General features: G+C 68.4%; 44 protein-coding genes and 1 pseudogene (1 of these 45 only partly in view). 22 read left to right on the top strand and 23 right to left on the bottom strand.

The window, feature by feature from the left end:
- Together ABS78_RS07180 and ABS78_RS07175 are read left to right on the top strand one after the other, a co-directional pair.
- Positions 1-745: the 3' portion of an alpha/beta hydrolase gene (locus tag ABS78_RS07180; RefSeq protein WP_293376504.1), read on the top strand. 173 nt of this gene lie to the left of the window's left edge; 745 of the gene's 918 nt are visible here — the last part of the coding sequence; its start codon lies off the left edge, out of view; the stop codon is at positions 743-745.
- 398 nt (positions 746-1,143) lie between these two features.
- On the top strand, positions 1,144-3,375 hold the full coding sequence (locus tag ABS78_RS07175; RefSeq protein WP_293376502.1) for a TonB-dependent receptor: 2,232 nt from the start codon (positions 1,144-1,146) through the stop codon (positions 3,373-3,375).
- Between the two features lie 252 nt (positions 3,376-3,627).
- Here the strand turns inward: ABS78_RS07175 and ABS78_RS07170 are convergent, their stop codons facing one another.
- Positions 3,628-4,605 carry an asparaginase gene (locus ABS78_RS07170; RefSeq protein WP_293376500.1) on the bottom strand — a complete coding sequence of 326 codons (978 nt, stop codon included), beginning with the start codon at positions 4,603-4,605 and terminating at the stop codon, positions 3,628-3,630.
- Between the two features lie 32 nt (positions 4,606-4,637).
- The gene (locus ABS78_RS07165) at positions 4,638-5,951 is read right to left on the bottom strand and encodes an aspartate aminotransferase family protein (protein WP_293376498.1); all 1,314 of its coding nucleotides are present in this window, start codon (positions 5,949-5,951) and stop codon (positions 4,638-4,640) included.
- Positions 5,952-6,097: 146 nt separating this feature from the next.
- On the opposite strand from ABS78_RS07165, the gene ABS78_RS07160 reads away from it, so the two are divergent.
- From ABS78_RS07160 to ABS78_RS07150, 3 genes are read left to right on the top strand one after another with little or no spacing between them, the layout of a single operon-like run.
- Positions 6,098-7,279 carry a pyridoxal phosphate-dependent aminotransferase gene (locus tag ABS78_RS07160; protein WP_293376496.1) on the top strand — a complete coding sequence of 394 codons (1,182 nt, stop codon included), beginning with the start codon at positions 6,098-6,100 and terminating at the stop codon, positions 7,277-7,279.
- An 18-nt stretch (positions 7,280-7,297) separates the two neighbouring features.
- Positions 7,298-7,588, top strand: a complete 291-nt coding sequence (locus ABS78_RS07155) for a DUF1330 domain-containing protein (RefSeq protein WP_293376494.1) — start codon at positions 7,298-7,300, stop codon at positions 7,586-7,588.
- A gap of 40 nt (positions 7,589-7,628) precedes the next feature.
- Complete coding sequence (locus tag ABS78_RS07150; protein WP_293376492.1) at positions 7,629-9,029, top strand: serine hydrolase domain-containing protein; 1,401 nt, start codon at positions 7,629-7,631, stop codon at positions 9,027-9,029.
- A 36-nt stretch (positions 9,030-9,065) separates the two neighbouring features.
- Here the strand turns inward: ABS78_RS07150 and ABS78_RS07145 are convergent, their stop codons facing one another.
- The 4 genes from ABS78_RS07145 to ABS78_RS07130 all read right to left on the bottom strand — a co-directional run bounded on the left by ABS78_RS07145 (position 9,066) and on the right by ABS78_RS07130 (position 13,801).
- Entirely contained in the window at positions 9,066-10,196 is a 1,131-nt protein-coding gene (locus tag ABS78_RS07145) for a P1 family peptidase (RefSeq protein ID WP_293376490.1), read from the bottom strand.
- Entirely contained in the window at positions 10,193-11,527 is a 1,335-nt protein-coding gene (locus ABS78_RS07140) for an aspartate aminotransferase family protein (RefSeq protein WP_293376488.1), read from the bottom strand. The genes ABS78_RS07145 and ABS78_RS07140 overlap by 4 nt, the downstream gene beginning before the upstream one ends.
- Before the next feature lie 142 nt (positions 11,528-11,669).
- On the bottom strand, positions 11,670-12,245 hold the full coding sequence (locus ABS78_RS07135; RefSeq protein ID WP_293376486.1) for a TetR/AcrR family transcriptional regulator: 576 nt from the start codon (positions 12,243-12,245) through the stop codon (positions 11,670-11,672).
- Between the two features lie 155 nt (positions 12,246-12,400).
- On the bottom strand, positions 12,401-13,801 hold the full coding sequence (locus tag ABS78_RS07130; RefSeq protein ID WP_293376484.1) for an amidase family protein: 1,401 nt from the start codon (positions 13,799-13,801) through the stop codon (positions 12,401-12,403).
- 125 nt (positions 13,802-13,926) lie between these two features.
- On the opposite strand from ABS78_RS07130, the gene ABS78_RS07125 reads away from it, so the two are divergent.
- The 3 genes from ABS78_RS07125 (at position 13,927) to pepN (ending at position 19,041) form a co-directional block, all read left to right on the top strand.
- A complete protein-coding gene (locus ABS78_RS07125; protein ID WP_363082822.1) occupies positions 13,927-15,360 on the top strand; it encodes an MFS transporter in 1,434 nt (477 codons plus the stop codon).
- Positions 15,361-15,469: 109 nt separating this feature from the next.
- The gene (locus ABS78_RS07120) at positions 15,470-16,465 is read left to right on the top strand and encodes a dipeptide epimerase (RefSeq protein ID WP_293376480.1); all 996 of its coding nucleotides are present in this window, start codon (positions 15,470-15,472) and stop codon (positions 16,463-16,465) included.
- Positions 16,462-19,041, top strand: coding sequence for an aminopeptidase N (gene pepN / locus ABS78_RS07115; RefSeq protein WP_293376478.1), 2,580 nt, complete (start codon positions 16,462-16,464; stop codon positions 19,039-19,041). Before ABS78_RS07120 ends, pepN begins: the two co-directional genes overlap by 4 nt.
- A gap of 26 nt (positions 19,042-19,067) precedes the next feature.
- On the opposite strand, the gene ABS78_RS07110 is transcribed toward pepN, so the two are convergent.
- Together ABS78_RS07110 and ABS78_RS07105 are read right to left on the bottom strand one after the other, a co-directional pair.
- Positions 19,068-19,775, bottom strand: coding sequence for a glutamine amidotransferase (locus ABS78_RS07110; RefSeq protein ID WP_293376476.1), 708 nt, complete (start codon positions 19,773-19,775; stop codon positions 19,068-19,070).
- Positions 19,772-20,206 (bottom strand): VOC family protein, encoded by a 435-nt coding sequence (locus ABS78_RS07105; protein WP_293376474.1) that lies wholly within the window; start codon positions 20,204-20,206, stop codon positions 19,772-19,774. Before ABS78_RS07105 ends, ABS78_RS07110 begins: the two co-directional genes overlap by 4 nt.
- A 186-nt stretch (positions 20,207-20,392) precedes the next feature.
- Here ABS78_RS07105 and ABS78_RS23900 point away from each other — a divergent pair, with 186 nt between their 5' ends.
- The 3 genes from ABS78_RS23900 to ABS78_RS07090 are packed head-to-tail and all read left to right on the top strand — an operon-like array spanning position 20,393 to position 22,136.
- Positions 20,393-20,812, top strand: coding sequence for a flavin reductase family protein (locus tag ABS78_RS23900; RefSeq protein ID WP_363082818.1), 420 nt, complete (start codon positions 20,393-20,395; stop codon positions 20,810-20,812).
- Positions 20,809-22,011 carry a CoA transferase gene (locus ABS78_RS07095; RefSeq protein ID WP_293376470.1) on the top strand — a complete coding sequence of 401 codons (1,203 nt, stop codon included), beginning with the start codon at positions 20,809-20,811 and terminating at the stop codon, positions 22,009-22,011. The genes ABS78_RS23900 and ABS78_RS07095 overlap by 4 nt, the downstream gene beginning before the upstream one ends.
- Positions 22,008-22,136, top strand: a complete 129-nt coding sequence (locus ABS78_RS07090) for a hypothetical protein (RefSeq protein WP_293376468.1) — start codon at positions 22,008-22,010, stop codon at positions 22,134-22,136. The genes ABS78_RS07095 and ABS78_RS07090 overlap by 4 nt, the downstream gene beginning before the upstream one ends.
- A 79-nt stretch (positions 22,137-22,215) precedes the next feature.
- Here the strand turns inward: ABS78_RS07090 and ABS78_RS07085 are convergent, their stop codons facing one another.
- Both ABS78_RS07085 and ABS78_RS07080 read right to left on the bottom strand, forming a co-directional pair.
- Positions 22,216-23,073, bottom strand: a complete 858-nt coding sequence (locus ABS78_RS07085; protein WP_293376466.1) for an alpha/beta fold hydrolase — start codon at positions 23,071-23,073, stop codon at positions 22,216-22,218.
- A 73-nt stretch (positions 23,074-23,146) separates the two neighbouring features.
- A complete protein-coding gene (locus ABS78_RS07080; RefSeq protein ID WP_293376464.1) occupies positions 23,147-23,839 on the bottom strand; it encodes a hypothetical protein in 693 nt (230 codons plus the stop codon).
- A gap of 102 nt (positions 23,840-23,941) precedes the next feature.
- Between ABS78_RS07080 and ABS78_RS07075 the strand changes: the two genes are divergently transcribed.
- Genes ABS78_RS07075 through ABS78_RS07060 form a run of 4 tightly spaced genes read left to right on the top strand, consistent with a single transcriptional unit; the run spans position 23,942 to position 30,210 of the window.
- A complete protein-coding gene (locus ABS78_RS07075) occupies positions 23,942-25,486 on the top strand; it encodes an FAD-binding protein (protein WP_293376462.1) in 1,545 nt (514 codons plus the stop codon).
- A 45-nt stretch (positions 25,487-25,531) separates the two neighbouring features.
- Positions 25,532-27,004 carry an MFS transporter gene (locus tag ABS78_RS07070; protein ID WP_293376460.1) on the top strand — a complete coding sequence of 491 codons (1,473 nt, stop codon included), beginning with the start codon at positions 25,532-25,534 and terminating at the stop codon, positions 27,002-27,004.
- Entirely contained in the window at positions 27,001-28,728 is a 1,728-nt protein-coding gene (locus tag ABS78_RS07065; protein WP_293376458.1) for a thiamine pyrophosphate-binding protein, read from the top strand. Before ABS78_RS07070 ends, ABS78_RS07065 begins: the two co-directional genes overlap by 4 nt.
- A 12-nt stretch (positions 28,729-28,740) precedes the next feature.
- Entirely contained in the window at positions 28,741-30,210 is a 1,470-nt protein-coding gene (locus tag ABS78_RS07060; protein ID WP_293376456.1) for an aldehyde dehydrogenase, read from the top strand.
- Positions 30,211-30,231: 21 nt separating this feature from the next.
- On the opposite strand, the gene ABS78_RS07055 is transcribed toward ABS78_RS07060, so the two are convergent.
- From ABS78_RS07055 to ABS78_RS07030, 6 genes are read right to left on the bottom strand one after another with little or no spacing between them, the layout of a single operon-like run.
- Positions 30,232-30,687, bottom strand: coding sequence for a (2Fe-2S)-binding protein (locus tag ABS78_RS07055; RefSeq protein ID WP_293376454.1), 456 nt, complete (start codon positions 30,685-30,687; stop codon positions 30,232-30,234).
- 11 nt (positions 30,688-30,698) lie between these two features.
- A complete protein-coding gene (locus ABS78_RS07050; RefSeq protein WP_293376452.1) occupies positions 30,699-32,876 on the bottom strand; it encodes a molybdopterin cofactor-binding domain-containing protein in 2,178 nt (725 codons plus the stop codon).
- On the bottom strand, positions 32,873-33,265 hold the full coding sequence (locus ABS78_RS07045; RefSeq protein WP_293376450.1) for a hypothetical protein: 393 nt from the start codon (positions 33,263-33,265) through the stop codon (positions 32,873-32,875). Before ABS78_RS07045 ends, ABS78_RS07050 begins: the two co-directional genes overlap by 4 nt.
- 17 nt (positions 33,266-33,282) lie before the next feature.
- On the bottom strand, positions 33,283-34,674 hold the full coding sequence (locus tag ABS78_RS07040; protein ID WP_293376448.1) for an NAD(P)/FAD-dependent oxidoreductase: 1,392 nt from the start codon (positions 34,672-34,674) through the stop codon (positions 33,283-33,285).
- Positions 34,674-35,582, bottom strand: a complete 909-nt coding sequence (locus ABS78_RS07035; protein WP_293376446.1) for a formylglycine-generating enzyme family protein — start codon at positions 35,580-35,582, stop codon at positions 34,674-34,676. The genes ABS78_RS07040 and ABS78_RS07035 overlap by 1 nt, the downstream gene beginning before the upstream one ends.
- Positions 35,583-35,584: 2 nt before the next feature.
- Positions 35,585-37,735 carry a TonB-dependent receptor gene (locus tag ABS78_RS07030; RefSeq protein WP_293376444.1) on the bottom strand — a complete coding sequence of 717 codons (2,151 nt, stop codon included), beginning with the start codon at positions 37,733-37,735 and terminating at the stop codon, positions 35,585-35,587.
- Between the two features lie 524 nt (positions 37,736-38,259).
- Here ABS78_RS07030 and ABS78_RS07025 point away from each other — a divergent pair.
- The 4 genes from ABS78_RS07025 (at position 38,260) to ABS78_RS07010 (ending at position 43,016) form a co-directional block, all read left to right on the top strand.
- Positions 38,260-39,474 (top strand): NAD(P)/FAD-dependent oxidoreductase, encoded by a 1,215-nt coding sequence (locus ABS78_RS07025; RefSeq protein WP_293376442.1) that lies wholly within the window; start codon positions 38,260-38,262, stop codon positions 39,472-39,474.
- A 132-nt stretch (positions 39,475-39,606) separates the two neighbouring features.
- Entirely contained in the window at positions 39,607-40,545 is a 939-nt protein-coding gene (locus tag ABS78_RS07020) for a hypothetical protein (protein ID WP_293376440.1), read from the top strand.
- Positions 40,546-40,983: 438 nt separating this feature from the next.
- The gene (locus ABS78_RS07015; protein WP_293376438.1) at positions 40,984-42,126 is read left to right on the top strand and encodes an FAD-binding oxidoreductase; all 1,143 of its coding nucleotides are present in this window, start codon (positions 40,984-40,986) and stop codon (positions 42,124-42,126) included.
- Positions 42,127-42,293: 167 nt separating this feature from the next.
- Positions 42,294-43,016, top strand: a complete 723-nt coding sequence (locus tag ABS78_RS07010) for a GntR family transcriptional regulator (RefSeq protein ID WP_293376436.1) — start codon at positions 42,294-42,296, stop codon at positions 43,014-43,016.
- On the opposite strand, the gene ABS78_RS07005 is transcribed toward ABS78_RS07010, so the two are convergent.
- From ABS78_RS07005 to ABS78_RS06995, 3 genes are read right to left on the bottom strand one after another with little or no spacing between them, the layout of a single operon-like run.
- The gene (locus ABS78_RS07005; protein WP_293376434.1) at positions 43,006-43,821 is read right to left on the bottom strand and encodes a hypothetical protein; all 816 of its coding nucleotides are present in this window, start codon (positions 43,819-43,821) and stop codon (positions 43,006-43,008) included. The genes ABS78_RS07010 and ABS78_RS07005 overlap by 11 nt on opposite strands.
- Positions 43,822-43,823: 2 nt before the next feature.
- Positions 43,824-45,824, bottom strand: coding sequence for a PQQ-binding-like beta-propeller repeat protein (locus tag ABS78_RS07000; protein WP_293376432.1), 2,001 nt, complete (start codon positions 45,822-45,824; stop codon positions 43,824-43,826).
- Positions 45,825-45,865: 41 nt separating this feature from the next.
- Complete coding sequence (locus tag ABS78_RS06995; RefSeq protein ID WP_293376430.1) at positions 45,866-48,067, bottom strand: TonB-dependent receptor; 2,202 nt, start codon at positions 48,065-48,067, stop codon at positions 45,866-45,868.
- Between the two features lie 337 nt (positions 48,068-48,404).
- Here ABS78_RS06995 and ABS78_RS06990 point away from each other — a divergent pair, with 337 nt between their 5' ends.
- Positions 48,405-49,865, top strand: a complete 1,461-nt coding sequence (locus tag ABS78_RS06990) for a M10 family metallopeptidase C-terminal domain-containing protein (RefSeq protein WP_293376428.1) — start codon at positions 48,405-48,407, stop codon at positions 49,863-49,865.
- A gap of 180 nt (positions 49,866-50,045) precedes the next feature.
- Here the strand turns inward: ABS78_RS06990 and ABS78_RS06985 are convergent, their stop codons facing one another.
- From ABS78_RS06985 to ABS78_RS06970, 4 genes and pseudogenes are all read right to left on the bottom strand, one after another.
- Positions 50,046-51,566, bottom strand: coding sequence for an AcvB/VirJ family lysyl-phosphatidylglycerol hydrolase (locus ABS78_RS06985; protein ID WP_293376426.1), 1,521 nt, complete (start codon positions 51,564-51,566; stop codon positions 50,046-50,048).
- Between the two features lie 106 nt (positions 51,567-51,672).
- Positions 51,673-53,037: a HAMP domain-containing sensor histidine kinase gene (locus ABS78_RS06980; protein ID WP_293376424.1), complete on the bottom strand. Its 1,365-nt coding sequence runs from the start codon at positions 53,035-53,037 to the stop codon at positions 51,673-51,675.
- Positions 53,034-53,716 (bottom strand): annotated as a pseudogene (locus ABS78_RS06975) (response regulator transcription factor). The gene ABS78_RS06980 and the pseudogene ABS78_RS06975 overlap by 4 nt, the downstream one beginning before the upstream one ends.
- 96 nt (positions 53,717-53,812) lie before the next feature.
- Positions 53,813-54,034 carry a hypothetical protein gene (locus tag ABS78_RS06970; protein WP_293376422.1) on the bottom strand — a complete coding sequence of 74 codons (222 nt, stop codon included), beginning with the start codon at positions 54,032-54,034 and terminating at the stop codon, positions 53,813-53,815.
- A 243-nt stretch (positions 54,035-54,277) separates the two neighbouring features.
- Between ABS78_RS06970 and ABS78_RS06965 the strand changes: the two genes are divergently transcribed.
- Positions 54,278-54,673 (top strand): DUF6491 family protein, encoded by a 396-nt coding sequence (locus ABS78_RS06965; RefSeq protein WP_293376420.1) that lies wholly within the window; start codon positions 54,278-54,280, stop codon positions 54,671-54,673.
- A 159-nt stretch (positions 54,674-54,832) separates the two neighbouring features.
- Complete coding sequence (mprF, locus tag ABS78_RS06960; protein ID WP_293376418.1) at positions 54,833-57,349, top strand: bifunctional lysylphosphatidylglycerol flippase/synthetase MprF; 2,517 nt, start codon at positions 54,833-54,835, stop codon at positions 57,347-57,349.
- Positions 57,350-57,671: the final 322 nt, after the last annotated feature.

Here is a 57,671-nt window from a genome sequence, read left to right as displayed (position 1 = left end):
CCCTGTTCTCTGTCTGCATGCCGCGGGTCATGGTGCGCGCGACTTCGAGCCACTCGCCGAACGCGTCGGCGACGCGTGCGAGATCATCGCCATCGACTTCCCGGGCCACGGACGCTCGCCGGCGGATGGCAAGCCGGTGCGTGTCGGGGGCTACGCGCAGGTCGTGACGGATGTGATAGACGCCCTGAAGCTCGACCGCCCGGTACTACTCGGAAACTCGCTGGGCGGGGGCGCCGCGATCGCGGTCGCCGCCCAGGCGCCGGAAAAGACTTCGGGGCTGGTGTTGTGCGACCCATCCGGGCTGATCCCTCCGACGCCAGCTACAGAGGCGGCGGTCAAGCCGATGATCGGCATGTTCAACCTCGGCGTGGCGGGCTCGCCCGAATTCGAGCCCGCGTTCGCCAATTACTATCGCAACGTCGTGCTGCCAGCCCCCGCCGCCGCGCCCCAGCGCGAACGTATCATCGCATCCGGCCGCGGCATCGCTCCGTTGCTCGCCGACGCCTGGACGGGCTTCCTGGAGCCGGCGTCCTATCTGGGCGAACTCGTCCCGAGCGTCACGACGCCGACCTGGCTGGCCTGGGCGCGCAACGACCGGCTCGTGGCCTGGGACTACTGCAAGGCGCAGGCGACGCGGCTTCCCAAGCACACGCTCGACTTCTTCGAAGGCGGCCACTCGCCCTTCCTCGAAGATCCGGACAACTTCACCGCAGGCCTGAAGAAATTCCTGGCCGATCTGGATTGAGCGAAGCGCGGCGCAGCCAGGGGCTGCGCCGCGCCCTGNAGCCAGGGGCTGCGCCGCGCCCTGCCGAACGACCAGTCTGCGCCCGGAGTTGCTCGAAATTGTCGCTCGGCGCCCCGAAGGCGATTGCATCCCACCAGTTGAGACAGTGGATGCGCGCGAACGAGCGCGAACGCTCGGATCAACGGCCTTGATATAATCATTGATGACATACTGAGCAGGTTCCGCCCAAAGCGCGGGCCTTCCACGCACAACTCCATGTCCGGCGCCTTTCCGATATATGCACCGTTGACATGACACGGTTCCCGGAGGAGCCTCCCAAAATAAGCGGCGATAATATTACACCGTCGTGTTGTGCTGACCTGCACGGGAGAAGTGAGATGATGTGTCGGGGGTTGAGGATGGCGCTCCTGCAAGGCGGCGCTTTGCTGGGCCTGACTGCGGGGATCGGCGCGGCCGGTCCGGTGTGGGCGGAAACGGCTGCGGCCGATGCGGTCGCGAGTTCGACAGGCTTGGAACTTGAAGGCCTTGTGGTGACCGCGCGTCGCCGGGAAGAGGCGCTGCTCGATACGCCGGTCACCGTCACGGCGGTGCAAGGGGAGCGTCTGCAGAATGCGGGGATCACGGAACTGCGCGACATCGTCGCGCTGATCCCCAACGCCGTGATCCAGGACAGCCCGGAAAGCTTCAACACATTCGTCAACATCCGCGGCATGCAGGTCGTGGACGTGCAGGCCGAACCCAACGTCGGCCTGTACCGCAACGGACTCTACATCGGTGGTCACCGGGCGAACCTCGGCGCCCAGGTGGACATCGCGCGGGTCGAGGTGCTCCGCGGCCCGCAGGGCGGCTTCTACGGCCGCAGCTCGGTCGGCGGCACGGTGGATATCGTCTACGCGACGCCGGGCCCCCTCTTCGGCGGCTACGCCAAGGCCATGGTCGGCTCCTACGACCACACCCGGATAGAGGGGGCGGTGAACCTGCCGCTCGGCGAGCGCAGCTCGCTCCGCCTGACGGGCTGGGCCTTCAACAAGGACAAGAGCGAACTCTACAACGAGACACTGGACGAGCACGTCGGAGCCTATACGGATCGTGGGGTGCGCATCGGCTATTCGCTGGATGTCACCGACCGCACGAACGTGCTCTGGACGTTCGAGAAACAGCACGGCACAGGGCCGTCGCTGAAGACCTACGCCCCTTTCGGGATCTCGAACTTCGGAGCCATCTCCACACCCGAAACACCGCAGCGGATCCGGCGCGACACGCGATCGGACGCCAACAAGGATCTTCTGTACCTCGCACAGGTGATCAAGCATGACTTCGGCGGCTCGGAGCTGACCCTGAACGCCAGCTATCGCCGCTACAAGTTCCGCGCGATCGCGGACTCGGACCAGACGGCCATCGGGCCCGAGGCGAACCCGGTGGCCCGCCAGACCGGCCTCGTCCGCGTCGAGGGCACCGAGGACTATTTCGTCGAGGGGCTGTGGGGCTCCAAAGGCGACCAGCCGTTCACCTGGCTCGCCGGCGTCTCCTACTTCGAGGAGGAGTTCAACTTCGCCCGCACCATCACCTCGCGACGGGCGACACCGAGTTTCGGGATTCAGACCGGCCTCGTCGGCTTTCCAAAGCTCGGCACCGCGGTGACTACCAAGACGCTCTCCGGCTTCGTCACGCTCGGGTACGACGTTTCCGACGCCCTGTCGCTGGAGGGCAGCCTCCGCTACTCGCGCGACAAGAAGGCGGTGAACTTCGCCCAGGGAGTCCTCCCCTCCGGCACCGGCAACGCGGCGCTCGACGCCTACTTCGGCACGATCCTGGGCGCGCCCTACCCTACCTATCAGTTCAACGCCTCCAGTCGCTTCAACAACTGGTCGCCGAGCTTCACGGCACGGTACAAGTTCAGCCCGGATATGACGGGCTACGTCACCTATTCCACGGGCTTCCGGCCTGGCGCCTTCAATCTGTCGCCGACCACGGTCGACACCATCCCCTATGGCCAGGAGACGGCGAAGAACTACGAGGCCGGCCTGAAGGGTCGGTTCCTCGACGGGCGTCTGCAGGCGAGCGTGGCCGCCTTCTACATGCGCCAGCAGGATCTGCTGCTCGCCCAGACCACGTCCCTGGGCGGCGTCGACCGCACGTATCTTTCCAACATCGGCACCGGAGACACCTACGGCGTCGAACTGGAGGTGGACGCGCGCCCGACCGACTGGCTGCGGATTTCCGCAGGGCTCGGCTGGCTCGACCCGCACTTCGACAACGCCGTGTCGAACCCTGGCCGTCCCACGGAACAGGACCTCAGCGGCAAGCTGATGCCCTATACGCGCCGCTGGACCGGCAACCTGTTCGCCGAGGTCAAGCAGCCGGTTTCCGACCAGATCGACTTCGTCGCGACCGCGTCGCTGCGCTTCGAGAAGGGCGGCGTGCTCGGCGACTACTACGTGCTCGACCCCTATGAGACGATGCACAAGATCGACCTTTCGGCGGGCGTGCTGGTGAACGGTCGGACGCGCGTCACAGCGTTCGTCAACAACCTCGCCGACGAGCACATCTCGCTGTTCTGGTACTACAATCGCGGCACCAACACCTCTGAAGGCCGAACCTACGGCGTAGACATCACCCATCGCTTCTGACGAAGCGCCCACAGCTGAGCGGGTCTTCCTGAGCCCTCCGCGATCTCGCGGAGGGCTTTCCGCGAGCCGCCTCCGCACATGGTCGGCGATCGCATTCGAGCTGCCACGGGAGAAGACGGATGCCGGAGGGTGAAACGGCGATCCGCAATGGGATCCGCCATTGGTCCCCGTCCTAGCCGGCGCTGGCCGAGGCCGCCGGCGCGGACGAGACCACCTTCAAAGTCCCGAACACCTCCTCGTGAGCGCTCCGCCTCACACCGACGCGAACCAGGCGCGGACATCCTCGATCCCGACCTCCCGGGAGAGCAGCAGGGCCAAGGCGATCCTGGCCTTACGCGCGTCGAGCAGGCCGGCGGGGATCAGCCCACGCGCGAGCAGGTCCATTTCCGCACCGGAATAGCCGTACGAGCTCCGGAGCGTCTCGCCGCCCCCCGTGCGCGACGCGAAGACGAGGGGGATCCGGCCGGCGATCTCGCCGAAGACGCCCGCCAGGCGGCCGGGAGCGTGGCCGCCGCCGGAGAGTTCGAGGACGACGCCATCCGCCCCGGCGGCGGCGGCGTAGACCCAGTCCGGCTCGGTGTCGGCGTTCACCGACAGGACATGGGTCCGCGGATCGGCGGGACCGAAGGCCAGGGCCGGCCATTGCAAGGCGGGCCGCATCACGAGCCTCACCCTGTCCTCGACGACCCAGCCTATCGGACCCAGCGGCGCCGACGAAAAGGCCGCCGGCCTGAACGCATGCGTCTTGCGCACGAACGGCGCAGCGTGGATCTCGTCGCCGAAGACGACCAGGGCCCCCAGGCCTCGCGCCTGCGGCTCGAGCGCCACCCGAATGGCCGCGGAGAGGTTCCCCGGACCATCGGCGCCCACCGCGTCCGCCGCCCGCATGGCGCCCGTCAACACCACCGGCGGACCGTCGGCGGCCAACAGATGCAGCGCAAAGGCCGTCTCCTCCAGCGTGTCGGTGCCGTGGGCGATCACCACGGGGTCGCCGTCGGCGGCCGCCTCGCAGACAGCCGCATCGAGTTGGCGGAGGGCGGCGAGACCGATGCCGGAGCTCGGCAGGGCGAACAGGTCGCGCACCTCCACGCGCGCCTCCCCCAAGCCGCCGGAGGGCAGCAGGTCCCGCCCGGCCAGAGCGATCTCCACGCCCCCGCCCCCGCCCCCGCCCCCGCCGGCGCCGGCCATGGCTATGGTGCCACCCGTCGAGAGCAGAACGATGCGAGGCATGCCAGTCCGTTTCCTCTGGGATCGCCGAGAGCTCAGTCCGTGACCTCCAGCGCCGCAGCCAACTGTCCGCACAGTTCGCCGATCTGGTCCTCGGAGATGATGAGCGGCGGCGACAGGGCGACGATGTCGCCCGTGATACGGATCAGGACGCCTGCGTCGAAGGCGCGCCGGAAGACGTCCATGGCGCGGGCTCCCGGGGCGCCGTCCCTCGACGCCAGCTCGATCCCCGCCACCAGGCCGAGGTTGCGGATGTCGATCACGTGGCGGGCGCGCCGCAACCCGTGGACGGCCTCCTCCCAGATCGGCTCAAGGGCCTTGGCGCGGCCAAACAGGTCCTCCCGCGCATAGAGATCGAGGGTGGCGAGGCCAGCGGCGCAGGCCAGAGGATGCGCGCTGTAGGTGTAGCCGTGGAACAGCTCGATGCCAGGCGCGGCGGCCTCCACGATGGTGTCGTGGATGTCGCGGCGCACCGCGACGGCCCCCATGGGCGCAGCCGCATTGGTGAGGCCCTTGGCCATGCAGATCAGGTCTGGCGTCACCCCGAAGCGGGCGGCGGCGGTCGGCGCGCCCAGCCGCCCGAAGGCCGTGATCACCTCGTCGAAGATCAGCAGCACGCCATGCCGCGTGCAGATCTCCCGCAGCCGCTCAAGATAGCCCAGCGGCGGCACGAGGACGCCCGTCGAACCGGCCAACGGTTCGACGATCACCGCCGCGACGGTGTCGGCTCCGTGGAGGGCGATGAGCCGCTCGAGATCCTCGGCGCGATCCTGGCCGAAGCGGGGCTGGCCCCGGACGAACGGATGTTCAGGGTCGTGGGTCGACCGAAGATGGTCGACGCCCGGCAACAGCGGGCCATAGGGGCGGCGGTTTGCGCCGATGCCGCCGACCGAGACGCCGCCGAAGCCGACGCCGTGATAGCCGCGTTCACGGCCGATCAGCCGGGTGCGCCCGCCGTCGCCGCGGGCCCGATGATAGGCCAGCGCGATCTTCAGGGCGGTGTCGACCGATTCCGAGCCCGAGTTGGTGAAGAAGATGCGGTCCAGGGGACGGGGCATGAGCTCGGCCAGACGCTCGGCCAACTCGAAGGCCAGCGGGTGGCCGACTTGGAAGGACGGCAGGAAATCGGCCTCAGCGGCCTGGCGCTGGATCGCATCGACGATCGAAGACCGGCAGTGACCCGCGTTGACGCACCACAATCCGGCGACGCCATCCAGGACGGCCCGCCCCTCCGGCGTGAAGTAGTGCATGTCACGAGCGGCCGACAGCATCCGCGGCTGCGCCCGAAACGCGCGCGTGTTGGTGAACGGCATCCAGAACGCCGCGTTCGCGTCGGGCGTGTTCGACATGGCATCCCTCGAAGATATGATCGTTGATCATATTAGGGACGTCGCGACGCACGTCAATTGACGCTGAATCCATACCGCGAGCCCTCGACAAAGGCCGCCCTTCATGTACACATTGATCATATAATGGATCGCCCTCGAAACACCCGGTGACGCCCCTCCCGACTCCCTGCGCGCGGACCGCCGTGTCCGACCTGCCGGCCTCCCAGGTCCGAGAGCTGGCCAACGCAGGCTTCGGCCGCGGCGACGTCGAACGCTTCTGGTTCGGCGAGGGACATCTGCCGACACCGGCCTTCATTCGCGCTGCGGCGATCGCGGCCCTGGAAGCCGGCGACACGTTCTACGAGCACAACAATGGTCGAGCCGCGCTGCGGCGCGCCATTGCGACCTATCTGCAGGCGCGGCACGTTCGCCACTTCGAACCGGACCGGGTCACGGTTTGCAGCTCGGGCGTATCGGCGCTGGCGCTCGCCATGCAGGCCGTCCTCGATCCCGGCGACCGCGCGGTGGTGGTCACCCCCGTCTGGCCGAACCTGACGGGAATCCCGGCCTTGCTCGGCGCGCAGGTGGTGCGCGCGCCCCTCACGCCGGCCGATGGGCGCTGGCGCCTCGATCTGGACCGACTGCTCGAGACGGCGACTCCCGAGACCCGGCTTCTGGTCATCAACTCGCCCAACAACCCCACCGGATGGATGCTGCCGGAGGAGGACCGCGCGCCGATCCTCGAGCATTGCCGACGCCACGGGATCTGGCTCTTGGTCGACGATGTCTACGAGAGACTTGTGTTCGATCCCGCCCTGGACACAGCCCCCTCGTTCCTCGCGCTCGCGGAGCCGGAGGACCGCCTGCTCGGCGCGAACAGCTTCTCGAAGACCTGGTCCATGACCGGCTGGCGGCTCGGGTGGCTGGTCGCGCCACCGCAGTTGGAGGTGGATCTCGGGAAGCTCGTCGAGCTCAGCACCTCGTGTGCGCCGGGGTTCGTCCAGGCGGCCGGGATCGCCGCGCTCGAACGGGGCGAGCCCGACGTTCAGGAGTTGCGCCACGCGCTCACCGCGCGCCGGAACGAGCTGCTGCCGGAACTGCGTCGCCTGCCCGGCGTCGAGGCGCCGACGCCGCAGGGCGCCATGTACGCCTTCTTCCGCCTGGCCGGGCACCCCGACTCCGTAGAACTCGCGAGGCGGCTCGCGGCGGAGGCGGGGCTGGGGCTCGCGCCCGGCGCCGCCTTCGGTCCGGAAGGCGAGGGTTGGTTGCGATGGTGCCTGGCGGCGGCGCCCGAGCGCCTGAGCAGCGGCCTCGGGCGGCTGGCGCGCTGGCTGGAAACGCACGGCTAGCGCCACGGGAGCAAGCAGATGCCAGAACGCCATATCACCGCGCGCGTGACGGTCACCGATCCGGAGGCCTGCGCCGCCCGTGCCTGGGCGGCGACCGACGCCATCGACGCGGCCGGGGGACGCGTGCTGGCTCGCGGCGAGCGCCCGGCGGAACTCGAAGGTCCGGGGCGACCCCGTAACACCGCGATCGGAGTCTACTCCCTCGATCACACCCTCGTCTGTCGGCGTCCGCACGACCACCCGGCCGCGCGCCGTCTGAGGGACAGCGCCGCCGTCATCGACCTCTACGCCGCCCAGGGCGTCGAATAGCTTTTCCACCAGCGCGGCCCTGCCGCCACACCGAGGCCCCATGGCATCCGAACTCTCCCACGTCGCCGCCAATGTCCTGCCCGTCAATCCCATCGCCGGCCGGGACACCCCACGCCCCATCGAGGAGCGCCTCGCGCGTTACAACTGTCCGGGCGCGGCGATCTGCGTGATCCGTGGCGGCGAGGTGGCCGACGCTGGCGGCTTCGGGGAAGCCGAGGCTGGCCGGCGGATGGAGGCCGACACCGTCTTCGCAGGCGCCTCCATCAGCAAGCCCATAGCGGCGGTGCTGGCGATGCAGCTCGTGGAAGAGGGCCGCGTCGGCCTCGACCAGCCGGTCAACGAAGTGCTGCAGGCATGGCGCGTGCCCGAGAACGCCTACACCGACGCCGTGCCCGTGACCCTGCGCCACCTGCTGTCTCATACGGCGGGGCTGACGGTCCACGGCTTCGGCGATTTCCCCGGCTCCCGCGGGCCGACGCCCCTGGAGACCCTTACGGGGAGGCCGCCAGCTGCGAACCCGCCGGTGGTGGTCGACAAGACGCCCGGCGGCAGCGTCCGATACTCCGGCGGCGGCACGACCGCCGTTGAGCTCATGCTGGAGGAACTGACCGGCGAGCGCTTCGCAGACCTCGCGCGGCGGCGGATCTTCGACCCGCTCGGCATGCGCCGGACAACCTTCGGCCAACCGCTTCCCGAGGCGTTTCACGCCATCACCGCCGTCGGTCACGACGCCCTGGGCCGCCCCCTCCCCCGCCGTTTCACCTATACGCCGCAGTTGGCCGCCGGCGGCGTCTATACGTCGGCCCCAGACTATGCCCGCTTCATGGTCGAATGCCGCCGGGCCTGGCTCGGCGAGGACAACGTCCTGCTCGGACGCGAGGCCACCCGCGCCATGATGACCCGGCAGGGCTCCAGCCAGTTCGGCCTGGGCTGGGAACTGGTGGGCGGCGCGGCGATGCGCTTCGGGCACGGCGGATCGAACGACGGCTACCAGTGCAACGCCACCTGCTTCCTCGAGAGTGGTGATGGAGTCGTCGTGCTCACCAACGCCCTCCTGGGGATCATTCTCCACGCAGAGCTCCTCAACGCGGTGGCCGCCGCCTACGGCTGGCCCGACGTCGCGCCTCCGCGCAGGATCCGCGAGCTGCCTCCCGAGACACAGGCCCTCTACGTCGGCCGCTATCGTGTGGTCTCCGGCGTGTCGGCGCCCCACCTCGACATCTGGACCGAGGAGGGCAAGCTCTACAGCCGGATCGAAGGGCTGATCTTCCCCCCGCGCGAGATGTTCCTCGACCTGGAGAACGGCAGGTTCTTCGGCCAGCAGACGCCAGCGGAAACCGCCATCACGATGGGTCCGGACGGCCGGGCGCGCGACATCGTGGTCCTTGGCGAAGGCGACGTGGAGATCCTGCGCGCCGTCCGCGAGGACGCCGCGACCTGAGACGTCGGCATCGCTCGCGAGCCCGGCCCGTCGGCGTCAGCCGGGCTCCGCGAGACGATTGTAGCGCTGCAGGAGCGCGCGCACCTTGTCGACCGGGATGGCGTGGACAGTGAAGTCGTTGATGCCGGTCATCGTCTCGGCGGCGAACATGCTGTTGAGGATCGCCTCCTCGACGGCCTGGATCGTCGCCTCGTAGAACCGGCTCATGCCCGCCTCGCCCAGGAAGGCTGCGGTGACGAGCCCGTCGTGCTGCGCCATCGCCGCGTCGTTGCCCGTGGAAAAGGCGAGAAAGAGGTCACCGGATTCGTTGGAGGCGATCCCTCCCGTAGCGGAAATCCCGTAGGCGGCGCGACGGGCCATGCGGCGAAGCTGGTGCGGAGCCATCGGCGCGTCGGTGGCCACGATGCCGATGATGGAGCCGAATTCCGGCGGCGAGGTGTCGACGATCGGCAGTTCGAGCCCGACGGGCACGCCCGCGATCCGCAGCAGGTGTCGCTTGCCGAAATTCGACTGCACGAACGCGCCGACCCGGTAGGCGACCCCGTCGTATTCGACGACCCGGGACGCCGTGCCCGAGCCGGCCTTGAATTCGAAGCTGCGCATGCCGGCTCCGCCGCCGACGTTGCCCTCCTCGATCGGCCCGCTGGCGGCGCTCTCGAGCGCGGCGATCACATGCTCGGGGTGGACATGATGTCCGTTGATGTCGTTGAGCGGTCCGTCGTGCGTCTCCGCCGAGACAGGGAGGTAGAACGGTTGGTCCGTCTTCTCCCCCGGGACGTGATTGGCGAAGAGCCATCTGGCGGTGACGTCGCGGGCGAGGCCGCAGGAGTGGGTGTTGGTGATCGTGATCGGGCCGTCGAACCGGCCTCGCTCGTCGACGAACGCCGCGCCGCTCATCTCGCCGTTGCCACTCATACTGAAATAGCCGGCGTAGGCCCCAGCCTCGGGCCGGGCGCGGCCGCGGGGGAAGATGGCCGAGACGCCGGTGCGCACCGGCCCCTGCCCGACCACCAGCGGCCCATGACCGCGGATGAGCGTGCAATAGCCCACCTCGACGCCAGGTACGTCGGTGATGGCGTTCCACGGCCCGGGGGTTCCTACGAAAGGCACGCCGGCGCCCCGCGCGCGCAGCCTTCCGCTCGGCGTTCTGAGATGTTCGGGGGTCATGCGGCTTCTCCACGGATGGCCCGGAACCCGGCAAGGGCCTGGTCGAGCACGAAGTCGATGTCGGCTTCCGTCAACGCCGTCGACAACACGAAGAAGCCCGGCGCCCCCATCAGGACGCCATGGTTCAGCATGTGCCGGAAGAAGAGTTCGACCCGGGGCGCCAGGTTGGCGTTGGCCTGCCGAGCGCGCATGACATCCCGGTAGGTCTGGCCGGTCTCGGCCCCCTGGAACAGCCCGACGATAGACGCCTGCCCCCGCACATAGGCTTCGACGCCTGTGATGCTGACGATCTCGCGCAACCCGGCGCGGAGCCGATCCCCGAGGGCGCTCAGCCTGTCGAAGGCGGCACGGTCGAACAGGCGCATCGCCACGGCCCCCGCCGCCATCGTAAGAGGATTGGCGTTGTAGGTGCCTCCGTGAGCCAGCCGAGCGGGCCCGCCACGGGGATCGAACAGCGTCGTCATGATCTCCGCCGAGCCGCCGAGAGCGCCTACCGGCAGGCCGCCGCCGATGATCTTGCCGAGGGCGGTCAGGTCCGGAACGACCCCCACCGCACCCTGCGCGCCGTTGAAGCCCAGCCGGAGGCTGTAGACCTCGTCGAAGATCAGAAGCGCGCCAGCCGCGCGCGTCTCCTCCCGCAGCATCTCCAGGAATTCCGCCGAGGCCGCCTGGTAGCGGAGATACTTGACGAGCGGGTCGATGATCACCCCGGCCAACCGGCCGGCGTTCGCGCGAAGCCTGCGCCGCCCGCCCTCGACATCGTTCATATGCAGCACCAGGACGTCGGCGGCGGCGCCCGGGCCGATGCCGGACTCGGCGACAGCGCACGGCGCGTCGTCGGGCCCCCAGTCCGGCGCACCGGGGGTCGAGCTGACCGCCGCCGTCTCGCTGCTCCCGTGGTACGACCCCTCGATCTTGGCGATGAGCGGCCGACCCGTGTAGGCGCGGGCGGCGCGGATCGCCATCATCACACCCTCGGTGCCGGAGTTGGCGAACCGGATCTGTTCGACCCCCGGAAGGCGATCGCAGACGATCTCCGCCAGCTCGACCTCAGCCTCCGTCGGCATGGACACCGCGATCAACTGCTCGGCCTGCCGCGAGATCGCGGCGACGATCTCGGGATGGTTGTGCCCGTGGATCAACGACGAATAGTTGTTGATGCAGTCCAGCCGCGAGACCCCGTCCGCATCGATGATCCGCGCCCCTTCGCCGCGCACGGCGTAGAGGGGGTAAGGCTCGACATGAACCGTGTGGCGTGAGTTGCCGCCCGGCAAGGTCCGGAGCGCGCGCTGATGCAACGCCCAGGAGGCGGAACTTTCGTCGGGAAACAAGGCAACCTCCCGCCCAATATAGGCGATGCACATATTTCAATATGATCGGTGTATACATTTTACCCGGACGCCAGGCAAGCGTTCTCGCCCGCGGTGGGGCGGTGCGACGTCGGCCAACGACATTGCGAATTGGAGGCGCAGCCTAAACGCCGCGGATGACGCTCCGCGTCAGATCTTCCACGAAGCGTCGGCGCGCCGCCCGGGTCCCTTCCGGATTGGCGATCACCTCGCGCGTCAGGAGGTAGGCGACGCCGTACATGAAGGCCATGAAGCCGTAGGTGGGCTGGCAACGCCTGTGAGCAAGCTCGAGATCGTCAGGTGTGTAGACGTCTTCCCCCTGGACGATCTGCACCAGGATACGGAACCCCTCGTCCGACGCCCTCACGAAGTTCGGATTGATGCTCGGGTCGCGGATCTGACCGAAGGTGAGCCGGAGGATCTGCGGATGCCGGATGCCGAATTCGACCATGCTCTGCGCAGCCACGATCATGGCCTCCTCGCGCGGCAAGCGTCGCTTCAGCAGGCGTCGGCGCTCGCGGGTACGCCCCTCGAAGTACTTGGCCGCGATCTCCAGCAGCAGATAGTCGAGGCTCGGATAGTGGTTGTAGAAGTTGGCCGACGTGACGCCCACTTCGCGGCAGAGTCGCCGCGCGCTCACATCCTCCACATTCTCGGTTTGCAGGACACGTTCCGCGGCCGCCATCAACAGGGCCGGCACATTGCCCTTGTGATACGGCTTCGCCTCTTGGGCGACCGCGTTTCGGCCATCGGTTTCGGGCGGAGTCGACAAACTGAGAGACGCGGGTCCAGGGATCGGAATGTAAGCATCTATCAGATAATTCGACGCGCCGGACAAGCACCGTGGCGCGTCTTTCAGCCCTTGGGAAACTCGGGGAATGGCCAGGGCGCGGCAAGCTCCGCGATCCGCGCCAGTCGAAGCGCCAGATCGTCACGGTGGCGCCGAGCCACGATCTGCAACCCGACGGGAAGACCATCGGACGTGAAACCGGCCGGAATGGAGATCGACGGATTCCAGCAGGCGTTCGCAAGCATGCCGAACGGTTCCGCGCCGGTCTGCGAGGCGTCCCGCCCCTCGATCTCACGCGGCGGCGCGCCGTCCGCTGCATAGGGGCGGCACGAGGTCGACGGCGAGATCAGAAGGTCGTGCTCGCTGAAGAACGCCGCCACCTGCTGCTCGAGCCGATGCACCTCCTTCCACGACGCGCCGACATCGACGGGTTGGCGCCGCGCGCGGATCCGATCGATCACCCGCCTCACGCAGTCGGAGAGCATGTCGTAGCCGTCCGGCAGAATGCCGTCGCGGGTGAAGTCCTGCTCCAACGTCGCCCCGAAGATCGCCCCCCAGTGCGGGTAGATGTTCACCGGCCGGAAATCGGTGGTGACCTCCACCAGCTCGGCGGCGGCCACAAGTCGCTCGAAGGCCGCGCGGGCGATCGCCTCCACCTCGGCCTCGACCGGCGCATAGCCGTAGTCCGGCGACCACACTGCCTTCAGACCGCGCACATCCAGGGTCTCGATCACGTCCTCATACCTGTAGCCGACGGCCGGCAGCGACTGCCGGTCGCCGTCGTCGGGGCCGCCCGCCACATCCAGGTGACGCGCGGCGTCACGAACCGTCCGCGCGAGCGCGCCGTGCACCGACCAGTTCGAAAAGCCGTTTCCTTTCGGAATGCGGCCGTGGCTGGGCTTGAGACCCACGATGCCGACGAAGGCCGCCGGCTCGCGGATCGAACCGCCGGCATCCGTGCCCGTCGCCAGCGGGGTCAGCCCCGCCGCTACGGCCGCCGAAGAGCCGCCGCTGCTTCCGCCCGGGGTCACCGCCAGGTTCCACGGATTGCGGGTGACGCCCCAGAGACGGGTGTTGGTGGCCGAATCCATCCCGAATTCGGCGGAAGCGGTCATACCGATCATCACGGCGCCGGCCGCTCGAAGACGAGCCACGTGCCGCGAGTCCGCCACCTCCGGCGCAGCATCCCGCAGGAACCAGCTACCCTGCGTGATGGGGAACCCCTTGCACGCTTCCATATCCTTCACGCCCACCGGCACTCCCGCGAGAAGGCCGGGATCCTCGCCGCGCGCCACACGTCGATCGATCATCTCCGCCTCACGCAGAGCGCCCTCGGCATCCACGCGGATGAAGGCGTTCAACGCCGCATTGGATCGGGCGATCGCGTCCAGCGCTTCCTGCACGCGCGCAACGGCGCTGAGGTCTCCCCGACGGACGAGTTCGGCAGTCTCGGCGGCGTCTCGCATACCCGGCTCTCCACACTTGCTCGACGCAAATGTCGCGGCCCAGGCGCCGGAGTCAATAAAGTAATCATCGCTTATATTTTTCTGGCCGCCGCGGCGCGGCCCATCACGGCTCGCTTGCCAAACATATGATCGCCGCTAACATCCGATCGCTCAGGCAGACGGGGGCGGCAATGACGCGTGGCGACAGGCGGGAACCCGGCGCAGGGCTCACCACGACCCAGCTCGTGGCTTTCGGATTCCCCGCGATGACGCACGCGCTGATCGCATCGCCGGTCTACGCCATCCTGCCCACCTACTACGCCGCCAACACCAACGTCACCCTGGCCGAAATCGGCACCATCGCCGCGGCCAGCCGCATCATCGACGCCTTGAACGACCCGCTGATGGGCTATGTGTCCGATCGCTACGGGACACGTTTTGGCCACCGTAAACCCTGGATGATCGGCGCCATCGTCTTCTGCGCCCTCGCCGTGTTCCAACTGTTCTCACCCCCCAGCACGGCCACCTGGGTCTACTTCCTGGTCTGGTCCCAGGTCCTCTACACAGGCTTCACGATGTTCGAGGTTCCGCGGGCCGCGTGGGGCGCGGAGATCAGCCGGGACTACCAGGAGCGCACGAGGATCGGCGTCTACGTCGGCGGCTTCAACATCGCAGGCTCCCTGAGCTTCTATCTGCTGCCCATCGCCATGGGCCTTCTGATCGGGCGGTCTGAAATCGATGGCGGCACGCTCAGCGCGATCGCCTGGATCTACGTGATCGCCATGCCGATCGGCGTGCTGACCTCGATGGCGGTCGTCCCACGCGGCGACAGGGTGGAGCAGAAGCGGACGCGCTTCATCGACGTGCTGCGGACCATAGCGCGCTCGAGGCCAGCGCAGATCTTCTTCGGCATCACCATGCTCTGGGGGCTCGGCCAGGGCGTGGTGCTGAGTTGCTCGTTCATATTCTACACCCAGTACATGGGCCTCGGCTCATTCTATGCGCTGATCATGGGCGCCCTGTTCCTCACGGGGATCATCGCCTTGCCGGTTTGGTCGCGCATCCTTCAGCGCGTGGACCGCCATCGGGCCTGGGCCCTGTGCATCGGCCTGCCCGTCTTGCTCTCCCCGATCGTGCTGCTGCTGCCTCGGGGCGAAGCGGCGCTTATCCCCATCCTCTGCCTGGTCGTCGTGCGCGGCTTCCTGAGCTCGCCGGCCAACTTCCTGCCCGGCGCCGTCCTGAGCGATGTGATCGACTACGACACGCTCAAGAGTGGTGGCAACAAGGCCGGAAACCTGTTCGCGTTCCAGATGCTGCTGATCAAGATCGCAATAGCCACAGGCGGCGCGATCGCCTTCAACCTGCTGGACCTGGCCGACTACAACGTCGGAGGTGAAAACACCCCGGCCGCCACCACCGGCCTGCTCCTCACCTACATGGGCATACCCGCCGTCTTCCATCTGTCGATGGCGGTGTTGGCCTGGCGCTTCCCGATCGACCGTCGGCGGCAGGGCGTCATCCAGCGACGCCTGCAGCAACGCGCGGCCCGCGGCGCGCAGGAAGCGATCGCCCAGGGATGATTCACCCCGCCATCGATACGCAAGCCGCCCTTGCCACTTGACCCGAAAATGTGATCGCTGATTATATTTCGACCGTGCCCACCGAGTTCGGGAAGGACTGAACCGCGCGATGGAACTGATCTACGTCTACCAGGAATGGCCCTATGCGGAGACGTTCCGCATCGCACGCGGGGCAAGTGTCCACTCCCCCCTGTTCGTCGCCATCGTGAAGGACGGCGAGCGCTACGGCCGCGGCGAGTGCGGCGTGCTCGCGCAATACGGTCAGACGGCCGACGACGTTCGCGCCGGCTTCGAAGCGGCGCGCGAGGTGCTGCGCCACTCACCGAGCCGGGCGGACCTGGCGCATCTCGTCCCCGGCACGGCCGTCCGCAACGCCCTGGATTGCGCACTCTGGGACCTGGAATGCCAGGCCTCGGGAAAGGACATCTGGACGCTGACGGGCGTCGCTGCGCCGGCGTCGCTCGAGGTCGACATGACGGTGAGCATCAACGACTTGGACAAGATGTGCGCCGACGCCCGCCGCGCCGTCGCCCACGGATATCGCGTCCTCAAGATCAAGGCCGACCAGGAGGACGTTCTGGCTCGCGTCTCGGCGATCGCCGCCGCCGCGCCGGGCGTGCGGCTGCTGGTGGACGCCAATGAGGCTTGGGACCTGCCGGGGCTCGAACGGCTCGCGCCCGCGCTCGCCGAACTCGGAGTGGCGCTGATAGAACAGCCTCTGCATCACCAGGCCGACGACGCGCTCGCCGGATACCGCTGCTCCATCCCGCTGTGCGCCGACGAGAGCTGCCGCGACCTGACGGATCTGGACCGCCTGGCGGAGCGCTATCAGGCCATCAACATCAAGCTCGACAAGGTGGGAGGCCTGACGCCCGCCCTCGAGCTTGCCCGGGCCGCGAAGGCTCGGGGGCTCTCGCTGATGGTCGGCTGCAGCGGTCCGACGTCGCTCGGCGCCGCGCCCGCCTACGTCGTGGGCGCCCTCGCCGACTACCTGGACCTCGATGGCCCCGCGCTGTTGCTCGACGACCGAGCGGACGCCATGGAGTACCGCGAGGGACGCCTGCACCGGATGAAGGCGCGCCTGTGGGGCGGAGCGAGAGCATGACGGCGATGGTCCGACTCGCCGACTACCGGCCCTATCCCTACGACGTGGAGTCGGTCGATCTCCGGTTCGAACTCGACCCCGACGAAACCCTCGTGACCGCCCGGATCCGCTACCGCCTTCGCGCGGGCGAGCCTCTTCAGGATCTTGTGCTCGACGGTCGCGGCCTGCGCCTGGTGGCCGCCCGCCTAGACGGACAGGCCATCGCACCCGGCGACTTGCAGGCGTCTCCGGAGCGCCTGACCGTCAAGCCCCCCTCCGAGACCTTCGAACTGGAGACGACCGTCGCGCTCCAGCCTTCCGGCAACACCAGCAAACAGGGCCTCTTCTTCCACGAGGGGCTTCTGCTCACCCACTGCGAGCCGGAGGGCTTCCGGCGGATAACCTATTTCCCGGATCGCCCGGACATCCTCGCGCCCTACACGGTGACGCTGTCGGCGGATGCTGCGAGGTTCCCGCTGCTGCTCTCGAACGGCGCCTGCGTGAACGAGGGCTCGGTCGGCGGTCGCCACTGGAGAACCTTCCGCGACCCGATCCCGAAGCCGACCTACATCTTCGCCGCCTTCGCAGGCGACATGGCGGCGCTGGCGGGCCGACACCGCACGGCGTCCGGCCGTTCCGTCGAGCTGACGGTCTACGCGACGGCGCGCGACATCGACCGGTGTGGCTACGCCCTCGAGGCGTTGAAGGCCGCCCTGGCGTGGGACGAAGCCGTGTTCGGACTCGAGTACGACCTCGACAGCTATGGCGTCGTGGCGATCCCGGCCTACGCCGGCGCCCACGAGAACAAGGGCCTCAACTTCCTGGGCGTCGATCTGATCGTCGCCGAACCGAGCGTGGCCACCGACGAGGACTACGAACTCGTCCGCCGCATCGTGGGTCACGAGGCTTTCCACAACTGGACCGGGAATCGTGTGACCTGCCGCGACTGGTTCCAGCTCAGCCTCAAGGAAGGCCTCACGCGGCTGCGCGACCAGCTTTTCATGGAAGATGCGCTCGAATCCGGCGTCTACCGGATCGATCAGGTCAGGGCCCTGAGGCGCAACCAGTTCCCGGAGGACGACGGACCGGCCGCACATCCGATCCAGCCGCCGGCCTTCGTGAAGATCGAGAATTTCTACACCAACACCGTCTACGAGAAGGGCGCCGAGGTCCTGCGCATGCTGCGCACGATCCTGACCCCCGAAGGCTTCGTGGCGGCGATCCGGCTCTATCTCACGCGCCACGACGGGCAGGCGGTCACACTCGAGGCGCTGTTCGCGGCGGCCGAGGACGCATGCGGCGTCGACCTCGGCCAGTTCCGGCGGTGGGCCACCCAGCCCGGCCGGCCGCGTCTGGCGGCGCATGGGTCCTACGACCCGGAGGCGCGCGCCTATCGCTTGACCCTGCGCCAGACACCGGCCTCACCCGCAGCCCAGCCGCTGCATATGCCCGTCTCCGTGGCGCTGGTCTCGCCGGAGGGCGTCCGGCTCGGCGCCGAGACGCTATGCGAGTTGAAGGACTGGGAGCAGACGTTCGAGTTCGCGGACGTACCGGTCGAACCAATTCCGTCGTTGTTGCGCGGCTTCTCGGCCCCCGTGAGCCTCGAATGTGCGCACGACGCCGCCCAACTGGCGTGCCTCGCGGCCTTCGACGACGATCCGTTCGTGGCATGGGACAGCCTTCAGACCCTGCTCATCAACGAGATCCGACGTCTGGCGGCCGCTTGGCGTCAGGGCGTTCCGCTCCAGCTCTCCGACGTCGTCGAATCCGCGTTCGGCCAAGTGCTGCGGGACGAGACGCGAGGCCCGCGCCTGCGTGCGCTGCTCCTGGGCGTCCCGGATGAACCCGTCCTCAGCGAGGGCCTGCCCGAGGTCGATCTCGACGGGCACATGGCGGCCCGGGCCTTCCTGCGCGGCGAAATCTGCCGACGCTTCCGGCCCGCGATTCAGGCCGTCTATCAGGCGCAAGGCCGTTGGGCGCCGTCGGACCTGACCAACGCCGCCGTCGGCGGCCGGATGTTGCGCAACGCCGCCCTGGACCTGCTGGTCGCGGACGGCGACCCCCACGCCGCCCACGCCTGTTTCACCCAGGTGACGGAGGGCCCGTCGATGACCGAGTCCTTCGAGGCGCTCTGCATCCTGTCACATCTCGATACGCCGTTGCGGACGGCCGCCTTCCAGGCGTTCTACGCACGGCGCCGGGACGAGCCGCAGCTCGTGGACAAGTGGTTCAAGGCGATGGCGCTGTCGCGCGCCCCCGGCGCGGTCGACGAGATCGTCGGGCTTGCGGACCATCCCGACCTCGCCCCCGACAACACGTCGCGCAACCTGGCGTTCTTCGGCAGCTTCTTCCGGCAGAACCGGGTCATGTTCCACGATCTGAGCGGAAAGGGCTACGCGTTCCTGGCCGATCGCCTGATCGCCGCCGACCGGCGCGGCTCGGGAAGGCCGGGGTACCTCATGGCTCAGATCGACCAATGGCGGCGCTATTCCGCGCCTCGGCGCGATCTGATGCGCGCCGCACTGCGACGGGTGATCGAAACACCGGACATATCCGCGGGCCTTGAGGAAGTGGTCCGCCGCAGCCTCGGCGACTGATCGGCCGCCGCCGCAGCAAGGCGGGTTCAGGCCCGGAGCCCGTCCAGCCACGCCCCGAACATCTCGCGCGCGGCCGCCGCCATCGCCACAGCGCGGCCCACCGCCGCTGAGCGCAAGCCGACGACGTCTATGCCGCTCGTCGCGAGTTCGACAGCATGGCCCACCAACCACCGCTCAAGGTCGCGCGAGACGTCGACCTCGGCATGGAACTGTAGGCCGAGAATGCGCGGGCCTCTCGCGAAGGCCTGATTGGCGCACCGGGACGTGGCGGCGAGTCGCTGGGCGCCCTGCGGTATCTCGAACATATCGCCATGCCAGTGCAGCACCGAGGTCCCCGCGAGATGGCGAAGCGGCCCCGCCGCGCCGGCGACCGACAGGTCCAGCGGCGCGAAGCCTATCTCCTTGTGTCCCATCGGCGCGACGCGCGCGCCCATCGCCGCCGCCATCTGTTGAGCGCCGAGACAAACACCGAAGGTCGGGCGATCCGCCGCGATGCGCTCCGACAGCAGGGCTTGCTGTTCCACCAGGAAGGGATAGGCGTCCTGATCATAGACACCTACAGGGCCGCCCAGCACCAGCAACAGGTCGGGATCGAGCGCTCGGAACTGCAACGCCCCAGCGGCGGCGACGTCCTGGACGTCCACCTCGTATCCGGCCGCCGCCAGAACCCCGGCGTAGACACCGAGGTCTTGGAAGTGGACATGGCGCAGCGCGATGGCGCGACGCCCCGTCATGTCATGAACAACTGTTCCGGGTTGCGGAAAGCCTTGAATTCCAGTGCGTTGCCCGAAGGATCGAGGAAGAACATCGTCGACTGCTCTCCGACCTGCCCCTCGAACCTGACATAGGGCGCGATCACGAACGCCACATCGGCGGCGGCAAGGCGATCGGCGAACTCGTGGAACGCATTCCATTCGAGGACCACCCCGAAATGCGGCACCGGCACGTCGTGGCCATCGACGGGGTTGTGGTGGTTCCGTTCGGCGCCGCTCCACCCGGGCTTCAGGTGCGCCACGATCTGATGGCCGAACAGATCATAATCGACCCAGGTATCGGAACTGCGCCCTTCCGGCAGCCCGAGCAGCCCGCCGTAGAACTCGCGGGCCGCCGCCAGATCATGCACGGGGAACGCCAGGTGGAAGGGTGCGAGCGAACTTTGGTTCATGAGCAGTTCCCCTTTCACACTGGCGCGAGGATTCCAGGACGCCAGGATCCCGCCGCCGACCCGCCAGTTCCGACGCCGGCGACATATGATCATCGCTTATATTTTCGCAGCCTTGTCGTCAACGGCCGCCGCCACGCCCTCCGGACGGGACGTCAGGGCGGCGCTCCATTCGCCTCGATCGTCGCCGTGCGGAGATCGGCGCCGCATGCAGCCACGCTCGTCGCTGTCCCTAAAGATCGGTCGCCCTGGAGCCCACACGCCTCGGTCTGCATCAACAGGACGGCCTCGATCTCCCCCGCGTTCAGCGCGCGCGCCGACTTCAACATCAATATCCTGGGCCGGGCCCAGAAGCACCTGGCCGACCGCTGCAACGGTCCGGTGAAGGGCGAGGCCCGGTTCGGAGAAGGCGCGTGGATCGACGACGACGTCCCCTGGCTCTCCGACGCCCAGGCGGTGGTCTGCTGTCGCCATGACGGCGAGTTCCACTACGGCACCCACGGCGTCTTCGTCGGTCGGGTGCTGAGCGTGCGGGTGCATGGCGAGGTCGACCCGCTGATCTACGCCGACGGCCTCTATGGCTCGACGATCCTCGGGAGGCCGCAATGACCCACACCCAGACCCGCATGCTGGAAGGCCTGAAGGTCGTCGACCTCACCTCGGTGATCTTCGGTCCCTACTGCACCCTGACCCTCGCCGACCTGGGCGCCCAGGTGACCAAGGTCGAGGTTCCCGCCGGCGACAGCTCGCGCTTCGCCGGCGTGACGGAGCGCAACCCCATGATGGGCCCGGTGTACATGTCGCTGAACCGCGGCAAGCGGTCGGTCGCGCTGGACCTCAAGGCCGAGGCCGACCTCGCGGTCATGCACGCCCTGCTGAAGGACGCCGACGTCTTCATCCACAACGTCCGCGCCTCGGCGATCAGCCGCCTGGGCCTGGACTACGACGCCGTGAAGGCGATCAACCCGCAGATCATCTACCTGCACTGCGTCGGCTTCGGCTCGGACGGTCCCTATGGCGGCCTGCAGGCCTATGACGACGTGATCCAGACCGCCTCGGGCATGACCAGCATGCAGAGCATGGTCGATGGAGACCCACGGCCGCGCTATGTGCCCTCGGCCATCGCCGACAAGGTGGCCGGCCTCCACGCCGCCTACGCCCTGCTGGCCGCCTACATCCACCGGCTCAGGACCGGCGAGGGCCAGTTCGTCGAGGTCGCCATGTTCGAGACCTTCGTGCACTTCCTGCTCCAGGAGCACCTGTTCGGCCTGACCTTCGATCCCCCGACCGGCCCCGTGGGCTACTTCCGGCAGGTGGACCCGGACCGCCAGCCCTTCCCCACCGCCGACGGCCACATCGCCATCGTGCCCTACAACGACGACGCCTGGATCAAGCTGTTCGAGATGACCGGCCGGCCGGACGTGCTCCAGGAGCCGGGGCTCGCGACACCGGAGGACCGGGCCGCCAACCTGGGCGCGCTCTACCAGATCCTCGCGACCCTGACCCCCCAGCGCACCAGCGCCGAGTGGTTCCAGGCGCTCAACGCCGCCTCGATCCCCGCGACCCCGGTCCGCGACCTGGCCGACATCCAGCAGGACCCGCACCTGGTGGCGACCGACTTCTTCCGCCGTCGCGAGCACGAGGCCGTCGGCCCCTATTTCGAGATGCGGCCGCCGGTCCGCTTCAGCCGCCCGGCTCCCGACGACCAGGCCACGCCCCCTGTGCTCGGACAGCACACCGAGGAGGTGCGGCGCGAGCTGGGCCTGGCCGGTCCCGCGGACTCCGCCATTCACGGAGACGCCGCATGAGCGCGGCCCTCGCCGACCCCTCCAAGGATCGCTGCGCCGGCTACGGCATCACCTGTACCTCGAACCCGTCGGGGGACTGGGTCTCGCGCCGCAACATCCCGGCCACGTTGCGACGGCTCGACTGAGCAGCGAGGCCGTCGTCAGTCCCGCGCCGACAGTCCGGCCGCGGGACGATGTCGCCCACGCGCCCCACCACCTCCGCGCTCACCTTGGGTGGGACTGAGTCTCGGGGCGATCCGCGGACGCCAGGAAGCCCGTCACGATCTCGGCCACCTCCGCCGCATGGTGTTCGAACACGCCGTGGCGTGCGCCGGGAAGTTCCATGTACGCCGCCCCGGGGATGAGGGCGGCGTGGGCTGCCGTCACCGCATGGAGGTCGTCCTCCGGGTTGAGGACGAGGGTCGGACGGCCGATCAGCGGAAGCGCGGCGATCAGGTCGTATCCATAGACCGCAGCGTAGCCCCAGGGGCCGCGCCGACCGGGACGCAGGTTTTCGGCGAAGGACGCGTGCAGCCAGTCCGCTCCGAGCGCCGGATGGGTGCGCGCGCGCATGATCGACCACAGACGTCCGAGATGGCCGCCCTCGATCTCCGGAGCCGGCCAGGACGAGAGACCTTCCAGCTTGGCGGCGCGGGTGGGGGCGTCGTAGGCGGGCAACGAGGTCAGGACGAGGCGGCGGACGCGTTCCGGATACAGCCGGGACAGGGCCACCGCCAGGACCGAGCCGGTGTGATACCCCATCACATCGACCGATCCCTCCGGCGCCAACGGCGTCACGGCCTCCATGATCGCGAGGGCGAGATCTTCGATCGAGGCCGGTCGCGCAGGCGGATCGCTCGCCCCATAGCCCGGCGTATCCGGCGCGATGGCGAAGCACCTGTGTCCGAGACGGCCCATGAGGGTCTCGTAGATCCACCCCGACTTCGGCGTCGGGTGCAGCAGCAGCAGTGGCGGGCCAAGTCCCCGAGCCCCCGAGATCCGGACGTGTGTCTGGCCCCAACGGCTGTCGAGATAGGCCCGCCGGACCACGGCCGGGGCGATGTCTCGCGGATTCGCGGTCATCGAAAGCTCCCGACCCGGCGCATGCCGGCGTCAAGCGTCGGTCGCGGCCCGCCGCCCGAAGGTCCTGCGGCCATCATTCCGCGACGAGTTCCTCCTCGACGGCCGCCAGTTGATAGCAGGATCCCGGCCGCTCGCCCGACACCACTTCCATCCGAGCCAGAAGGCGCGCCTCGCCCGTCCGCCAGATGCGCAGTTCCTTTCCGGGCCGTGGCGTCCAGAGGAAGCGCTCGGTGGGGACCACGCCCACCGGCAGCTCGAGATCCTCCCGGCCTTCGTACACCGCGCTGCTGCGCAGCAGATGCCCATGCCCGAGCGTCCCTCCGAACCAGGTGTTGGACACCGTGTAGACGACGACCTCCTGCGGCTCGGCATGGTCGGTGGACATCAGGTTGGTCTTCCAGGCGTCGCCGGTGATTGGGTGGAAGCCCAGGGTCATGTTGGCGGGCGCCTCCAGCACGGCGTGGTCCATGGGCTCGCCCGGTCGCCAGTAGTAGGAATCCAGCCGGCCCGGGAACACGCGCCGCAGCACCGTGCCCGCCAGTTCGCCCTTCAGAAAGAGCCGACCCACGCCCTCGACCGGGCGCCAGTCCCGGTCGACCATCATGTTGACGTCGCGCAGCAGATCGCCGGCGGGCGACCGCGTGACCGTGCGGAGCGTGCGACCGCCGTCGGGGTTCAGCGTGATCACGAACCGCTCATAGGGCCTGGGCGCCTCGCCCGGCTCGACGATGTCGATCCGCCCCGCGACGATCCTTGTTGCCGGCATGTGCAAGCCCCGATTGTTGTTTCCAAATGCGTACATATTGAGCGAGCGGCTTGGCAAGTATGACTTGCCATCCACCTCCACACGCCTCTTTATAAATACAACATGAGCACTGACCTGACTCGTAGAGGCCTCGTCGTCGGCGCGGCGACCGCGCCCACGGTCGCTCAGGCCGCCATGAAGTCCTCGTCGCCCGCCAAACGCTCTTTGTCCTCCTCCTCGTCCGATGCGTTCGACCTCATCGTGATGGGCGGCGGCAGCACGGGCCTTCCGGCCGCGATCACCGCCGCGGCGGCCGGCGCCAGGGTGCTGCTGCTCGAGCACAGCCCGAAGCTGGGCGGATCGCTGCACGTGGCCAACGGCCAGATGAGCGCGGCGGGCACACGCCTTCAGAAGGAAAAGGGCATAGAGGACTCGCCCGAGGACCACTTCGCCGACGTGATGCGACTGAGCCGCGGGACGGCCGATGCGGCGCTGGTGCGCCTGGCGATCTGGAATGCGGCCGGGACGGTCGACTGGCTGACCGACCTCGGCTTCGAGCCGGACCCGGTCGCGCCGACGAAGGGCATCGGCCACGAGCCCTACGGCAAGGCCCGCTACCTCTGGGGCATGGACAAGGGACACTCCATCCGCCGCGTCCTGGAAACCGAACTGCAACGCCACGTCGACGCCGGCCGGGTGGACATACGCCTCGAACACGAGGTCCAGGCCCTCTCGATCGGGACGACGGGGGCGGTCACCGGCGTCACCGCCCGCAGCGCCGATGGCGTGACCCACGCCTTCACCGCACCGTCCGTCCTGCTGGCCAGCGGCGGCTACAACGCCAACCCGCAAATGTACCGCGAGATCTGCGGGCGGGATCTCTACACCACCCTGCCCTACCCCTATGCGCGCGGCGCCGGCCATCGGCTGGCGCTGTCGGCGGGCGGACACCTGCGCGGGGTCGAGAACTTCTTCATCAACTTCGGCTACGTGCTGGAGACGGCCTCGCTGCCCTCGCCCCTGGCCGGCCGCGCCGTGACCTATCCCGACCGCCGCGCGCCCTGGGAAATCTACGTCAACGCCCTGGGCCAGCGTTTCGTCCGCGAGGACCTGCCCAGCATCGACGCTCGCGAGAACGCCCTGCTCGGCCAGCCCGGCGAGCGCTACTGGATCGTCTTCGACCAGGGCGTCCTCGACAACGCCCCGCCGCTCATGGCGGGCTGGACCCGCGAGCAGATGGCCGCCGCGTTCGACGGTCGCCCCAACTTCTACAAAGGCGACACGCTGGTGGCGCTGGCGGCGACCATCGGCATCGACCCCGTACGGCTCAAGGCGTCGGTCGACGGTTACAACTACGGCGTGACGACGGGCGCCGACTTCCTGGGCCGCCGGCATCTGCCGCGCCCCCTGGGGACGGGTCCGTTCTACGCCATCCGCCAGCAAGGCGCCCCGGTCAGCAGTGCGGCTGGGGTCGCGGTCAACGGGGACCTCCAGGTGATCCGCAGGGACGGCGCCCCCATCTCAGGCCTCTATGCTGCAGGCGAGATCCTGGGCTCCGGCCAACTGATGGGCCGCGCCACCTGCGGCGGCATGATGGTGACTCCGGCCCTGACCTTCGGGCGCCTGCTCGGAAGGCGCCTGGCCGAACGCGCGCGCCAACCCGCCTAGGGCGGTGGACACGACCTCGCGACTTGTATCTAATTTAAGACATCAATGGTGCGTAACGGCGGGGACATCATGGCGGAACAGGTGGCGGCCGAAGACGAAAAGCCCGCCCCGAAGCTCTTCGGGATCGGCGTTCCGGCGCTGGGCTGGGCGCTGGCGGAGGCCGGACGCATTCCATATGTCGCGCTGATCTCGATCAGCGTCTTCATCCCTTATTTCGCCACCCAGGTCGTGGGCGACCCGGTTCAGGGTCAGGCCTACGTCGCGCTGATCGGCACGATCTCGGGGCTGCTCGCCGGCTTCACCGCGCCGTTGCTGGGCGCGACCCTGGACGCCCTTGGACCCCGCAAGCCCTGGCTGGCGCTCGGCACCGGCCTCATGGCGATCCTGCTGTTCAGCCTGTGGTGGGCGATCCCGGGAGGCCTGGGCCTGTCGGTGGCCGCCCTCGTCGTCATCATCGCGGTCGTGAAGGTGCTCTACTCCTACACCGAGGTGCTGCACAATTCGCTGATGCCGCTGCAGACCGACCGCAAGACCGTGCATCGGGTTTCGTCCTTCGGCTCGGCGGTGGGCAGCCTGTCGGGCGTGCTCGTCATGACCTTCGCGCTCTGGGCCTTCTCCCTTCCGGCCCGTCCGGGCCTGGACTGGGCCTGGGTCCCGAACGAGCCCCTTTTCGGCCTGGACGTGAGCAAGTTCGAGAATGCGCGCATCGCCGGGCCGCTGGCGGGCGCGATGATCTTCCTGGCGGTGCTGCCCCTGCTGTGGCTGGCCAACGACGCCCCGAAGGTCCACGCGAAGTTCTCGGCGGCGGTCGCCGATAGCGCCCGCTACCTCGTGAGCCTGCCGACCCGGCTGAAGGGCAACCGCGAAGGCGCGATCTTTCTGTTCTTCCGCATGATCTACGCCGACGGCGCCACCGCGCTGGTCATGTTCGGCGGCGTCTACGCCGCGGGCGTCATGGGCTGGGGCGGCATCCAGCTGCTGATCCTGGGCATCCTGCGAATGTTCGCCGGCGCGTGGGGCGCCATGTTCGCAGGCTGGCTGGACGAGAAGCTGGGCTGCAAGCGCGCCGTCCAGCTCCAGCTCGTGGGCATGGTCGTCCTGGTTCTGGCGATGATCGGCACCAGCCCGACGCGCATGCTGTTCTTCTGGACCTACGACGGACCTGCAGTCGGCGACGACGCCCTGTTCTCCAGTCCGCCCGAATGGCTGTTCCTGGGCATCGCCATCGCCATCGCCTTCCTCTCGCTTGCCCTGTCGTCTTCCAGCCGCAGCTTCCTGTCGCGGATCTCGCCGCCGGGCGAGACGGGCGCCTACTTCGGCCTCTACGCGCTGGCCGGCAGCGCCACGTCTTGGCTGGCGCCGATGGTCGTGGGTCTCGCGACCGGGATCTTCCAGTCGCAGCAGGCGGGGATCGTCCCCATCGTGGCGTTCCTCGTGATCGGACTGATGGGCTTGTCACTGATTTCCTCGCGGATCGACGGCGAGGAGCCCGAGGGCGATGGAGACCGACCGGCATGAGCGCGACGCCCACCATATCCGGCGGAGAGGCCATGGCGCGAGAATGCGCCCGGCAAGATGTTCGCACGGTCTTCGCCCTGTCCGGCGCGGCCCACACCCAGTTGCTGCGAAGCCTGTCGGCGGACGGGGTGCGGGTGGTCTCCACCCGGCACGAGACCGCGACGGTCTGTGCGGCGGACGGGTTCGCCCGAGTGTCCGGCAAGGTCGGCGTGGCGCTGATCAAGGACGAACAGGGCCTGGCCAACGCCGTCACCGGCATCGTCACGGCGCAGAAGGCGGGCACGCCTGTCGTGGTGCTGGTGTCCACCCGGCCCGGGAGCTGGATCGAGGCGCATCACGAGGCCGAGGACGATCCCCTGGCGCTTGCGCGCGGGATCGCCAAGTGGGTGCGCAACGTCCCGAGCCCGGACAGGGTGGCGGAATATCTGGCCGAAGCCTTTCACCAGGCCGCCACAGGCCGAACCGGCGTCGCGGTGCTGGGTGTCCGCCAGGAGTTCGGTCGCGCCCAGGTGAGCGCCGCGGCGCCGCTCGCCAAGACCGTGCTCCCGATCCCGCCCGCGGCGCCTGAGACCTCCGCCATCGACGCCGCGGCGACCCTGCTCCTCGCCGCCCGCCGGCCGATGATCCTGGTCGGCGGCGGGGCCTATCGCTCAGGCGCCGGGCCCGCGCTGCGACAGCTTGCGGAGGCCCTCGGCGCGCCGGTGATGGGCCACGCGCAGGGACGCGGCCTGGCGCCCGAGGACCACATCCTGGGCTTCGGCTGGCCCCTGGCGCAGGTGGCCGCACGGGATGCGGACGTGGTCCTGTGCGTCGGCGTCCGGTTGGGCCAGCGGTTCGGCTATGGCCGCGCGCCACGCTTCTCGCCCGACGTGAAGTTCATTCAGATCGACACGGTGGCCGAGGAGATCGGCCGTCACCGCCCCATAGACGCGCCCATCGTCGCCGACGCCCGCCTGGGGCTGGAGGCCCTGTGCGCCGCCGTGGGCGCGCCGGCCCCTCGAGACACCGGCTGGGTCAACGCGGCGATGGCCGTGCGGCTCGCACGGATCGCCGAGCTGGAGGTGGAGGGCAACGGCGCGATCCATCCGCTGAGCCTCTGTCGTCGGCTCATGGACCGCTGGCCGCCCGACGCGATCTATGTGGGCGACGGCGCAGACATCCAGAACTGGATGCTGGGGACCCTGCGCCTGCCTCGCGCCGGGGCCTTCCTCGACCACTATCCGTTCGGCTCGATGGGGGTCGGCACGCCGCTGGCGCTGGGCGCAGCCGCCGCCGCCCGCGAGGCCGCCGATGCGGATGGCTCGCCCCTTCGCCCGGTGATCCTGGTGACCGGCGACGGCTCGTTCGGCTTTTATTGCAGCGAACTGAACAGCGCCCAGCTCGCCGGGCTGCAGCTGGCCGTGATCATCTCGAACGACGGCGCCTGGGGCACCGAGAAGCACGGCCACCTCAAGGCGCTGGGCGAATCCTTCAACTGCGAACTGGGCCAGGCCGACTATCACCTGATCGCCCACGCCTTCGGGTGCGGCGGCGAGCGTGTCGAAGCCAGCGCGGAGGTCCCGGCCGCGATCGATCGCATGCTGGCGGCCGAAGGGCCATATGTTCTCAACGTGATCACCGATCCCATGGCCGGCGCGACCCGCAAGACCGACCCCCGGGTCGTCACCGTGGCCTTCGAAGACATGGCCAAACCGGGCGGCGCCGCGACGCCGGCCGTTCTCTAGGAAGTCCTGCCCATGAGCGTCCAAGCCATCCCCGCCGCGATCATCGGCGACACCCGCGTCGCCGGAGACGTCGTCCAGTCGGTCTACGATCCGGCCAACGAGGACGCGGTCGCCCAGCTTCAGGAAGCCGACGCCGCCGTGGTGGACCAGGCGGTCCGGGCCGCCGTCGCCGGCTACGCCGAATGGCGCACCGTCAGCGTCGAAGGACGCCAGAAGGTGCTGCGCCAGATGGCCGATCTGATCGACACCAACGCCGACGAGCTGGCCGACCTCGAGACGTCCAACACCGGCATCCCGCTCGCCCAGGCCCACGGCCGGCACGTGAAGCGCGCGGCGCACAACTTCCGCTTTTTCGCCGACTACATCGGCCAGGCCGAAGGCCAGATCTACGAGCAGGACCCCGCCTTCCTCACGCTGGTCCGCCGTGAATCCGTGGGCGTCGCCGGGCTGATCGCCCCGTGGAACGCGCCGATCGCGCTGGGCGGCATGAAGATCGCCGCCTCCATCGCCTTCGGGAACAGCTGCGTGATCAAGCCCTCCGAACAGGCGTCTCTCGGCGTCACCCGGCTGGTCGAGGTCCTGCAGCAGGCCGACACGCCGCGGGGCGTGATCAATCTGGTCAACGGCCGCGGCGCGATCACCGGCCAGGCCCTGGTGGTTCACCCCCAGGTCGACCGCGTCTCGTTCACGGGCGGCACCACCACGGGCAAGGCGATCATGTCGGCCGCCGGCGCCCATCTGAAGCCCTGCACCATGGAGCTGGGCGGCAAGTCGGCGAACATCATCTTCGAGAGCGCCGATTTCGAGACCGCCCTCGACGGAGCGCTCCTGGGTATCTTCACCAACAACGGCCAGCAGTGCCTGGCCGGTTCGCGCATCCTGGTTCAGCGTTCCATCGCCGACCGGTTCATCGAAGCGTTCGTCGAGCGCGCTCGCAAGCTGCGTATCGACCACCCGCGTTCGGCCACGGTCGAACTGGGTCCGCTGGCCTCGGCCCCGCACCGCGACCGCGTGCTGTCGTTCGCCGCCCAGGCCAGGACCGAGGGGGCCAGGGTGTTGCTGGGCGGAGAGCGTTCGACGAAGTTCGACCGTGGCTATTACATCGACCCCATCATCATCGCCGCGCCGTCCAACGACATCTCGGCCTGCCAGGACGAGATCTTCGGCCCGTTCGCCTCGATCCTGACGTTCGAGACGCCCGAAGAGGCCTACGCCCTCGCCAACGCCACCAAGTTCGGCCTGGTGAGCTATGTCTGGACCCAGGACCTCATGCTGGCCATGGAGGCTCAGGAGCGACTGGAATCGGGCGTCGTCTGGGTGAACACGCCCATGATGCGCGAACTGCGGGCGCCGTTCGGCGGCTTCAAGGAATCGGGGGTCGGCGCCGAGGGCGGTCGGGCCTGCGAGCAGTTCTACACCCGGGAGAAGACGGTCACGATCCGCAAGAGCCGCGCGCCGCTGCAACGCCTGGGCCTCGGCTGAGACGGCGCACGCGCCGGGCGATCACGGCTTGGCGCCCGCGGCCCGGTGGATCGCCCTGCGAATCCGGGGATAGGTCCCGCAGCGGCAGATGTTGGTGATGCCGTCGATGTCGGCGTCTGTCGGCCTGGGATTGGCTTCCAGCAGGTGCACGGCCGCCATCACCATGCCGGACTGGCAGTAGCCGCACTGAGGCGCCTGCTCCTGGATCCAGGCCTTCTGGACGGGATGCGAGCGGTCCTTCGACAGCCCCTCGATCGTGCGCACCGACATGCCGGCCACGTCCTCCAGACGCACCACGCAGGCGCGCACCAGATCGCCCTCGAGGATCACCGAACAGGCGCCGCAGACGCCGACGCCGCAGCCGTACTTGGTCCCCGTCAGCCCCAACTGCTCGCGCAACGCCCAGAGCAGCGGCGTGTCGGGATCGGCCGTGATGTTGTGCGCCACGCCGTTCACGGTGAGCTTGAAGGTCTTCATCACGAACTCCGTCAGACGGCCATGACGCCGGCGCGGGCCAGGGGCAGGCTGCGCAGACGTCTGCCCGTGGCGTCGTGGTAGGCGTTCAGCAGCGCCGGCGCGACGCACGGCGTGCCCGGCTCGCCCGCTCCGCCGATCGGCGCGTCGGAGTGGAGCACCTCGACCAGGATCTCCGGCGTCTGGCTCAGCATCAGGGGCATGTTGTCGGCGAAGCTGCGGGTCTGGGGCTCTCCGTTCTCGAACGTGACATCCCCGGTCAGCGCGGCGGAAAGACCATAGATGATCCCCCCCTCCATCTGCGCCTTCACGCCGTCCGGCGAGACGGCCCGCCCGCAGTCGATGACGCAGGAGATCCTGCGGATCTTGATCTCCGCGTCCGACCGGACCTCGAGTTCCACCACCTCGGCGACGATGGAGCCGTAGCCCTCGCTGATCGCCACGCCCCGGCCGACACCCTTGGCCTTGGGTGTGTCCCACCCTGAGAGCCTGGCGACCCGGTCCAGCACGGTCAGAAACCGCGGATGGTCGGCCAGCAGCTTGCGGCGATAGGCCAGCGGGTCGGCTTTCGCCGCCACGGCCAGTTCGTCCATCACGCCTTCCATGAAGAAGACGTTCTGCGAGTGGCCGACCGATCGCCACATGCCCACCGGGATCGGCGTCGCGACCGTCGTGCTGGCGGCGCGGAAAGCCGGGATCGCATAGGGCTGGTCCGAAATGCCGGACGCCGAGGTGGCGTCGGCCTTCGGCGTCGCCGGACGCGGCTTGCCCCATTCCAGCAGGGAGTCGCCGGCCACCTTGATTTCGAGCGCTGCGGGCTCGCCCGTCGCGGCGAGCCTGGCCCGGTAGCGCATCGACACGGCCGGCCGGAACCAGTCGTGCATCAGATCCTCGTCCCGGCTCCAGATCAGCTTGATCGGACGGCCCACGGCCTTGCCGATCTCCACCGCCTGCTGAACGTAGTCGATCTGCCAGCGCCGTCCGAAGCCGCCGCCGGCCAGCAGCGTGTTCACGGTCACCTTGTCCTTGGGCAGGTTCAGTTGCGCCGCCACCGCGTCGCGGACGCGCATCTGGCCCTGAGCGCCGACCCACAGCTCGCAGCGGTCCGCCTGGACGTGCACGACCGCGGTCATCGGCTCCATGCAGCCGTGCGCGAGATACGGCGCCTGATAGTCGCCCGCCAGAACCCCGTCGCCGGCGAGCGCCTCGGCGACGCCGCCCTCCGTCTCCCGGACCGTGAGGCCCGGTCCTTCCAGGGCCGCGAGGCGGTCCTTCGTGAGGCCTTCGGTGTTCATCGCGGCGTACGGGCTGTCGCCCCACTTCGGCTCGGCCAGCTGCAGCGCCTTCGACGCCTGCCACCAGCTGTCGGCGCAAACCGCCAGGCCCGGCGACAGACCCAGTTCGGTCTTCACCACCGCTCGCACGCCCGGCGAGGCCTTCACCGCCGCCTCGTCGTAGCTTTCCAGCCTGCCACCCACGACCGGCGCGGTGGCGACGGCGACGTTCAGCATGTCCGGAAGCGTCACGTCGATGCCGTAGATCGCCGTCCCGTCGACCTTTTCGGGAAGATCCAGGCGCTCGGGGCTGGCGCCCACGATCCTGAAGGTCGAGGGGTCCTTCAGGATCACGTTCTGCGGCATCGGCCCTGCAGCGGCGTCCTGGGCCACCGCCGCGAAGGTCAGCGTACGCCCGCTGGCCCTGTGCCGGAGGACGCTGTCGGCGACCTCGATCTGATCGGCCGGCACGGACCACCTTTGAGCGGCGGCGGCCACCAGCCGCTGGCGCGCGGTCGCCCCGATCCGCCGCAGCAGCGGCCAATAGCCCCGGATGCTCATGGAGCGGCCGACGCCCTGGAACCCTTTCGCGGGATTGGCATAGGGCTCTCCGGCTCCGGACAGGGCGAAGCGAACCTTGCTCCAGTCCGCGTCCATCTCCTCGGCGACGATCTGGGCCAGCGATGTGGTCACGCCCTGCCCGATCTCGGTGGCGGGGATCTGGATCGTCACGAGGTCGTCCGGCCCGACCGAGAGGTAGAGGCCCACGAGGTCGCTGCCGGCCTGTGTCTCCCCTCCGGCTGCCAACGCCGCCGTCGGCGCCCAAAGACCCGCCAGGACCGCCCCGCCCCAGCCCATCAACTCGCGGCGGGACATGGGCCGCACGGCCGGCGCGGTCTTGGCGGCGATCCGGGTCATTGGGTTTCCGCCTTCATGAAGGCGATCAGCGCCGCGCGGTTCCTGGCGTTCGGCATCCCGGCATAGCCCATGCGGTTGCCCTTCACGGCCTTGGCGGGGCTGGCGATGAAGTCGTCCATGGTCCTGTCGGTCCAGACGATACCGGAAGCCTTGAGCGCCGGCGAATAGGCGAAGCTGGTCTTCGTCCCCGCCTTGGCTCCGAAGATTCCGTGCAGGCTGGGACCGGCCTTGGGCGGCTCCCCCGGCTTTGCGGCGTGACAGGCCCGGCACTGGATCCACATACGCTTACCCAGCACCGCGTCGGGCGCCTGGGCCGGAGTCTGGGCGTGAGCCTGGGCGACCGAAGCCAGAACCAGCGTGGCCGTCAGGAGAAACACGGAGGGCTTCATGCGCGGAGGTCCTCCATTCACAGCACGCCCATCAGGGCGGTGGTCTCGCGTTCGGCGGATTCCAGTGCGCCTTCCATGCCCTGCATCACATCGGCGGCGTGTTCTCCCGCGAACCGCAGCCGACCGACCGGCGCCATGGCGCCACGCCCGAAGGCTTGAAGCTGGCCCGGTCCCCAGGCGTGGTATGAGCCCCGTGCGAACGGATCGGCGCTCCAAGAGACCATCGAAACCACCTCGACCTGTCCCCTGGCGGCCGGCCGCAACCGCTCCAGCGTCTCCAGCACCAGGGCGGCGGCCCGTTCGGGCCCCAGCGCGTCCATCGCCAGCGCCGCTTCGCCGTTGATCCAGGCGTTCAGCGTCGTCGGCCGGCCCGCCGCGTCGAGATTCAGCGACGTCCGTTCGATGGGCGTGTCCGTCCACATGTTCGGCGACAGGCCGTCAGCCTCCCAGAACGGCTTGGCGATGGTCATCTCCACCTGTGTGATGGCGCCATAGGGCAGTTCGCCGATCGCCTGGCTCTGCGCCTTCGGCAATCGGGGCAGCCTCAAGGTCCGCAGCACCGCATAGGGCAATGTCACGATCGCGTATCGGCCGCGATAGCGGGAACCGTCCGCGCACACCGCTTCCACGCCCGACCTGTCGATCTCGATCGCCGCGACGGCCTTGCCCGTCCGCACGGGAGTCTTCAGACCCGCCGCCATCGCCTCCGGCAGGCGGCTGGATCCGCCGGCGATGCGGAAGGCGCCGACGGCGTTCTCGAGATCGGCGATGCTCTGCTTGCGATAGGCGAACAGGGCCGACATCTGCGACATCGACGGGCCGTCGAAGGCGACGTTCATCGCCGCCAGCGCGTCGGCCGGCGTCCCCTGCCCCCGCAGTTCGGCCTCCACCGAACGGCGGTCGAAGGGCAGCATGGACGGATCGCGCCAGCTGCCGGCCTCGGTCAGCGGGTTGTGGGCGCGGAGGGCGCGGGAATAGAGCTGTCCCGGATGGATGTCGCGCCACCCCTCCGGCAGTGGGTTGGCGTCGCTGGCGGCCCACGCGGCGGCCGGCACGACCCGGCCCTGCCAGGCGATGCAGCCCGCGTCAGGCCTCGGACTCTCGGCGCGGCCGACACCGAACCGTTCCATCAGATAGATGGTCCGGCCATAACCGTTGGACAGCGTGCGACCGCCAGCCTCCGGCGCCCCGGGCAGATGGTCGAGTGTATGCAGGCGTCCGCCGACCCGATCGCGCGCCTCGAGGACGAGCGGCCGGAAACCCGCCTCCTCCAACAAAAGGGCCGAATAGAGTCCCGAAAGGCCTGCGCCCAGCACCAGCACATCGGCCGCGTCCTCGGCCCGAGCGCCGGCGGCGCAGAGCCCGGCCGTCGCCAGCACGCCCGCGCCAAAGGCCCGCCGGCTCAACATCAGCGATTGTCCCGTGCGACCCGAAATCCGAAGTAGCTGAAGCGCGCCGCCTCGGGGTCCCGACCGCGGAAGCTGCTGCGCGCTCGGTCGGTGCGGGTCATCCACGCCGCGCCGCGCACCGTGCGCCGCTCGCAGGCGCCCGCCGCTTCGATCGCGCGGCCGTCCGTGGGAATCGAAGGATAGGGGATGACGTAGCAGTCCTGGGTCCATTCCCAGACGTTGCCGATCATGTCGTGGAGCCCGAAGGCGTTGGGCTTGTAGGCGCCGACCCTGGACAGGAACTTCGCCCCGTCTCCACAGGCCGAGGGCGCCCAACCGAAGGCGAGCCCGGCGGCGTCCGCATCATAGAGATTGGCGTAGGCGCAGCCGCCTTCCATATCGGTCTCCCACGCGTATTCCGTGGTCGAGCCGGCGCGGGCCGCATATTCCCACTCCGCCTCGGTCGGCAGGCGGTACGGCTGGCCGGTCGTCGCGGCCAGCCAGGCCACATAGGCTTTGGCGTCGCGCCAAGACACGCAGACCACGGGCTCATCGGGCTTCGGCGCCGCGCCGAGGCCAGGGTCCCTCCAGTCGTGCGCCGGAGAATTGGCGAAGACTCCGCCGACCAGGGTGCGGCACGGTCCGGGCGCCGAGTAGCCCGTCGCAGAAACGAAGGCGGCGTACTGGGCGTGGGTGACTTCGTAGCGTCCGAGCGCAAACGGCTTTTCGATGGTGACTCGCCGGGGCGGTCCTTCGGGACGACCCGTCTCGCCGGCGTCGGCTCCCATGACGAAGGTTCCCGCCGGAATCTCCACCATCTCGGGACAGTCCGCACAGTCCCGTACGCCAGCCGACGAAGCATGTGCCGCCGCCACGCAGATAAGCAGCGTGGCGGCGGCGATCAGCCGGGGGAGGATAGCTCCGGCCAAACTTACCAGGTCTTCTCGAGCGACAGGCTGAAGCGCCGGCCGGGCGGGATCGCGCCCAGGAACGACCTCAGCGGGCCCACCGTCAGGAAGTCCGAGTAGCGGGTGGCCGTGATCGGATCCTTGTTGTTGAAGACGTTGGTCACCGCGAAGACCGCCGTCACGGCGTCGAGTTCGGCGCCCAGGCGGACGTTGGTGACGCCACGCCCCTTCACCCAGGCGAAGTTGGCCACCTGATCGTACTTCTTGGAGCGGTAGCTGTAGTCGGCGTCGATATAGAGCCGGCCCATCGACGTGTCTGTGAAGGCGTACACGCCGAAGGCGGCAGTGTACTTCGGCGCGTTCGGCGAGGTCTTGCCCGTGATGTCGGCGCTGCCGGTCAGGCCCTGGATCTCCGGATCGGTGCCCGAGGTGTATTCCGAATCCGCAACACTGGCCGAACCGCGCAGGGTGATGTTGGGATGCACGGCCGCCTGAGCCTCGAATTCGGCGCCCTTCACGTCTAGGTCACCCACGTTGCGGATCAAGCTTACCGTGGTGGCGCCGCCCTGCAGGAGGGTGCTCTGCGTGAGTTGCTGGCCGCTCCAGTCGATGTAGTACATCGACGCGTTCAAGCGCAGACGCTTGTCGAAGAAGTCGCTCTTCATGCCGGCCTCGTACTGCCAGGACTTTTCTTCGCCGTAGGTCCGTTGATTGGCCGCTAGGCGAACGTCGCTGTTGAAGCCGCCCGGCTTGTTGCCCTTCGCCGCCGAAGCGTAGAGCAGAACGTCCGAGGTGATCTGGTAGTCCAGGGTGAAGCGCGGGTTCCAGCTCTTATACTTCGCGCCGAGATCATACCTGTTGGCGCCGCCGACCAAGCTCAGGTCATCCACACCGTAACGGATTTCGGCGCTGGCCGAGATCTGGTCGGTGATCTTGTAGCGCATGAGGCCGAAGGCGGCGTAGTTGATCGTCTTTGTCGTGCCGTTAAGCTGAAGCGCGTTCGTATTGTAGAAGTACCGGGAATACTTCGTATAGGCATTATAGTAGTAGGCGCCGATCAGCCAGTGGAGACGGTCGTCTCCCGGCGAGGCAAGACGCAACTCTTGCGAGAAGCTCTGCGTTTGCCAAGCGTCGTCGACATGCAGATTGCTGGCCGCGACCGGCAGATAGTCCAGATCGGACTTCCGCGATTCGTAGGCACGGGTGAAACCCGTGATCGAAGTCGCGGTGTAGTCGCCGATCGCATACTCGTTGGTCAGGCTCGAGCGCATCTGCCGCCGCTCGATGCCGTGCTCGGGCATCAGATCGAGGCTGAGCGTGATGTCGTCCGGCGTCACCACGATCGGGCCGCAATAGTACCGCGTCCGGGTGTTCATGAAGCAGTTGTTCAACGCGCCGCGCTGCATACCGACCGTCTCGGCGCCGTCGTCGTTGACCGCAACCGCGGCGCGGAAGGTGGTCGTGAGGTTCTGGACCCCCGTGTACTTCAGCGCGATCGAACCGGCGACGGTTTCCTCGGTGCCCAGCTTGAGACGATGGCTGGGACGGCCGGGCGCGTTGTTCCGGTACTCACCGCCGAAGGTATAGTAGTTGGCGGTCAGCTGGATGCCCAGGTCGTCGCGGATCGGGCCGCTGGCCGACACCGTCGCGTCGAAGTAGTCGTATGAACCGCCCGTCAGGCGTACGCGGCGCTGCCAGGTGGGCGACGGATCCTTGCTGACGTAGCTGATGGCGCCGGCGAACGACTGGCGGCCGTACAGCGCCGACTGCGGCCCCTTGATCACCTCGACCCGGTCGACGAACGCCAGATCGGTGCTCATCAGGCTGTTGGGGATGAACACGCCGTCGATGAAGAACGACACGTTCGGAACGCCCAGCACATTGGACTGGCCGCGGATGACGGGGCGCTCGTTGCGGCGACCGAAATCCTTCTCGTAGGTCAGGCCGGGAACGATGCTGGACAGGTCGCTGGGCTCGCGGATGCCCTGGCGCTCGATGTCGCGCGACGACAGCGCCGAGATGCTGAGCGGCACCTCCTGCAAGGGCTCCGCCACCTTACGCGCGGTGACCACGATCTCTTCAATCTGGTTGCCGCCGTCTTGCGCGTTGGCGGCGTTGAGGCCGGAGAGACAGGCCACAACGGCCGTGGACAGGAAAAGCGCGCCCGCCTTCATGAGAGAACCCCCTTATCGGTATCTAAACAGATACAACATGTCGCTAAGTGGCCGCGTTTATCCGGAGGTGTCAACCGCAGTGGCGACCGAGAACCAAGTCCGGGGCAGGAGGGAGGATTCTGCCCGCCTTGGCTATTTAAATGCCCAATGAACGCGCAAAACCGGACAAAAGGCCGCACAAACAACACCCAGAGCCCTATCGGGGCGGGCGTTGACATCCATCAAACCCATCTTCGGTCGCGTCGTCATGAGGTACTTTTTAGAGAACATCGTGACTCCCAGGCCACACCCTGAGGCGGGTTGAGAAGCAGGACGGTGGCTCGAAGCGGCGCCTGAAAGGCCCGGCTCGCAGCTTTTGTCTCTCAATATAGACTACCACGGCTCCAAGGCCACGCGAAACGCTTGCGCGAGGAGCCGAACCTCGGGCCTCGAAGGCATTAATAACCAAACGAAAATGAGACTATCGGCAAACCGTCCGCGCTCTTGCGGCACGTTTTTGAATGTCTTAATCAGAATACAAGTGAATGGGGTCTGGGCTTATGGTTCGCGAGAGTGCGCAGGTTGTCGTTGTGGGCGCCGGGCCGGTGGGGCTCACGGTCGCGCTTCGGCTGGGACTCGCCAATATTTCCTGCGTCGTCCTGGAGCAGGAAGCGGCGTTGCCCGAGGACCTCCGGGCCTCGACGTTTCATCCGCCGACGCTCGACATGTTGTCCGAATACGGCCTGTCCCAGCCCCTGATCGAAGAAGGCCTGATCTGCCCGTCATGGCAGATCCGCATGCATGACACGGGCGAACGCGCGGTGTTCGACCTTTCCGTGATCGAGAACGACACGACCCACCCCTTCCGCCTGCAATGCGAACAGTTCCGGCTGAGCCGGCTGCTGCACGAACGCATCAAATCTCTGCCCAGCGTCGAGGTGCGCCTGGGCGTCACCCTGACCGGGCTGGAGCAGGATGACGACGGAGTCCATGCGATCTGGAAGAGCGCCTCGGGCGAGGGCCGGATCGACGCCAAGCTGCTGATCGGCGCCGACGGCGCCCGCAGCACCGTCCGCAAGCTCTGCGAGTTCGGCTTCGAGGGTAAGACCTACCCCGAGACCACCATCCTCGCCACGACCACCTTCCCCTTCGAAGACCACATGGAAGGCCTGTCGAACGTCAACTACGTCTGGACAGAGGGCGGTACGTTCAGCCTGCTGCGGCTGAAGAGCCTCTGGCGCTGCAGCCTCTACCAGGAAGAGAGCGAAACCCTCGAGCAGGCGCTCGAGCCGGCGAGTATCGAGCGCAAGCTCCAGAAGATCGTTCCTTCGGACACGCCCTACCAGAAACTGCAGTGGCGTCCGTACCGCGTGCATATGCGGATCGTCGACGACTACCGGCGCGGCCGCGTCGTGCTGGCAGGCGACGCGGCCCACATCAACAGCCCCAGCGGGGGCATGGGCATGAACGGCGGCGTCCACGACGCGTTCAGTCTGACCGACGAGATCAAGCAGGTCTTCGCGGGCGGCGACCTCACCCTCCTCGACCGCTATACGCGCCGCCGCCGGCCCGTCGCCCTGAACGAGGTGCTGGCCCAGGCCGATCGCAATCGCAGTCGCATGCAGGAACGCGACCCGGCGAAGCGGCGCGAGATCTTCAACGACCTGCAGACCATGCTGGCCGACCGCGAGGCCGCCCGGACCTATCTGCTGCGCGCCTCGATGATCACCGGCCTCCGGCAGGCCGCAGCGGTCGACTGACCGCGGGCCGCCCGTCGGCGCTCGACATCCAGGCGACGCTCAGGTTTCCAGAGCGACGGATCCAGGCGTTGGAGTTCCGGGCGCGGCCCTCGGGGGGCGCACCGGACGGACGGATGATAACCTCGTCCGGTCATGAGTCTCCTCGCATCGGCATCGCCCGCCCTGCCCTTCCCCGAGACCGTGGCCGTGCGGATCGCCGGACGGCTCGGGATGACGTTCTTCCTGAACAACCTGCGTATCGTCTGCGACGGGGGCGACCTTCTGGACGGTCTGATCCTGCTCGCCGTCGGCCAGGCGAACCTCGGCCACTTGGACCGCCCCCACGGTCCGCCGGCCAGCTTCGCAGGCTACGACGACGTCCTCGACCCGGCGCTCCTGCGCCCCATCAGCGTGAACGCCCTGGCCGCCAGCCTGGGACAGCCGTTCGAGACCGTGCGCCGGCGGACGGCCGCCCTGCGCGAGACGGGCGCGTGCGCCGCGACCGACCGAGGCCTCGTGATTCCCCCGGAGCGATGGATGTCGGACCGGCGCAAGGCGATGGCCTTCGCGATCGGGCAGCAGATCCAGGCCCTCGCCATCGGCCTGCAGGCGCTGGGCGTCCTCCGGACCTCCATGAACGTCACGACCCTCGGACGGCCTTGGGTCCTGACCCGCCTGGCGGCGGACTATTGCCTACGGCAGTTGGAGGCGATGTCCGCGCACATCCCGGACCCCACCGTGGGGGTTCTGCTCATCCACATCATCCGCGTGACGACCGAACACCTGGACGACACCTATACCGAGTTCACCGAGACCGAGGATCTCGTACAGGACGACCTGCGGCGTCCGGCCTCGGTGGCCACCCTCGCCTCGCGGGCCGGCATTCCCGGTGAGACCGTCCGGCGTCACGTGGCGCTGCTGCTCGCCCGCGGGTGGATCGCACGGGGACCCAAGGGCGGCTACTACCTCACCCGGGAGATGCTGCGCGCCGCGCCATGGCCGCAGGCGCGCCACGACAACATCGCGAACCTCAACCGGATGTTCGCGGCGCTCGAGGCCTCGGCTCGGGGCGCGACACGGGTCGCGCCTTGACGCAGTGCTGTCGGCCGTCGCGCTCCGGATCGCAGCACCCACCTCGGGTGGCAGGTTCGGACAGCAGGGCCGGATTTGACCAGTCCTGGGGCCGCTGCTGATGCGATCAGGCGACGCGCCTGAATAGAATAAGCCCTCGACGGTCGCCCGGTGTTGCGCTCTCGCGGGGCTTTCCTGTCGTCATCCTTGGGCGATCCGCCTCGGCCTGACACCGCAGCCGACCAACGCTTCGCAGACGGCCATGCGCCGGGGGCGACGCGAAAATTTCGACGGAGGGGACGTCGGAGCCATGCCCGAGCGGTCCCCGTGCAGGGAATCGTAGCCGCGTTCGAGACCTAATCCCCGTGACACGTGGGGCGCCCTGAATTGATCGGCAGCACGACAAAACGCGACCTCCGGACAGGTCGGTCGCTCTGGGCGGACAGTTCCGGCCTGGGAGTGTCGGTCGATCGTCTGGCCGCCCCCATCAGTGTCGATGTCGCCATTGTCGGCGCGGGCGTCAGCGGCGCCTTCATGGCTCATGAGCTGTCGAAGACGCATTCGGTGGCGGTGCTCGACCGCCGGCCACCGCTGATGGGCTCGACCGTGGCGTCCACGGCGTTGCTGCAATGGGAGATCGATCTTCCGCTCACGGAGCTCGCCAAGAAGATCGGTCCCCAGAAGGCCAAGCGGGCCTATCTGCGATCGCGTCGAGCCGTGGACGCTCTGAAGCAGGTCGTGGCCGAAGAGCGCATCGCCTGCGGGCTGAAGGACAAGTCGTCCCTCTATCTGGCGGGCGACCAACATGGCCATCGCGCCCTGGAAGCAGAGGCGGCGGCCCGCGCCGAGATCGGGTTGGACAGCCGGTATCTCGGCCCCGGGGCCCTGCGTGAACGGTTCGGCGTGGAACGAACCGGCGCCGTCGTGTCGAGCGGTTCCGCCAGTGGCGACCCGGCCCGACTGGCGGCGGGGCTGCTGCGACGCGCGCGCGCAAACGGCGCGCGAATCTGGTCGCCCGTCGAGGTGCTGCAGGCGGTCAGCGACCCGGACGGTGTCACACTGCTGACCGACGCGGACCATGCGGTTCGGGCGAAGTCGGTGGTGTTCTGCAGCGGATACGAGTTCCCCAGGGGCGTCCCCACCCCGGGCCTCGACGTCATATCCACCTGGGCGATGGCCTCGACGCCGCGCCAACGCTGTCCGGCCTGGTTGCGGAACATGCTGGTCTGGGAAGCGTCCGATCCGTACCTCTACATGCGGATGAGCGGTGATGGCCGCCTGATCGTGGGCGGAGAGGACGAGGCGTCTCCGGTCGCGCACAGCGACAAGGCGAAGCTCAAGCGCAAGTGCAGGACATTGGCTGCCGAGTTGCGCCGGCTGTTGCCCCACGTGGCGTTCGAAATCGACTACGCCTGGGCCGGCGCTTTCGGCCAAAGCACAACGGGCCTGCCCCGCATCGGGCCTGTCCCGGGGATGGAACATACCTGGGCCGTGATGGGCTTCGGCGGCAACGGCATCACCTATTCGGTCATCGCCGCACAGATCGTCGCCGCCGAAGTGCGCGGTGAAGGCGACGCTGACGCGGATCTCTACAGGACCTGACCGCGCGAGCCCGCCCCGTCGTCGGCGCGCCGGCGCGATCAGAGACGGACCACCCTGCCCCCGGGGACGAGGCTGCAAATCGCACAACCCGCAGGTCGGCGTTGAGCTTGCGCCTTCAACTTCGAACAATCAGAATCGTTTGATGGACAATCGAGACTGAATTCCCCATGCCGCCGCGCAAGCCGAAACCTGCTCCGGACGCCGCCGCGACGGAAGACCCCCGCGGCGGCCGGACCGCGCGGGAGGTGGCTCGCCATCTCCGCCAGCAGATCCAGGCGGGTGAGATCAAGCCCGACACCTGGCTGCGCGAAATCCGGCTGGCGCAGGAGATCGGCGCCGCAAGGTCGGCGGTTCGCGAAGCCCTGCGCCTGCTCGAGGAAGACGGATTCGTCGAACTGGAGAAGTTCCGCGGCGCCCGGGTGACCACCCCGACGCTCTACCAGATGTTCGACCTGTTCGAGATTCGCGCCGCCCTGTTCGGCCTGATGGCGCGGTTCGCCTGCTTCCGGGCCTCCGACGCGGATCTGGAAGAGATCGTCCGCCGCATCCGGACCATGCTCGAGTCCGCGGCGGACCAGACTCCCCGATGGCGGGTCAATCAGGGTGTCGAGATCGGCGCCCTGATCTCACGTCACGGCAACCGCGACGCCCGCGAGATCATGTCGGCCTCGCACCGTAAGGCGCGCTGGCACTTCTCCTACCTCGGCCTGGAGGACAGCGGCGCCGTCGGGCCGGTCGACGACTGGCGCGAGCTCGCCGACGGCCTCGCGGCGCGCGACGCCGAAAGGGCCGCTGGAGCCGCCCGGCGGATCATCTATTTCACCCAGCAGGAGGTGACCCGAATGGTGGTGGCCAAGGGCGGCAAGCCGGGCTCAAACGTCAGGGGATGACGCGCTTGTCGTTGATGAAGTCCACGTCCGGATTCTCGCCGACGAACATGGAGATCGACTCCACGAACAGCCCCTGCCCGCCCCAGGTTGGCGCGGTGAAGCGAGGAACGGGAATGAAGGCGTCCTTCCACGCGGCGTAGTCGTCGAACCACATCTCGGCGACGCGGGGATAGGCGGCCGCGGCGCTTACCGTGGAATAGAGGGCGTACTTCCTGAGGCCGGGGAGACGGGCGACCTCCTTGGCATGCACGTCCCCGTACCAGGCGTCCCCCTGCTCGAGCGTGACACCCTCCGGGTAACGGAAGAACACGATCCATCTCAGGTAGGGCGTCTCCTTGGGCGGCGTATCCTTGGCCAGGAACACCTGCTGCGGATTCACGGGCACGCTCGCGGTGGTGCTTTCGAAGCCGGCGTTGGCCCAGCCGCCCGGCGGCGGCGTGAAGGACCCCAGGCCCCGGGCGTAGATGTTGTTCGGGCGGCTGTCCTGGAAGTCGGCCAGGCTGTCGAAATGGATCTCGGTCATGCGACCGTACTGAAGGGGATAGGCCTTCCGGGCCTCTTCCGGCGGAAGGTAGCTGCGGAAGGACACGTAGTTCCGCTGCCAGGCCTTGAACGCCCGGCGGACTTCCGGGGCGTGGAAGGTCATGTACCAGCGGTCGAGCACCAGCTGGTCAGTCCCCGGCTTCAGGTCGACCAGGATGTAGTGCTTGATGGCGGTCGCCGCCCAGGCCGGAAGTCCCGAAGCGGCCGCAGCCGCGCCGGCGCCGAGCATCATCGCCACGCGCCGATTGAACTTCTGGGTCATCATCAGGCTCCGTCCGGAAGGGCCAGGGCGACCAGCTTATGCGGCGAGCGGCGGAAGCCCATGCCGCAGACCACATACTGCCTGCCATTCGCCATGTAGGTCATGGGCGGGCCGTGGGTGAGTCCCGGGAGCGGCGTTTCGGCGACCACCGCGCCGGTCGCCTTGTCCCAGGCGCGCAGGACGCGGCGCGAATTCAGGTCGTGCGGCCCCTCGCCCAGGAAGAGCAGGGTCTTCGTGAGCAGCGGACCCGTGCGCCCTGTCGAGCCGACCCATCCGGTGTCGAGGCCCTTGAAGGCCGGCGTTTCGCTGGCGCCGGGTCCGTTGGGCTTCATCCAGAGGATCTCGCCGCGGTTGAGGTCGATGGCCGTGATCCGGCCGTAAGGCGGCTTGACCAGCGGCAGGCCTCGGGGCCCGGTGACGAGACGCACCGAGCCGGCGATCTCCTCCGTCTCCCCCGTCCCGACCCGCTTGCCCTCGTCGTCCAGGGCCAGGGCGGCGACGGAGGATATCGACGGCACATAGAGGACGCCCGTCTCGGGATCGACCGCGGCTCCGCCCCAGTTCGCGCCGCCGCCCCAAGCCGGGCGCTGGATGGTCAACTGAACGCTAAACGGGGTGAACAGCGGTCCCGTCTTGTACTCGGCCATGATCGCCTGCGCCTCCTCTCGAAGCTCGGGCGTCCAGTCGATGAGCATCTCCTGGGTCATGCCCTGAGGCTCGAATGGAGGCGGCTTCGTCGGAAAGGGCTGGGTCGGCGACAGCTTCTCGCCCTTGATGGTGCTGGCCGGGACTGGCCTGTCCTCGATGGGCCATATGGGACGGCCGGTCACCCGGTCGAAGACGAAGGTGAACCCGTGCTTGGTCACCTGGGCGACCGCCTTGATCCGCCGCCGGCCGATCCGGATGTCCACGAGGTTCGGCGCGCAGGGCAGGTCCAGGTCCCAGACGTCGTGGCGCACGAACTGGTAGTGCCAGCGCCGTTCGCCGGTCTTCACGTCCAGACAGATCAGGGCGTTCCCGAACAGATTGTCGCCCGGTCGATCCCCGCCATAGAAGTTGTTGGTCGGGCAGCTTCCCGGCAGATAGACCAGCCCCAGTTCATCGTCGGCCGCCATCGGCGCCCAGACGTTGGCGTTGCCGTTGCGCGCGGCGGAACCGTTCTCCCACGTGTCCCAGCCGAATTCGCCCTCCATCGGCACGGTGTGGAAGGTCCATTTCAGTTCGCCGGTGCGCACATCGAAGCCGCGAACATCGCCGGGCGGCATCTCCGAAGCGACCACCCGATCGTGGATGTACTGGCCCATCACGATGACATCGCGGCAGATCGTCGGCGGCGACGTCGACGCGAACAGATCGACGGGGTCGCGCGCCAGCGGCCGCTGAAGGCCGACGACGCCCAGATCGACCTCTCCCCCCTTGCCGAAGCTCTCGATCGGCTCGCCCGTGCGGGCGTCCAGCGCGATCAGCCGATTGTCGCCGGTTCCGATGATCACGCGCGCGTCGTCACCGTCCCGCCAGTAGGCCACGCCGCGATGCTGCATGCCCTTGCTGGTGTACTTGCCGCGCTTCCAGGTCCCCGGATCGTGAACCCAGATGTTACGTCCCGTGGCCGGGTCGATCGCCACGACCTGGCAGAACGCCGTCGAGGTGTAGAGCACCCCATCCGCCATGATCGGCGTGGCCTGGAACTCGCCCGGCGCGAGGCCCGGATTGGCCTCGATGATCGCGGCGTCGGGACTCTCCCATTCCCAGGCGATGCGCAGGTTCGCGACGTTCGTGGCGTCGATCTGGCTGAGCGGCGAATACTTGGTCGCCGCGTTGGTCGCCCCATAGGCCCGCCATTCGCCGGAGCCGCCCTTGGCCGCGGCCTCGGCGCCCGAAGCCTCGGCGCCCGAAGCCCCGGCGCCCGAAGCCCCGGCGCCCGAAGCCCCGGCGACCGAGGCCCCGGCGACCGAGGCCCCGGGCGCGCAGGCCAGGGTGGCGAGACCGGCGACGCCGGCCAACAGCCGCCGGCGATCCACAGTCGATGAGCGGCGCGCGCTGCTCAAAACCGGCTCCGGAACTGAAGCACGTACTCCGGACCCGGCGTCGCGACCAGGAAGCCCGCGCCATAGAGGAATTCGTAGCGCTGGTTCAGCACGTTGCTCGCCTTCAGCGCCACCTCCCATTTCGTCCCGTGACGGACGCCCGCCCGCAGTTGCAGGCTGCGGTTGGTGTCGCGGCGCTGAAGGTTGGAGATGTTGTAGTACCCGTCCCACTCGCCCTTGTAGGCGGCGTTCAGGAACCCTTCGATCTCGCCCACGATCGTCCGGCTGTAGGTTCCGCTGGCGGTCAGGGCGAAGTCCGGCGTGCCGTTCAGCTTGTTGCCGTCGATCGTGGCGATCTGAGAGTCCAGTGTGGAGTCGATCCACGTACCGGCCAGGGTGTAGACGAGGCGTCCCCCGACACCGGGCACGGCGAGCCTGCCGTTCAATTCCACCTCGACGCCGGTGGCCTTCGCGTCACCGAGGTTGTCGAGATAGATGAAGGCGCCGCCGCCCTGGGCCGCGAACCGTGTTCCGGTGTCGCTCACCAGCACGTCGCGGTAGTCGGTGCGGAAGACGGCCGCCGTCACCTGAATCGCCCGCGAGGCGTCGTACTTGACCCCCGCCTCGTAAGCCGTGGTGCTCTCCTCGTCGTACGCCAGCGGCGTCGCGGGATTACCCGGCAGGGCGTTCGACGTGCCGAAGTCACGATTGTAGCCGCCCGCCCGGAAGCCCGTCGCAAACCGGGCGTAGAGGTTGAGGCGCGAGTTCGGTTGCCAGCTCAACGACCCGCCGTAGGTCCAGTTGACGAACGTGCGCTCGCGGGGCGGGATCGAGCCCTTCACCGGCGCGCCGCTCGACAGGCCCCCGAACAGCTTCTTCTCGTCCTGGGTCCAGCGCAGGCTGGCCTCCGCGGTGAGGGTCGGCGCGATCCTGTAGGAGCTGGTCCCGAAGGCCCCGAAGGTCCGGTTGTCGCTGTCGAGGATCGCGTAGGCCGGCGGGATCGGGGTGGCGCCCTGGACACGGCCATAGTTCACAACGGTGTAGGTGTCGCTCAACGCCCGGAAATCGACGCCGGCCGCCCAGGTCAGCGCGCCGCCTTCGCCGTTCAGCCGCACCTCCTGGTAGAAGACGTTCACCTGATCCGCCACCGTCGAGTAGCAGTTGTTGGTGCGGCAGGTCGCGCCGCCCGCGATGTTGGGTTGCCCATTCGAAAGCAGCGGCGCGCCCGGGAAGCGGCCGTCGTCGTCCGCCACCGCGTTTGAATCGCGCCACCGGACGTTGGTCGTGCTCGACAGGTCGGCGAAGCCGAGATCCGCCTTTATCGACAGGCTGCCGTTGGCGATGTTCTGGCGCAGCCGCGCCTTGGTGTTGCCTTCGGCCTGCGACTGGTAGTCGAAGGTCTCCGGGATCGCCGGATAGAGCCGGCGCTGAACGTCCACCTGTCCGCCAGTGGGATCGTCCAGTCGCGACAGGTCGATCATGGCGACGACCTTGAAGCGCTCGTCCGGAGTGAACGCCAGGGCCGCGCGCACACCGCGATAGTCGCCCCCGTCGATGTATTCCTTTCGGAACGTGTTGTAGACGCGCCCCCCGTACTGCTCCGTCACGTCGACGCCGACGCGCAGCGCCAGCACCTCGTTGATGGGAACGTTGACGACGCCGATGAGGTCGACGCCTTCCTTGTTGAAGTTGTAGCCCGCCTCCAGCCCCGCTTCGAAGGTCGGCCTGGGTTCCTGGCTCACCACCGAGATCACGCCGCCCACGGCATTCGCGCCATAGAGCGACCCCTGCGCACCGCGCAGCACCTCGATCTGGCCGACGTCGAACATGTCCATGCGCGCGAAGCCACGGCCGCCGATGTTCCCGCCGGTGACCTGGGCGCCGTTTCTCAGAAGGGCGATCGCGGAGTCGGCGTTGACGTTGCGGCCCGCCTGACCGGCCCCACGGATGGCGAACTCGCTGTTGACGCTGTCGTTGTCGACCAGCGCGACGCCCGGCAACAGGGTGGTGAAGTTCCTGAGGTCGGTGACCCCGCCCAGTTCGCGCAACCGGTCGGCGGTAAGAACGCTGCCGGCGGCCGGAATCTCCTGCAGTCGCTCGTCGCGCTTCCGCGCGGTGACGATCACCTCGCTCACCGCGCCGTCGCCCATGGGCTGCGCCCAGGCCGGACAGGCCATCACGCCGGCCAGCGCCACGCCGCTCAACAGATATCGCCGCATCGATTTCCCCCTCGGATGTCGCGTCTCGCCGGCCAGACCGGCGTGTTTCGTTGGCGCGACTCCTACACGGGAGATTTTTGTTCAACAATATTATTTATATCATACATCACTTCCAAATTTTGTTGGACAAAAATAAAACCACAGATAGCGTGCATCGGCCGACAGCGCCCGGGCCACATGGGCGTACCGGCCAGTTGGAGGACCGCCTTGTCCCACACGCCTCGTCCGGGCTGAGCCCGGCCACACGCCCTGTGGGCGCCGACCTCCGCAAGAACCTCGACCACGCCGTTCCGGCGCGCGCCCTCGTGCGTCCCATTCCAAATGGAGGAAACGACCTATGACGTCCGCGATGCTCACCATCACCGGCCAGAGCCGGCAGCTCGCCAACGACACCGTGAAGACCGTCTCGGTGGACGCCTACGTCTACGGGCCCTCAACGCCGGGGGATTACCCGGTGATCGTCTACAGCCACGGCACCTTCGGGTTCGCCGACCAGAGCAACCCCAACTTCACCACGTCCCTGCCGCTCTATTGGGCCTCTCAGGGCTATATCGTCATCGTGCCCGGCCATGCCGATGGACAGGACGCCACCGCCAGCCAGTCGGGGCTGCCCCGGTTCGACGACAGCGTGGGCGTGACCGACGGCTTCCTGTTCAACCGCGTCGCGGACATGAAGATGGCGCTGGATCACGCGACCGACCTGGCCGCCGCCCTGGGTCCGGGCTACGGCGTCACCGGCGACTTCGTCGCGGCGGGCTACTCGGCCGGCGGCGGCGCGGCCCAGGTCGCAGCCGGGGCGAGCATCAAGGACCTGACGGGCACGGCGGTGAACTGGGGCGACGCGCGCTTCGACGCGGTGATCGACCTGTCGGCGGGCGGCGTGCCGATCTACGGCTTCTATGCCGACGGCTCCGGCAATTCCTGGCAAGGCCTGAACAAGCCGCTGTTCGTGGCCGCTGGCGAGAAGGACACCCAGAAGGGCGGCGCCAACTACCAGTACAAGCTGGACCCGTACGACTATGCGCCAGCCGGCGACAAATACGCCTTCGTCTTCAATGACGCCAATCACGGGGACTTCGGCGTCCAGGCCTCGAACAACCCCGACGTCTTCGACGAACTGGCGATCCTCACCACAAAATTCCTCAACGCATACACAAAGGGCGACGCCACCGACTTGGCCTATCTCAAGGACGTCGACGCCCAGATGGCGGACAACACCACCTTCAGCGAGCTTTGGCAGGCCCTGCATTCAGGGACGACCGCCGGGATCTCCGCCACCGGAACCATCGCCGCGAACAACATGACCGGCACGGGCGACAACGACACGCTGAGCGGCGCCGGCGGGGGAGACACCCTGTCGGGGGGGATGGGCGACGACAGCCTCGATGGCGGCTCGGGGGCCGACAGCCTCGTGGGCGGCAGCGGACAGGACACGCTGGTCGGCGGCCTGGGCGCCGACACGCTCGAGGGCGGGTTCGACTCCGATGTGCTCACGGGCGGCGCGGGGGCCGATGTCTTCCGCTTCACCGCTCGCGGCGACGGCGGCGGCAGTGGCGACATCATCACCGACTTCACGGTGGGCGTCGACAAAATCGATGTCGACGCACTCCTCGCCTCCATCGGGCAATCCACGACGACCCTCGGCGCCCACATCGATCTCAAGGTGGTCGGCTCGGACACCTGGATCCTGCTCGACGTGAACAACAACACCTCGGGCTCTTCCAACACCTGGGACGACGAGGTGATCGCAATCGTGAAGAACGTCACGACGCTCAGCGCCTCGGACTTCCTTTTCTGACGCCTGTTTGGGCGGGAACCGTGAACGACAGCCGAGGGTGGCCCGCCACCCTCGGCCAGTCCGTCATCGGAGACGCGTGGGCCGCATGGACGACGTCTCCCGGAGCGGCGCCGCCTCGACCTCGACCGGACCGCGCCCTGCGGGCGCCTGGGGGTGACACCCCGCCTCAGCGCCGGGGCGTCAAGGGAGCGGATCGATGCCAGCCGCCTTGAGAATGGCGTCGGCCACCGGGGCATAGTCGCCGCCGAAGTGGTGGCCGCCGGCCACCCTGACCGGATGGATCAGGCCCGGCGCGAAGGTCGGGCAGGCGACGTCGCGTTCCTGATCGCCATAGATGCAGACCCGCGGCAGATCCTTCAGGGTCTGTAGCAAGGGAGCGATCGGGTAGGCGCTGGCGGCCGTGAGGTTCAGCCAGTCGCCGGGCCGGAACTCGAGCTCGCCGTCCCTGCCAACCCCTACCAGGGCGACGAGGCGGACGTGGCTGCGCATGTCTGACGGCAGGTGGGCGACGATCGCCGGCAAGGCGTCGGCGCCGAAGGAGTAGCCAGCCAGGATCACCTTCGACTTGCCCCATGCCGACATGTAGCGCTCCAGCACGGTCGCGAGGTCTCCCGCCGCCTCGGTCGGCGTGCGCGCCGTCCAGAAATAGCGAAGCGAATCGTAGCCGACGACCGGCACCCCGCCCTTCACCAGACCCGAAGCGAGGCCCTGGTCGATGCCGGCCCAGCCGCCGTCGCCGGAATAGAGCACGGCCATGGTGTCGCCCGGGCCGGCGGCCGGGGCCTCGACAAGGGGCAGGCCTGCGAGCCGCGCCGCGCCCACGCCCGCCGCGAGCGGGGCGGATGGCGCGCCGGGCCGGGGGTAGAGGCTCGCGAAGGCCTCGGCGAACTGCGGCGCCCAGTTTGCGGGCGCCGAATAGCCGTGGCCGACTTTCGGCAGATCGACGACGCGACCGTTGCGCGTTTGACTCATGAAGGCGCGGGTCTGGGGCGCCGGACAGGTCAGGTCCTGCCCGCCCTGCATCGCGATGAACGGCTCGCTCAGGGTCTTCGACGGCGCGTAGACGAAACCCAGCTTGGCGTCGACGCGAAAGGCCAGCTTGCCGACGCCGGCCGCCATCGGCTTGGCCGTCTTGAGGTCGGGACAGAAGCCGAGCCCTATGGCGCCCTGGAAGGTGGCCGCCGGCGCCTGAGCCAGCGCGCCGTAGGCCAGCGTTGCGCCCGACGAGTAGCCGACCACGACAGGGCGGTGGAACCGGGTGAAGCCGAGATCCTTCTGGACCGCCTGCGCCAGCGTGGCGAAGTCGCCCGCGGGATACAAGGCTTGGCCACCCGACCGCGTGTCGCCGAGATACTTGCGGATGTCGACGCCGACGACGGTGGCGTCCATGCGGGCCAGCTGCCGGGCCATGTCCACCACGCCCTGGTTCCAGCCGCCATCGCCCGAGACGAAGACCACGAAACGGTCCGGCTCCATGCTGGTCCGGTAGACGGTCACAGGTCCGGCGGCGCCGAACCGATAGCTCTTTTCCGTCACCGGCCCGGCCGACGGGGGGATGGCGGGCGCGGCGGCGGCATGGGCGGAGGCCGGCGCGGCGGCGACCGGTGCGGCGGCGACCGGCGCGGCGCGAAAGCCGGCGGCGGCCGACGTCACCAGCACCGCAGCGGCGCCGCCGACCAGCAGGATGCGTCGCAGGAACATGTCGGACCCCAAAAGCATGGCGCGGACGGTTCGCGCCAGACCTTCGTCCGCCCCCGAGCCTGTAGCGCCGCGTCAGCAATTTTACGGATTTGTGAGTTTGGCCGGCTCAGGCCCGGCTCAGTTCCAGAACGACGCGCAGGCCGGGCGCATTGTCTTCCAGCAACAGCCGCCCCCGATGAAGCTTGGCGCAGGCCGCTGCGATGGCGAGGCCCAGACCCGAGCCTGCGGTGGTCCGTGCGGCGTCGAGGCGGATGAAGCGTTCGACCACGCGGCTGCGATCGGCTTCGGCGATGCCGGGGCCGCTGTCGGCGACGATGCAACGGACCCGATCGACGCCGGACTCCAGGGTCACTTCCACCCGCGCGCCATCGCCGGCGTAGCGAGCGGCGTTGTGGATCAGGTTGCCGATCGCCTGGCGCAGCAGGATCTCATGGCCGACCATGGTTTCGCCAGTCGCAGGCGGATGGACGATCAGGGTCTGGCCCGCATCTTCCACCACAGGGGCGAAGAGTTCTGTGACCTCGTCCAGCAGGGCGCCGAGGTCGATCGCCCGGAACATCTCGCGTGAGGCCCCGCTTTCGGCGCGCGCGATATCGAGCAACGCGCCGGCGGTGGAGAGGACCTGATCCGCCTGGTCCCATGCCTGGCCGATGAGTTCGATCCGTTCGGCCTCGCCGGTCTCCGCCTCGAGCGCCCGCGACAGAGCGCCTTTCATGCGGGTGAGGGGCGAGCGGAGATCGTGCGCCAGGCTGTCGGTCACCATCTGCAACCCGGTCATCAGCTCTTCATTGCGATCGAGCATCACATTGAGGGCGCTCCCCAGCCTGTCGAACACGTCGCCGTCGGCCTGCACGGGGGCCCGCGCCGAGGTCCGCCCCGCGGCGATCTCTCCGGCCGTGCGGGCGATGGCCTCCGCGCGATTGTAGATCAGGCGGGTGATCCAGAGGCTGACGACAAGTAGCCCACCGACGACGATGGCGAGGGACAGTGTGGCGCCGAGGGCGAGCGCCTGGCGAAAGCGCGCCCGTTCGCCGAGATCCTCGTAGACGACCAGGGTTCCGCCGGTCGCGATCGGCTGGACGAGCACGCCCCAGCGCGATGATCGGCCCGCGATCTCGACCTTGGTCTGGCTGAGGCCCGACTCGGGAAGCTGCGACCAGGGCAGGAGGTCCGCGCCGCCCAGCAGTTGGCCGTCGTGGGCGAAGACGGCATAGCGGAAGCCTTCCGTGCGATAGGCGTGCTCCCGCCGGTCCAGGGCGCGCGCCAGGGGCGCCAGACCTTCCACATGCGCGAAGGCCACGAAGTAGTCGCGCGCCGACTCGGCGACTTCGCGCTGGCGACTGGCGATCATCCTCTCACCGACGGTGTCGATCAGTCCGACTCCCGCCGCGAGCGCCGCCACGGCGGTGACGACGAGGGCCAGCGCGATCCAGCGCGGACGCAGTCGCGTCGCGCTTGCCCGGGGGGTCACGGGCGCTCGGACAGCCGATAGCCCGTCCCTCGCAGCGTATGGAGAAGCGGCGGGTCGAAGCCTTCGTCGATCTTCTTGCGGAGGCGGCTGATGTGGGTGTCCACGACGCTGGGTGGGGGTCGAAACGGTAGTCCCAGACCTGCTCCAGCAACATGGTGCGCGTGACCACCTTGTCCTTGTGGCGGAGCAGGTACTCCAAGAGCTTGAACTCGCGCGGCAGCAAGTCGACGGACCTGCCGCCGCGGGTCACCCGGCGAGACAGGAGATCGACGCTCAGGTCTCCGCACCGGAGTTCGGTCTCCACCGCCTTGCCTGGACGACGGCGCAGGAGATTCTCGATCCGCGCGACCACCTCCGAATAGGCGAAGGGCTTGGTGATGTAGTCGTCGCCACCGGCGCGCAGGCCTTTGACCCGCTCATCGATCTGAGCCAGGGCGCTCAGGATCAGGACCGGGGTCTCCACCCCGGCGGCGCGCAACGCCTTGACCACGCTCAGCCCGTCCATCGTGGGCAGCATCCGATCCGTGACGATGAGGTCGAAGTCCGATCCCGACCCCATGATCAGGCCATCGCGGCCGTCGGCCACATGCTCGACCGTGAAGCCGTCCTGTCGAAGGCTCTTGGCCAGATAGTCCGCCGTTTCGGCGTCGTCCTCGACGATGAGAATGCGCCGGCTCATGGCGGAGACTCCTTCAGGGCCGAGCCTGCCCGCGAACGGGAGAGACGGCCGCCTGCCTGTGGCTGAGGGAACGGACTGACCGGTGTTTCGGGCAGGTCAGCCCTTCGCGACGCAGGCCTTCATGTACGCGGCGCGCGAACCCGTATGGGTCTTCTGGGTCTTCCAACTCGCTTCGCAGGCCTCGCGCTTGTTGGCGTGCGCGGCGGGAGCGGACTTGGCGGGCGCGGGCGCGGCGGGGGCGGTGGTGGTCGCCGCGAAGGCGCTCGACCCGAGCATCAGGGACGCAGCGACGGCCACCGGAACGAGCAGGTTACGCATCTGAAGTCTCCTCTTTTCACCGGGGTTCTCTGTGCCGGTGAGAACCAGGAGACGGCGCGAGGCCTACAGCCGTCCCGCCCCCATCCTTACATTTCTGCGAGATCGCCAACCGCCGGGTCGACCTTCCGGAATCATGATTGTCGGCCTTGTAAGATGGGCGCATGGGCTCCTGTGAGCGGTCGCGTGTCGTCTGGCGTACGCCGCACAAACACGTGCGGCGGATTGAAGACCAAGGAGATCACCATGCGTCGCCTCATCGTCTCGGCGGTCTGTTTGGCCGCGCTCGGTCTGGGTTCCTCGGCCCTTGCGGCCCAACCGGCGGTCTCCGCCGCCAAGGCGCATCCCGCCGACCAGTGCTTCCCGACCCAAAGCGTCAGCGGCTTCTCGCGCGTGGATGACCAGAACGTGGACGTCACCGTCGGCCCGCGGGACGTCTATCGCCTGACCCTGTTCGCCCGCTCGCCCGACATCGACTGGTCGCAGCGCATCGCGCTGCAATCGACCGGCGGCTCGTGGATCTGTTCGGGCCTCGACGCCACGGTGATCGTGCCCAGCAGCCTCGGACCGCAACGCTACCCCGTGACGCAGATCCGCAAGTTGTCGCCGGCTGAAGTCGCCGCGCAGAAGACGCGGCCCTAGGCGCCTTGAGGGCGTACCGTCCCGTCTCAGGTCCTCTCTGGGCGGGCCTGGCGGGCCACCCCCGGCTTGCCTCGTTTGACAGCGACCTCGGGCGCGCCGAGCTTGCGATCCCGTGGCGTAGCCGTCCCGCTGCGCCCATGAGACGGAGCGCCGTCCGCGATGAGCCTACGCGCCCTTGAACCCTATGCGCGGTGGGCCGCGCGTCTGCTGCCCGCCGCGCTCCTGATCGCTGCAGTCTGGATTCTCTGGCGCGAACTGGCCGCGGTGCGTCCCCGGGAAGTGGCGGCTGAGGCCATCGGCTGGGGGCCGCTGCGCCTGGCCGCAGCGTTGGGGGCGACCGCAGTCAGTTTCGGACTGCTCGCCGCCACGGAATGGCTGGGCCTGCGCTGGTCGGGCGCCAGGGTCCCGTTCGGGCGCGTGCTGGTCGGCTCCTTCTGCGCCAACGCCCTGGGTCACGTCATTGGATTCGCCGTGGTGGTCGGCGGGATCGTTCGTGCGCGCCTCTACAAGGACCACAGCTCGGTCGCGGCGGCGGCCCAGACCAGCGTCTTCTGCAGCCTTTCCTTCGCCTTCGGGATGGCGCTGTTCGCCGGACTCGCCCTTGTGGCGCACCCCATCCTTCCGGGGCTTCCCCATCTTCACCCCGCCGGCGCGCAGATCCTCGGAGGCCTGCTGATCGCATCGCCCCTCGCCTACGTCGTGGCCTGCGGGTTCCTGCGTGGCGCGATCCGGCTCGGCGCTCACGAGCTCACGCTGCCACCGCCGCTCATGGCGGCGGGTCAGGTCGCCCTTGGCTTTGTCGACAACATCGCCACGGCGTTTGTCGTTTGGATCCTGCTGACGGATGTCGGGTTTCCGATGTTCGCAGGCGCCTATGCCGTCGCGACCGTTGCGGGGCTCATCTCCAGCGTTCCCGGCGGCGCGGGGGTTTTCGAGGGGGCCGTCCTGGCTCTGATGCCGGAACTAGCGCGAGCGCCTCTGATCGCAGCGCTGCTGGGCTATCGGCTGATCTACTACCTGCTGCCATTGCTGATCGGGGCGATGGTGATCATCGCCGTCACCCCCTTGCGGCGGACCTTCGCCATCTGGTGGCGCGGCGCGGCCCCGCTTGTCCTGGCTTCCGCCGCCTTCGTCCTCGGCGCGATCCTGATCCTGACCGGCGTAGGGCGTATCGATCCGGCGCGGCTTCACGTGCTTCAGGCCAGCGTCCCGTCCGCGGTCCTCGAAACCTGCCACCTGCTGTCGATCGCGTCTGGCCTGGCGTTGATGGGGTCCTTCCTGCTGCTGTTCCGGCGTCATGCGAACGCGGCGCCGATCGCCGCGTCGGCGGCCTTCCTGGGCGCGTCGACAGCCCTGTTCCGCGGACTCGATGTCGGGCCGGCCATCTTCGCCCTGTTGTTCGGGGTGCTCACCTTGGCGTCACGACGAGCGTTCGTGCGCCGTGGCGCGTGGGATCTCGACCGCCTGCTGCCCTGGTGGCTCGCCGCCGTCTCCCTCGTGGTGGTGGGCGCTGTCGCGCTCGGCCTGTGGATCTATGACAACACGCCGTATGAGGCGGCGTTCTGGGCGCATACGGGTTATCACGCCAACATAGGTCGCTTCCTGCGGGGAACGGCTCTCCTTGGTGGCCTGCTGCTGGTGATCGGCGTCGCGACCCTGGCGCGCTCGGCCGCGCCCCATGCGGCGCCCGCGGGTCCGGACGTGCTCGCCGCCATCCGCCCGCTGGTGGAGGCCGAGCCGGACACTACGGCGCGACTGGCGCTGACGGGAGACAAGGCGATTCTGCGCTCGGACGACGGGGCGGCCTTCATCCAGTATGGCGCGGAGGGCCGAAGCTTCATCGCCATGGGCGATCCGGTCGGAAATCCGGAAGCAGCGGGCCAGCTGCTCTGGCGCTTCAAGGAGATGGCGGACCGCGCCGCGGCGCGGCCGGTCTTCTATCACGCGAGCCCCCGCTGGATGATCGCCTACCTGGACCTCGGCCTGTCGCTTGTGAAGCTCGGCGAAGAGGCGCGGACGCCGCTGGCGGATTTCAGCCTCGAGGGGGCGGCCCGGGCGAAGCTGCGCCAGGCCCATCGCCGCGCGGTTCGCGAGGGCCTGACGTTCGAGGTGGCGTATCCACCTCACAGCGCCGATCGCATCGCCGAATTGCGGGCGATCTCGGACGCCTGGCTGGCGACGCATGGGGGCGCGGAGAAGGGTTTCTCGCTGGGGCGATTCGACGCTGCGACCTTGGCGGAAGAACCGCTGGCGCTGGTCCGGTTCGAAGATCGGGTGATCGCGTTCGCGAACATCTGGACCGGGGGCAAGGTGGAGGCCTCCATAGATCTCATGCGCCATCCGCCCGACGCCCCGCACGGGGTGATGGATTTCCTGTTCATCGAGCTGATGCTGTGGGCCAGGGCGGAAGGCTACGCCTGGTTCAACCTGGGCATGGCGCCGCTCAGTGGGCTGGCGCATCACCAGCTGGCGCCGCTCTGGCACAAGATCGGAGCCGAGATCGCCCGGCGCGGCGGGCGCTACTACGGCTTCGAGGGTCTGCGCGCCTTCAAGGCCAAGTTCGATCCGGTCTGGACGCCACGCTACATCGCCGCGCCGCCGGCCAGCGTCGCCGCAGCTCTGCTGGATGCGACCCGGCTGATCGGGCGGCGCCGGGCTCGAGCTTCGTCCGCATAGCCGCCAAGCCGGCGCGCGTCCGGCAGGATTGACGAAAAAGATGAATTTCGTCCTTGCCGGGGCGCAGGTGGGGCGGCGTCGGACGACCGCGACCTTGGGATCGTCCTGACGCGTCGCGCCGCGGTCGACCGGGGCGCGCCTCGGGCGCGGTCCCCAGGAGAAGCTTTAGGGGAGCCTTTGAGGTGAGCCTTTGAGGGACGTCAGAAGCGGTCGTAGGCTCGCACGTATGGGGTCGCATCGATGAATGTTTATGATATGGCCTCGTTCATAGACCTGGGCCGAACATTTCTTCTGATGGTGACGTGGGTTGACCGACGCGCCA

Origin of the sequence: Phenylobacterium sp. SCN 70-31 (assembly GCF_001724605.1) — a bacterium.
GTDB lineage: Bacteria > Pseudomonadota > Alphaproteobacteria > Caulobacterales > Caulobacteraceae > Phenylobacterium.
The sequence above is the reverse complement of the archived record's forward strand: the minus strand, read 5'-3'. Positions and strand labels throughout refer to the sequence as shown.

Bases quoted from the DNA above. Each gene is read 5' to 3' on its own strand.
- ABS78_RS07175 (WP_293376502.1), top strand. From the start codon at position 1,144: ATGGCGCTCCTGCAAGGCGGCGCTTTGCTGGGCCTGACTGCGGGGATC.
- ABS78_RS07170 (WP_293376500.1), bottom strand. From the start codon at position 4,605: ATGCCTCGCATCGTTCTGCTCTCGACGGGTGGCACCATAGCCATGGCC.
- ABS78_RS07165 (WP_293376498.1), bottom strand. From the start codon at position 5,951: ATGTCGAACACGCCCGACGCGAACGCGGCGTTCTGGATGCCGTTCACC.
- ABS78_RS07155 (WP_293376494.1), top strand. From the start codon at position 7,298: ATGCCAGAACGCCATATCACCGCGCGCGTGACGGTCACCGATCCGGAG.
- ABS78_RS07150 (WP_293376492.1), top strand. From the start codon at position 7,629: ATGGCATCCGAACTCTCCCACGTCGCCGCCAATGTCCTGCCCGTCAAT.
- ABS78_RS07145 (WP_293376490.1), bottom strand. From the start codon at position 10,196: ATGACCCCCGAACATCTCAGAACGCCGAGCGGAAGGCTGCGCGCGCGG.
- ABS78_RS07130 (WP_293376484.1), bottom strand. From the start codon at position 13,801: ATGCGAGACGCCGCCGAGACTGCCGAACTCGTCCGTCGGGGAGACCTC.
- ABS78_RS07125 (WP_363082822.1), top strand. From the start codon at position 13,927: ATGATCGCCGCTAACATCCGATCGCTCAGGCAGACGGGGGCGGCAATG.
- ABS78_RS07120 (WP_293376480.1), top strand. From the start codon at position 15,470: ATGGAACTGATCTACGTCTACCAGGAATGGCCCTATGCGGAGACGTTC.
- pepN (WP_293376478.1), top strand. From the start codon at position 16,462: ATGACGGCGATGGTCCGACTCGCCGACTACCGGCCCTATCCCTACGAC.
- ABS78_RS07110 (WP_293376476.1), bottom strand. From the start codon at position 19,775: ATGACGGGGCGTCGCGCCATCGCGCTGCGCCATGTCCACTTCCAAGAC.
- ABS78_RS07105 (WP_293376474.1), bottom strand. From the start codon at position 20,206: ATGAACCAAAGTTCGCTCGCACCCTTCCACCTGGCGTTCCCCGTGCAT.
- ABS78_RS07095 (WP_293376470.1), top strand. From the start codon at position 20,809: ATGACCCACACCCAGACCCGCATGCTGGAAGGCCTGAAGGTCGTCGAC.
- ABS78_RS07090 (WP_293376468.1), top strand. From the start codon at position 22,008: ATGAGCGCGGCCCTCGCCGACCCCTCCAAGGATCGCTGCGCCGGCTAC.
- ABS78_RS07085 (WP_293376466.1), bottom strand. From the start codon at position 23,073: ATGACCGCGAATCCGCGAGACATCGCCCCGGCCGTGGTCCGGCGGGCC.
- ABS78_RS07080 (WP_293376464.1), bottom strand. From the start codon at position 23,839: ATGCCGGCAACAAGGATCGTCGCGGGGCGGATCGACATCGTCGAGCCG.
- ABS78_RS07075 (WP_293376462.1), top strand. From the start codon at position 23,942: ATGAGCACTGACCTGACTCGTAGAGGCCTCGTCGTCGGCGCGGCGACC.
- ABS78_RS07070 (WP_293376460.1), top strand. From the start codon at position 25,532: ATGGTGCGTAACGGCGGGGACATCATGGCGGAACAGGTGGCGGCCGAA.
- ABS78_RS07065 (WP_293376458.1), top strand. From the start codon at position 27,001: ATGAGCGCGACGCCCACCATATCCGGCGGAGAGGCCATGGCGCGAGAA.
- ABS78_RS07060 (WP_293376456.1), top strand. From the start codon at position 28,741: ATGAGCGTCCAAGCCATCCCCGCCGCGATCATCGGCGACACCCGCGTC.
- ABS78_RS07055 (WP_293376454.1), bottom strand. From the start codon at position 30,687: ATGAAGACCTTCAAGCTCACCGTGAACGGCGTGGCGCACAACATCACG.
- ABS78_RS07050 (WP_293376452.1), bottom strand. From the start codon at position 32,876: ATGACCCGGATCGCCGCCAAGACCGCGCCGGCCGTGCGGCCCATGTCC.
- ABS78_RS07045 (WP_293376450.1), bottom strand. From the start codon at position 33,265: ATGAAGCCCTCCGTGTTTCTCCTGACGGCCACGCTGGTTCTGGCTTCG.
- ABS78_RS07040 (WP_293376448.1), bottom strand. From the start codon at position 34,674: ATGTTGAGCCGGCGGGCCTTTGGCGCGGGCGTGCTGGCGACGGCCGGG.
- ABS78_RS07030 (WP_293376444.1), bottom strand. From the start codon at position 37,735: ATGAAGGCGGGCGCGCTTTTCCTGTCCACGGCCGTTGTGGCCTGTCTC.
- ABS78_RS07025 (WP_293376442.1), top strand. From the start codon at position 38,260: ATGGGGTCTGGGCTTATGGTTCGCGAGAGTGCGCAGGTTGTCGTTGTG.
- ABS78_RS07020 (WP_293376440.1), top strand. From the start codon at position 39,607: ATGAGTCTCCTCGCATCGGCATCGCCCGCCCTGCCCTTCCCCGAGACC.
- ABS78_RS07010 (WP_293376436.1), top strand. From the start codon at position 42,294: ATGCCGCCGCGCAAGCCGAAACCTGCTCCGGACGCCGCCGCGACGGAA.
- ABS78_RS07005 (WP_293376434.1), bottom strand. From the start codon at position 43,821: ATGACCCAGAAGTTCAATCGGCGCGTGGCGATGATGCTCGGCGCCGGC.
- ABS78_RS06995 (WP_293376430.1), bottom strand. From the start codon at position 48,067: ATGCGGCGATATCTGTTGAGCGGCGTGGCGCTGGCCGGCGTGATGGCC.
- ABS78_RS06990 (WP_293376428.1), top strand. From the start codon at position 48,405: ATGACGTCCGCGATGCTCACCATCACCGGCCAGAGCCGGCAGCTCGCC.
- ABS78_RS06985 (WP_293376426.1), bottom strand. From the start codon at position 51,566: ATGTTCCTGCGACGCATCCTGCTGGTCGGCGGCGCCGCTGCGGTGCTG.
- ABS78_RS06970 (WP_293376422.1), bottom strand. From the start codon at position 54,034: ATGCGTAACCTGCTCGTTCCGGTGGCCGTCGCTGCGTCCCTGATGCTC.
- ABS78_RS06965 (WP_293376420.1), top strand. From the start codon at position 54,278: ATGCGTCGCCTCATCGTCTCGGCGGTCTGTTTGGCCGCGCTCGGTCTG.
- mprF (WP_293376418.1), top strand. From the start codon at position 54,833: ATGAGCCTACGCGCCCTTGAACCCTATGCGCGGTGGGCCGCGCGTCTG.